General features: G+C 61.1%; 46 protein-coding genes. 10 read left to right on the forward strand and 36 right to left on the reverse strand.

The features are described from left to right. The 9 genes from KVT38_RS18635 to KVT38_RS18675 form a co-directional block, all read right to left on the reverse strand. On the reverse strand, window positions 1-835 hold an 835-nt coding region (locus KVT38_RS18635), incomplete at its 3' end, for a glycosyltransferase (RefSeq protein WP_254639342.1). 47 nt (window positions 836-882) lie between these two features. Further along, window positions 883-1599: a sugar transferase gene (locus tag KVT38_RS18640; RefSeq protein WP_217595255.1), complete on the reverse strand. Its 717-nt coding sequence runs from the start codon at window positions 1597-1599 to the stop codon at window positions 883-885. Window positions 1600-1602: 3 nt separating this feature from the next. Beyond that, window positions 1603-2295, reverse strand: a complete 693-nt coding sequence (locus KVT38_RS18645) for a CpsD/CapB family tyrosine-protein kinase (protein WP_217595256.1) — start codon at window positions 2293-2295, stop codon at window positions 1603-1605. 53 nt (window positions 2296-2348) lie between these two features. Further along, window positions 2349-3533 (reverse strand): glycosyltransferase, encoded by a 1185-nt coding sequence (locus KVT38_RS18650; RefSeq protein WP_217595257.1) that lies wholly within the window; start codon window positions 3531-3533, stop codon window positions 2349-2351. A 38-nt stretch (window positions 3534-3571) separates the two neighbouring features. Beyond that, the gene (locus KVT38_RS18655; RefSeq protein WP_217595258.1) at window positions 3572-4348 is read right to left on the reverse strand and encodes a YveK family protein; all 777 of its coding nucleotides are present in this window, start codon (window positions 4346-4348) and stop codon (window positions 3572-3574) included. A gap of 294 nt (window positions 4349-4642) precedes the next feature. Then, window positions 4643-5857, reverse strand: coding sequence for a right-handed parallel beta-helix repeat-containing protein (locus tag KVT38_RS18660; RefSeq protein ID WP_254639343.1), 1215 nt, complete (start codon window positions 5855-5857; stop codon window positions 4643-4645). A gap of 258 nt (window positions 5858-6115) precedes the next feature. Beyond that, entirely contained in the window at window positions 6116-7798 is a 1683-nt protein-coding gene (locus tag KVT38_RS18665) for a right-handed parallel beta-helix repeat-containing protein (RefSeq protein WP_254639344.1), read from the reverse strand. A 742-nt stretch (window positions 7799-8540) separates the two neighbouring features. Further along, window positions 8541-9629 carry a hypothetical protein gene (locus KVT38_RS18670; protein WP_217595259.1) on the reverse strand — a complete coding sequence of 363 codons (1089 nt, stop codon included), beginning with the start codon at window positions 9627-9629 and terminating at the stop codon, window positions 8541-8543. Window positions 9630-9802: 173 nt separating this feature from the next. Then, window positions 9803-12967, reverse strand: a complete 3165-nt coding sequence (locus KVT38_RS18675) for a glycoside hydrolase family 44 protein (RefSeq protein WP_217595260.1) — start codon at window positions 12965-12967, stop codon at window positions 9803-9805. A gap of 181 nt (window positions 12968-13148) precedes the next feature. Between KVT38_RS18675 and KVT38_RS18680 the strand changes: the two genes are divergently transcribed. Together KVT38_RS18680 and KVT38_RS18685 are read left to right on the forward strand one after the other, a co-directional pair. Beyond that, window positions 13149-14762, forward strand: coding sequence for an SWIM zinc finger family protein (locus KVT38_RS18680; protein ID WP_217595261.1), 1614 nt, complete (start codon window positions 13149-13151; stop codon window positions 14760-14762). Next, on the forward strand, window positions 14759-17854 hold the full coding sequence (locus KVT38_RS18685) for a DEAD/DEAH box helicase (RefSeq protein WP_217595262.1): 3096 nt from the start codon (window positions 14759-14761) through the stop codon (window positions 17852-17854). Before KVT38_RS18680 ends, KVT38_RS18685 begins: the two co-directional genes overlap by 4 nt. Before the next feature lie 67 nt (window positions 17855-17921). Here KVT38_RS18685 and KVT38_RS18690 read toward each other — a convergent pair whose 3' ends face one another. Beyond that, entirely contained in the window at window positions 17922-18104 is a 183-nt protein-coding gene (locus tag KVT38_RS18690; RefSeq protein ID WP_217595263.1) for a hypothetical protein, read from the reverse strand. A 130-nt stretch (window positions 18105-18234) separates the two neighbouring features. On the opposite strand from KVT38_RS18690, the gene KVT38_RS18695 reads away from it, so the two are divergent. Then, complete coding sequence (locus tag KVT38_RS18695) at window positions 18235-18654, forward strand: GNAT family N-acetyltransferase (RefSeq protein WP_217595264.1); 420 nt, start codon at window positions 18235-18237, stop codon at window positions 18652-18654. A 177-nt stretch (window positions 18655-18831) separates the two neighbouring features. After that, a complete protein-coding gene (locus KVT38_RS18700; protein WP_217595265.1) occupies window positions 18832-19815 on the forward strand; it encodes an SDR family oxidoreductase in 984 nt (327 codons plus the stop codon). A 24-nt stretch (window positions 19816-19839) separates the two neighbouring features. Here KVT38_RS18700 and KVT38_RS18705 read toward each other — a convergent pair whose 3' ends face one another. From KVT38_RS18705 to KVT38_RS18725, 5 genes are all read right to left on the reverse strand, one after another. Further along, window positions 19840-20586, reverse strand: coding sequence for a hypothetical protein (locus tag KVT38_RS18705; protein WP_217595266.1), 747 nt, complete (start codon window positions 20584-20586; stop codon window positions 19840-19842). 94 nt (window positions 20587-20680) lie between these two features. Further along, window positions 20681-21232, reverse strand: a complete 552-nt coding sequence (locus tag KVT38_RS18710; protein ID WP_368859124.1) for an RNA polymerase sigma factor — start codon at window positions 21230-21232, stop codon at window positions 20681-20683. Between the two features lie 738 nt (window positions 21233-21970). Further along, window positions 21971-24613 (reverse strand): ATP-dependent chaperone ClpB, encoded by a 2643-nt coding sequence (gene clpB / locus KVT38_RS18715; RefSeq protein WP_217595268.1) that lies wholly within the window; start codon window positions 24611-24613, stop codon window positions 21971-21973. A gap of 78 nt (window positions 24614-24691) precedes the next feature. Then, window positions 24692-25717 (reverse strand): DnaJ domain-containing protein, encoded by a 1026-nt coding sequence (locus KVT38_RS18720; RefSeq protein ID WP_217595269.1) that lies wholly within the window; start codon window positions 25715-25717, stop codon window positions 24692-24694. 321 nt (window positions 25718-26038) lie between these two features. Continuing rightward, complete coding sequence (locus tag KVT38_RS18725) at window positions 26039-26986, reverse strand: nucleoside hydrolase (protein WP_217595270.1); 948 nt, start codon at window positions 26984-26986, stop codon at window positions 26039-26041. 155 nt (window positions 26987-27141) lie between these two features. Between KVT38_RS18725 and KVT38_RS18730 the strand changes: the two genes are divergently transcribed. After that, window positions 27142-27912: an AraC family transcriptional regulator gene (locus KVT38_RS18730; protein ID WP_217595271.1), complete on the forward strand. Its 771-nt coding sequence runs from the start codon at window positions 27142-27144 to the stop codon at window positions 27910-27912. Between the two features lie 69 nt (window positions 27913-27981). Here the strand turns inward: KVT38_RS18730 and KVT38_RS18735 are convergent, their stop codons facing one another. Further along, window positions 27982-28416, reverse strand: a complete 435-nt coding sequence (locus KVT38_RS18735) for a GNAT family N-acetyltransferase (RefSeq protein WP_254639345.1) — start codon at window positions 28414-28416, stop codon at window positions 27982-27984. A gap of 258 nt (window positions 28417-28674) precedes the next feature. On the opposite strand from KVT38_RS18735, the gene KVT38_RS35395 reads away from it, so the two are divergent. Next, a complete protein-coding gene (locus tag KVT38_RS35395; RefSeq protein WP_306795334.1) occupies window positions 28675-28932 on the forward strand; it encodes a hypothetical protein in 258 nt (85 codons plus the stop codon). Next, window positions 28887-29777: a cation diffusion facilitator family transporter gene (locus tag KVT38_RS18740; protein WP_368859125.1), complete on the forward strand. Its 891-nt coding sequence runs from the start codon at window positions 28887-28889 to the stop codon at window positions 29775-29777. Before KVT38_RS35395 ends, KVT38_RS18740 begins: the two co-directional genes overlap by 46 nt. Window positions 29778-29835: 58 nt before the next feature. On the opposite strand, the gene KVT38_RS18745 is transcribed toward KVT38_RS18740, so the two are convergent. From KVT38_RS18745 to KVT38_RS18775, 7 genes are all read right to left on the reverse strand, one after another. Further along, window positions 29836-30243 (reverse strand): hypothetical protein, encoded by a 408-nt coding sequence (locus KVT38_RS18745; protein WP_217595273.1) that lies wholly within the window; start codon window positions 30241-30243, stop codon window positions 29836-29838. Between the two features lie 62 nt (window positions 30244-30305). Further along, window positions 30306-31169 carry a DUF72 domain-containing protein gene (locus tag KVT38_RS18750; protein WP_217595274.1) on the reverse strand — a complete coding sequence of 288 codons (864 nt, stop codon included), beginning with the start codon at window positions 31167-31169 and terminating at the stop codon, window positions 30306-30308. Window positions 31170-31564: 395 nt separating this feature from the next. After that, a complete protein-coding gene (locus KVT38_RS18755; protein ID WP_217595275.1) occupies window positions 31565-32074 on the reverse strand; it encodes an SRPBCC family protein in 510 nt (169 codons plus the stop codon). Between the two features lie 118 nt (window positions 32075-32192). Then, the gene (locus KVT38_RS18760) at window positions 32193-33302 is read right to left on the reverse strand and encodes a Ger(x)C family spore germination protein (RefSeq protein WP_217595276.1); all 1110 of its coding nucleotides are present in this window, start codon (window positions 33300-33302) and stop codon (window positions 32193-32195) included. Beyond that, entirely contained in the window at window positions 33299-34393 is a 1095-nt protein-coding gene (locus tag KVT38_RS18765; protein WP_217595277.1) for a GerAB/ArcD/ProY family transporter, read from the reverse strand. The genes KVT38_RS18760 and KVT38_RS18765 overlap by 4 nt, the downstream gene beginning before the upstream one ends. Then, a complete protein-coding gene (locus tag KVT38_RS18770; RefSeq protein ID WP_217595278.1) occupies window positions 34390-35811 on the reverse strand; it encodes a spore germination protein in 1422 nt (473 codons plus the stop codon). Before KVT38_RS18770 ends, KVT38_RS18765 begins: the two co-directional genes overlap by 4 nt. A gap of 116 nt (window positions 35812-35927) precedes the next feature. Further along, window positions 35928-37820, reverse strand: a complete 1893-nt coding sequence (locus KVT38_RS18775) for an MHYT domain-containing protein (RefSeq protein ID WP_217595279.1) — start codon at window positions 37818-37820, stop codon at window positions 35928-35930. Window positions 37821-38118: 298 nt separating this feature from the next. Between KVT38_RS18775 and udk the strand changes: the two genes are divergently transcribed. Beyond that, window positions 38119-38733, forward strand: a complete 615-nt coding sequence (gene udk / locus KVT38_RS18780; RefSeq protein WP_217595280.1) for a uridine kinase — start codon at window positions 38119-38121, stop codon at window positions 38731-38733. Window positions 38734-39296: 563 nt separating this feature from the next. Here the strand turns inward: udk and KVT38_RS18785 are convergent. Beyond that, window positions 39297-40067, reverse strand: a complete 771-nt coding sequence (locus KVT38_RS18785; RefSeq protein WP_217595281.1) for a MerR family transcriptional regulator — start codon at window positions 40065-40067, stop codon at window positions 39297-39299. Between the two features lie 88 nt (window positions 40068-40155). After that, a complete protein-coding gene (locus KVT38_RS18790; protein ID WP_217595282.1) occupies window positions 40156-41313 on the reverse strand; it encodes a glycosyltransferase family 4 protein in 1158 nt (385 codons plus the stop codon). A gap of 196 nt (window positions 41314-41509) precedes the next feature. Between KVT38_RS18790 and KVT38_RS18795 the strand changes: the two genes are divergently transcribed. Then, window positions 41510-42043 (forward strand): phosphatase PAP2 family protein, encoded by a 534-nt coding sequence (locus KVT38_RS18795; RefSeq protein ID WP_217595283.1) that lies wholly within the window; start codon window positions 41510-41512, stop codon window positions 42041-42043. A 711-nt stretch (window positions 42044-42754) separates the two neighbouring features. Here the strand turns inward: KVT38_RS18795 and KVT38_RS18800 are convergent. The 11 genes from KVT38_RS18800 to KVT38_RS18850 form a co-directional block, all read right to left on the reverse strand. Further along, a complete protein-coding gene (locus tag KVT38_RS18800) occupies window positions 42755-43672 on the reverse strand; it encodes an N-acetylglucosamine kinase (protein WP_217595284.1) in 918 nt (305 codons plus the stop codon). A gap of 78 nt (window positions 43673-43750) precedes the next feature. Then, window positions 43751-45340 (reverse strand): glycoside hydrolase family 3 protein, encoded by a 1590-nt coding sequence (locus KVT38_RS18805; protein WP_217595285.1) that lies wholly within the window; start codon window positions 45338-45340, stop codon window positions 43751-43753. Between the two features lie 81 nt (window positions 45341-45421). Then, window positions 45422-46567, reverse strand: coding sequence for an exo-beta-N-acetylmuramidase NamZ family protein (locus KVT38_RS18810; protein ID WP_217595286.1), 1146 nt, complete (start codon window positions 46565-46567; stop codon window positions 45422-45424). A 3-nt stretch (window positions 46568-46570) separates the two neighbouring features. Beyond that, on the reverse strand, window positions 46571-47275 hold the full coding sequence (locus tag KVT38_RS18815; RefSeq protein ID WP_217595287.1) for a PIG-L deacetylase family protein: 705 nt from the start codon (window positions 47273-47275) through the stop codon (window positions 46571-46573). After that, on the reverse strand, window positions 47272-48258 hold the full coding sequence (locus tag KVT38_RS18820) for a GNAT family N-acetyltransferase (protein ID WP_217595288.1): 987 nt from the start codon (window positions 48256-48258) through the stop codon (window positions 47272-47274). Before KVT38_RS18820 ends, KVT38_RS18815 begins: the two co-directional genes overlap by 4 nt. Window positions 48259-48639: 381 nt before the next feature. After that, entirely contained in the window at window positions 48640-49854 is a 1215-nt protein-coding gene (locus tag KVT38_RS18825; RefSeq protein WP_306795336.1) for an anhydro-N-acetylmuramic acid kinase, read from the reverse strand. A gap of 31 nt (window positions 49855-49885) precedes the next feature. Next, window positions 49886-50746: a carbohydrate ABC transporter permease gene (locus KVT38_RS18830; protein ID WP_217595289.1), complete on the reverse strand. Its 861-nt coding sequence runs from the start codon at window positions 50744-50746 to the stop codon at window positions 49886-49888. Window positions 50747-50765: 19 nt separating this feature from the next. After that, on the reverse strand, window positions 50766-51668 hold the full coding sequence (locus KVT38_RS18835; protein WP_217595290.1) for a carbohydrate ABC transporter permease: 903 nt from the start codon (window positions 51666-51668) through the stop codon (window positions 50766-50768). Window positions 51669-51770: 102 nt separating this feature from the next. Beyond that, window positions 51771-53234: an ABC transporter substrate-binding protein gene (locus KVT38_RS18840; RefSeq protein ID WP_217595291.1), complete on the reverse strand. Its 1464-nt coding sequence runs from the start codon at window positions 53232-53234 to the stop codon at window positions 51771-51773. 62 nt (window positions 53235-53296) lie between these two features. Next, window positions 53297-54211, reverse strand: a complete 915-nt coding sequence (murQ, locus tag KVT38_RS18845) for an N-acetylmuramic acid 6-phosphate etherase (protein ID WP_217595292.1) — start codon at window positions 54209-54211, stop codon at window positions 53297-53299. A gap of 210 nt (window positions 54212-54421) precedes the next feature. Continuing rightward, window positions 54422-55285 (reverse strand): MurR/RpiR family transcriptional regulator, encoded by an 864-nt coding sequence (locus tag KVT38_RS18850; protein ID WP_217595293.1) that lies wholly within the window; start codon window positions 55283-55285, stop codon window positions 54422-54424. A gap of 248 nt (window positions 55286-55533) precedes the next feature. On the opposite strand from KVT38_RS18850, the gene KVT38_RS18855 reads away from it, so the two are divergent. Then, on the forward strand, window positions 55534-56814 hold the full coding sequence (locus KVT38_RS18855) for a 6-phospho-beta-glucosidase (protein WP_217595294.1): 1281 nt from the start codon (window positions 55534-55536) through the stop codon (window positions 56812-56814). The last annotated feature ends 300 nt before the right edge of the window (window positions 56815-57114 follow it).

Consider the following 57114-nt stretch of genomic DNA (forward strand, 5'->3'; position numbering starts at 1 on the left):
CCTCGGCCGCGTACACGAACGCCTTGGCCCGCTGCATATGGTCGATCAGCACCTCATCCGGCTGATAGCCGAGCACCTGGATGTTCGGCGCCTTGGCCGCATGGGCCTTAACCTTTTCCATGTCGGGTCCGTCGCCGATGATGACCAGCTTCTTGTCCGGCATGCCGGCGAAGGCTTCGGCGATCATGTCCATCTTCTTGTAGGGGACCATTCGGGAGGCCGTCAGGTAGAAGTCTTCCTTGTCCTCGCGGTAGGCGAAGGCGTTCACGTTGACGGGCGGGTAGATGACGCTCGATTCTCTGCGGTACACCTTCCAGATGCGGTTCGCGATGAATTCGGAGTTGGCGATAAAATAATCGACGCCGTTGGCGGTCCGGTAATCCCACATGCGAATGCGGCTCAGCATCCACTTGGCGAACGCGCCCTTCAGTCCGCGCTGCAGGCCCGATTCCTTAAGATATTGGTGCTGCATGTCCCAGGCGTAGCGAATCGGCGAATGCACGTAGGAGATATGGAGCTGGTTCGGCCCCGTGATGACGCCCTTAGCGACTGCGTGCGAGCTCGATAAAATGAGATCGTAGGCGGACAGATCGAATTGTTCGATGGCGAGGGGCATGAGCGGCAAATATTGCCTGTACTTCTTTTTGGCGAACGGCATGTTCTGCAGAAACGAGGTTCGGACCTTCTTTCCTTTGAGGAAGCCCCTGTCCTTCTCCGGCAGAAAATCGACCATAACGAACACGTCCGCTTCGGGGTACACTTCGAGCATTTGCTCGACGACCTTTTCCGACCCCGCATATGTCGTCAGCCATTCGTGAACGATCGCGACCTTCATCTGGCTATCATCCTCCTGTCGCACCTGATGCATCTGGTTGACTGCTTTTAATAAGCGCCTTTCTTGAGCAGCACGCTGCGCACCGTCGCGAACAGAATCTTGATGTCTAGCGCTAGCGATTTGTTGTAAACGTAGTACAGTTCGAGGTCCACGCGCTCCGGATAGCCGACGTCGCTGCGGCCGCTCACCTGCCAGTAGCCGGTGATACCGGGCTTGACCGACAGGAACTCGCGTTTTTTGTCGCGGTATTCCTTGAGCTCCTGGGCGACGACGGGACGCGAGCCGCCAAGGCTCATCTCGCCCTTCAGCACGGTGAACAGCTGCGGCAGCTCGTCGAGGCTGGTCTTGCGGAGAAAACGGCCGATGCGCGTGATGCGCGGGTCTTCGTGCGCTTCGAGCTTGTAGTTGCTCGCGACGTACTTGGCGTACAGCTCCTTGTCCTCGCGGAGCAGCTGCTCGGAGTTGGTGTTCATGGAGCGGAACTTGTAGATGTTGAACATGCTTGCGCCCTTGCCGATGCGGTGCTGCTTGAAGAAGACAGGCCCCTTCGGATCCTCAAGCTTGACGAGAATGGCGATAACGGCAAATACCGGGGAAAGGAGGATCAATCCGATGCCCGATCCGAGCAGGTCGATCGCACGCTTAGCGCTTAAGAACAAGTAGTTGGTTCCGCTTTTCTGGACCGTAGGCGAGGCGATGGGTTGGGCGGACGTCGTGGATGGGGCGCGGCTGGCGATCTCAAGCTCGTTGCCGACAAGACTCATGATTTAATCTCCTCCGTATCCGTAATAGTTGGCGTAGCTGGATTCAATGCGGTCGCGGTTCGTATTGTTCAGGACGGCGCCGAGGATATGGGCCCCGACGTGCTCCAGCCCCAGACGGGTCCGGCGAACGGCTTCCTTGGTGACTTTGCCCGAGCGGGCGACGAGGACGACGCCGTCGGACATGGCGCCGACGATCTGCGCATCGGCGAACGACGAGGCCGGCGGCGAATCGACGACGATCACGTCGAACTGCGTCTTCAGCTCCTCGATCAGCTTCCGCATCTTGTCGGAGCCGAGCAGCTCCGAAGGGTTCGGCGGCACGGTGCCGGCCGGAAGTACGAACAGTCCGGCGATGTCCGTCTGCTGGATCGCGTCCTCCGGCTTGCCGCGTCCGATCAGAATCTCGCTCAGACCCGTGCGGCTGGTGCGGAAAAAGGCTTGTGCGACCGCCGGCCGCCGAAGATCGGCGTCGAGCAGCAGCACGTTTTTGTTCTCCTGCGCGTAGCTGATCGCCAGGTTGATCGCCGTCGTCGTGCGTCCTTCCCCGGGTACGGCCGATGCGACGAGAATCAGTTTGACTGCTTGTCCCATCGAGGAAAAACTGATGTTCGTCCGCAGCTTCTTGTAGGACTCGGACACCGGGGAGCCCGGGCCCGCTTTGGCGATTTGACGATGCTTGCCGTTTTCTCTTGTCATCTTGATCCCTGCCTGTCGTTTGATAGGTTTTGCGACGATTTGTGTCGCCACGCTCATGCGTCGATGCGGCTCGGCATCAGCCGGTAACCCGGTGCCTGGCTTGTATCGCCCGCCAATACGGAATGATAGATTCGTTCGAGCTTCTCGGTCTGCTCCTTCAGGTCGAACGACTCGATCGCCCGTTCCCTGCTCCTTGCGCTCATCCGCTGCCACAACGCTTCGTCGCTCAGCAGCCGCGAGATGCCGGCAGCGAGCGCTTGCCAATCGTGCGGGGCGGCCAGCAGCCCGGTCTCGCCGTCGCTCACCGCCTCCGGGATGCCGCCCGTCCGGAAGCTCGCCACAGGAAGCCGCATCGAAGCCGCTTCGAGGAAGGAGATGCCGAACGCCTCCTCCGCGCCTGTCGACGTCGGCACGCTCGGCACGGAAAATACTTGCGCGCGGTTCATCCAGCGCCTCACGACGTCGGGCGGCTGCGTGCCGAGGAACCGGTACTTGCGGAGCATGCCGGCCGCCATCGCTTCAAGCTCCGACCGCATCGGCCCGTCGCCGATCAGGACGAGCTCGGCGTCCGGGTCCTGCCGCTGCACCTCGCTCATCGCCCGAATGAGATGGGCGGCGCCTTTCACCTCGACCAGACGGCCGACGAACAGCACGATCTTCTCCCTCGGCTGCTCAAGATCGGGCTTGAACAGCTGCGTATCGACGCCGATATAGTGCCGCACAATCTTTTCCGCGGGATATCCCTTTTCGATCAGCTTGCCGCGAATGAAGTCCGATACGGCGATGAATATCGCGGCGGATCGCTGGAGCTGCTCTCTTTTGCGAACATATTGCCGGTGCGTGTAGTAGGACTTGCGCGCATGCTCGTCTTTGACCGTCGCATCGTAGCCGTGAAAAGTGACGATGAGCGGGATGCGCAGCCGTCTTGCGATCGGCGCGGCCAACACGCCGTCGGGACCGAAGTGCGCGTGCAGCAGACGAAAATCCAAGGGTTTGAATTTGCGCTCGATTGGGAATCCGAAGCCCGTCGCTTTGAACAGCAGCTCGCGCAATCTTCCTCCTGCGTCTCCTTCGTTCAGCACGGTGACGCGTTCGGCATCGAGCGCAAGGCTCGCATTGCGCTTTGAGCCCGCATAGTGGGCGCGGTAATAGCGCATGCCTTCCGCTTGGGATCGAATAAAAGTTTCGGACGGCGCCAACAGACAATCTCGGTAGATTAGAATATTACGTAACGTCATGACCGGCCCATCCCGCCTCCTTCGCTCGCCTTTGCAGGTCAGCGCTGCTCCTCGGCGGGTCTAAGTTCCTGCTTCCCGCGGACGGCGGCTTCCCGGGCGAACGGGATCGCGGTGCGGACTTTGCCTTGCGCCATATCCTTTTGCCTGATCTTGCCGATGCTCGCGAGCATCGTGATGCCCAGCTCGCTCTCGAGATCGTCGGCGGTGCGGACCTTGTCGTCCAGATAGTCGACCAGGAACGCGATGCCGAAGCCGAGCAGCGCCGCGAGCAGAAAGCTGAATATATACAGAACGGTGTGGCTGCTGTTGATCGGGCCCGGCGTGGCCTGCGGATCCGGCTCCGTCAGCACCGTGATATTGTTGAGCTTCATGAGCTCGGTGACGCTGCTGCGGAAGGCGTTCGATACGCCGCTCACGATCCGGACGGCCGTGCCGTAATCGTCGGCCTTGGCGACCAGCGTGATAATCTGTGCGTCCTTCATCGTGTTCACCGCGATCTTGTCGCTGATCTGGGAAGCTGTCATGCCGAGCTCGGGGTGCTCGTCGGCGACGCGCTTCATGACGGACGGGGATTTGATAATTTGCTTGTAGGTGTTGATGAGCATGAGATTGGTGTTGATAGAGTTCTGGTCGATGATCTGCTGTCCCGCAACCGTCGATTCGGTCTTGTTGACGATCAAGTCCGTCGACGCCTGATAGACCGGCTTGACGTACTTGTTGCTGTAAACATAGGCGGCCGTGCAAATGACGACGATCAGCAGAGCGGGAATCCACCAGTATCTCTTAACGACCTTCAGGTAGTGCTGCAGCTCCATTCTAGATAGCCTCCGCTTCGTTTGTGTGTTCTGCGCCTTGCCGGAAATGGGAGATTCGGACGACCTCAGACGAACCAGGCCCCCCCTGAAGAAAGGTCGGGTTATGTAGGTGCGGGGTCTCCCTTTCGCCGGCTCGTCCGCTTCTCTCATTCTTGACCCCAACTTAAACGCATGGCTCCGAATCTGAAACAAACATGCATATTATGGCAACGGTTTCAAGTAGGTTTTCTCATTTTTCAAAAACGCGAAAAAGCGCGCCGTTATCGCATCGGCGCGCTTTATCAATTAAAATTATTAAAATCCAGTGTTTCCTTCCAGATGGATATTGCCGCCCTTGAAGTTGGTAGGCGACTTGCTAGAATCGCTGAGCACGTTTTTGGAGAAGTAAATATTACCTAGATCTCCGTCTCCCCATACGCCAATGCCGTCGTTCACGGCGTTTTTGATCGTGTTCTCCTCGAACGTAATATCATCCAGCTTGCCGTGCGACGCATAGACCAGAATGTTCGGGTGGTCGCTGTTTTTGCGCATGCCGGTATGCTCGATCTTATTTTTTTGCACCGTGACGTTTTTGGTGTCGGCCGTCTCCCACTCCCGCTCGACGGAGATATAAATGCCGGCCATCTCCGTGCGCTGAATAGAATTGCCCTCTATCGTGACGTCTTCCCCGCCGACGACCGATATGCCCCTCGCCTTGGAGTCGTAACCGACGTCGTTGCCCGCGATCGTCACATCGTGCGTCACCTCGCCGTCCTTCAGGTAGCTGACGACCGCGATGGCGTCGTCTCCCGTGCCGGCTACTTTGTTGCTCTCGATGCGGATGCGGGTGCTTCCGTCGGTGATGTGGATGCCGTCCGCCCCCGTATTCTCGATCAGGTTGTTCGCGATGACGCCGTCCTCGGAAGCATCCTCGACGAGGATCCCGGCCGTGCTCGCTTTGTCGATGTGCACGTTTTCAATGCGAAAGCCGTTCGCTCCCCTGACGGTGATGCTGTTCTTCGCATTCTCGCCGTCGCCCCGCTTGACGGTCCGCGCGTACACGTGGCTCATGTCGCTCAGCGACGGCCCGCTGCCCTCCAGATCGATCGAGCCCCGCTTCGGGTCCGTCGATACGATGACCGTCTTGTCCGCGCCCGCTCCCCGCACCTTGACGCCGTCGACGACCCAAATGTCGTCGATGCGGTATTCGCCTTCGGACAGGCGCAGCTGCAGGCCGTCCGCCTTGGCCTTCTCGGTGCAGGCCTTGAGCGTATCCAGATCGTCGTCGCGATCGTCCCCGCCCGCCAGACAGTGCAGCGAGCCGTCTTCGATCGTCCAGACCGGCTCCTCGGGTTCCTCCGTCGGCTCGCCCGTCGGAGTTGCTTCCTGCGTTGAAGAGGGAGAGGGATGTCCCCTCGGCCCCGTTTCCTTCTCGTCCCCGCCGCGCGGCCAAAGCATGACGACGACCAGTGCCGCGATTAGGGCGATTCCCGTCCATAGCGCATAACGATTCTTCCGGTTTCTCTCCATTCCGACCTCCAGTGGGTTCTCTTTTTCGTCTTAACTTAGCTTTAACAGACCTAGATTTATCGGACTTACCAGAGTTTCACCCCCTATGCACCTGGGTAAAACAATCTCGCACATTAGAAAACGTTAAGAAGCCGCCGCAAAGCCGCAACCTTGCGGCATGATAGCCACAAGACAGCGTTTGAAAAAGCCGAGAAATTAAAAAAATGCCAACCCGGAAATCCGGATCGGCATTGTTCGATAGTCGCTGTTTAACCCAGCTTAAAATCCCTTATTGTCGCTCAAATGAATGGTGCCCGCCTTAAACGTCGTATTCGCGCCCGCCGTATTGATCAACGTATTGCCGGTAAAGTAGATGTCCTTGATCTGACCGTCACCCCAGACGCCGATTCCCCGATGGGCCGCGTTTTTAATCGTGTTGCCCGAGAAGGTCACATTGTCGATGACGCCCTGCGAGGCGTAGATAAGCACGTTCGGATGATTTTCCGGTTCGTGGATGCCCGCATGCTCGATCGTATTGTTCTTCACGGCGATCCGGTCGACGTTAACCGTATTGTAATTCGCTTCGACCGCAATATAGATGCCGGCCATCTGCGTATCCTTTACGGAGTTGCCTTCGATCAGCACGTCCGTGCCTCCGACGACCGCGATGCCGCGCGCCTTGGAGAGGTATCCGACGTCATTGCGGCGGATCTTGATATCATGCACGGCAGGACCGTCCTGCGCGTAGCTGACGACCGCGATCGTATCGTCACCCGTTGCCTTGACCTTGTTGTTCTCGATCAGGATGCCGCTGCTGCCGTCCGTAATATGAATGCCGTCCGCGCCGGTCGAATCGACGGTGTTGTTTGTGATGACGCCGCCCTTGGAGCCGCCTTGAACGAGAATGCCCGCCGTACTCGACTTGTACACATAGACGCTGTCGATCGTAAAGTTCGTCGCGCCCCGCACGGTGATGCTGTTCTTCTCGTTGGAGCCGTCGCCCCGCGCAACCGTCGTCTGATAGACATGCTTGACGTTGCTCAGCTTGGCATTGTTGCCCTTCAGATCGATCGAGCCGTTCAAAGGGTCCGTGGAGATGAGCGTCGTCTTCGCCATGCCCGCGCCGATCAGCTTGACGCCGTCTATCGTGAGAATTTTGCTCAGGTGATATTCGCCCGCGGGAACGGCTACGTACTTGCCTTGCGACTTCGCCTTGTCCAGGCAAGCCGCGAACGCGCCGTAGTCGTCCTTGCCGTCGTTCGCGACGGCGCCGCAGCTTGCGACGGACAGCGCGTAGCCGCCCGCGGTCGTCGAACCGGCTGCCGACGGCGCCGCAGCGGCAGACTTGACTGCAGCGGCGGTCTTAACCCCCTGCGCCGACGCCGCGGGCTGCACGGACGACGCTTTATATTGAACGACGGGATTCCAGAGCGTATGATCGTTGTTCATCGATTCCCTGCTGTTGACCTGAAAGTAAATCGCCGTGCCCTTCTCGACCGCGACTTCCTTCAGCGCAGGCGTGTAGCCGTCCGTCGTCTTGACGACGGCGCTCCAGAGCGTCGTCTTGTCCTTCTTGATGGTGGCGAGGATGCCGTCGCCTTTGGCGTCGCCCTTCTTGACCGTGCCGCCGATCGTGATCGTCCCCTTGCCGGGCGATACCCACTTCAACACCGCGTCGAAGTCCTTGCTCGGGTGCATCGAATCCTTGTTCACCCAGGGATAGCCGGTATTCGCGGCCGCCTGCCAGCGGTCGCCGGTTGCGTCATATGCGAGATTGCTGTATACCGTACCTGCGCTTTTTTGATAAAACCATTGCTTCTGCCCCTGCGCCGCGGCGAAATCTTGCGGAGCGGCATATATGCTGGCCACGCTGACGGCTTGCGCATCCTGTGCGGACACGAACGAATTCGTAATGCTGAACCCCAAGGCGAGCGCCATTGCCGTCAAACCGATTTTTTTCAAAAAAACAACCTCCGTATGTTTGAATATGAATGATGCAGGGTAAAGACGGAGTGATAGAACCGACTCTATACTGAATTGCAGCTCTAACAGATATATCGGACGAACTTGGGTTCGCATGAATACATTGGCAGTCGATTGACGTGCCATTTGTTTCCTGCGGCCTATTTTAGCATGTTTGCGGCGGATTTGAAGAAAAGAAATTATAATCTATTTTTAATAGAAGAAACACGACTTCTGAGAGGGCCGATCATCGGGGGAGTAGGAAAAACTTGCGGAAGAGAACTGCGCAACCAAAATTTAAACAATCATTTAAATCAACGCACATTAATATACCACGCACTCCAAATTAAAGCAAATATTGAATCAAATGCATGAGAAAAGGTTAATCTTGGGCTCATATTCCAAGAAGTCGCCTTCAAAAAGCCCCTGCTGCCTTCGGTTGCGCGTTAGCTCGCAACGGACGGACAGAGGAGCCCTTATTCTTGAAACGATGGCGATTCGCGGCCCGCTCACGGACCCAGGGGCCGTTATTGCGAGATTGCCGGCCTCCTTTAGCCTCGATCCGGGCAATAACGACCCTCCAGTCCGAAACTCTCGTAAATGGACCTATTTTTCGAAAATAGCGCCTGCTGAGTCCGATGCCCGATGCCCGGTGCGGCGTTCTCAGCTCGCGATGCCAACTCCACGCTTTTGCGCCATCGCTTGCCCTGCGGCAGCCGAGGCCTTCCCACGCCCTTTAAACTTATGTATGCATCGTTCGTTCATTCGCCGCGCTTCCATGCCAGGATCCGGTTCCGGCGATCGAACGGCATTGCGCCAGATAGGACTGCCGCGCCTCGGGCGTCCAGCCGTCGAGATATCTTTTCTCCCAGACGCGTTCGTCCTGTTCGAGAAAACGCTGGATCTCCAGGATGGGCGCGAGACGCGCGACTTCCTCGCGCATGCGGGCGGCATGGCGCAAATATTCGCCGATGACGGGCATCGCCTGCTCATAATCGTCGATGTCCTCGGCCGGACCGCCCGCGATTAGCGCAGCCAAGATCCCGCCGGCTCCCTCGAAAAGCGACGGGTCGATCGTATCCGCCTGCAGCGCCTCCTCCAGGTCGCCTTTGAGCGCGCACGTATAGGCGAGCAGGCCGTCGCCGATCCGGTTGCGGAACCCTTCGCGCAGCAGCCAATCCCGAATCTCCTGCGTCTCCGGATCGAGGCGCTCGACGAGATAGACGCGGCCCCAACCGTCGACGCATCGCGCCAGCTCGCACAGCGCCTTGCTCGGCTGCTCCATGCCCATGAGCGCCGAAGCCGCGTAAAGCGTGAATTCCTCGTGCTTGCCTAGCGTGAACGTCAGCTCCCTGTGCCGGTCGTTGCCGTACTGGCTCAGCAAGGCGATGCCGAACTTCACGACGTTGCGGTGCACGCCATGCCGCGCCATCCACAGCGCTTCCTCGTACAGATGGCCGGCGTTCAACCCCGGCAGCTTATGTAACGCTTGAAGCGCCGGACTGATCGCATCCAGCGACTCGTCGCGCATGAGCGCGAGATAAACGGTTCTTCGGCTGCGGACGCTGCGGTCGCGGCTGAGCCGGACGAGCAGGCGCGTCAATTCCTTGGCGACGCCGTCATCGGGGGCTGCGCCGAGCGCCCCGATTCCCTCCAGGCCCTCTCGGCGCAGCGCTTCCCGGCGTTCGGGCCTGTCCGCGCATTCGTCGTCGTCAGGCAGCGCCTGCGACATCAGCTTGCCGTCCTGGCCGATCCGCAGGACGATCATATCGTAAGCCGACGGCTTGCCGGCCCAAGGATACAGGGGAGCGACGGCTGTATAGCGAAGCATACGGTCTCTTCCTTCCGGCGGCAATCGGTCTGGCCGTATCAAGCCGGATTGCCGCTATGTATGTATTACCCGCCTGGCAGATATTGCATCGGAAAACGGGGCGGCATACGTCGAAGCATGCAAAAAAACGAGGCGCACGGATTCGCTCCGCGCGCCTCGCAGGAAGAAAAATCTTATTGCATCAAAACGATGTGGGCGGCCGTCAGCTTCGGCAGCTTGTACGTAAACGTATTGTTTTTGATGTCCGCCACGCCCTGCAGCTCGACGATCTCGGCGCTCGCGCCGTCGAATGCGTAGATGCGCGCATGCCGGTACTGCGTCGTTCCGGCGATATGGATCGTTGCGTTCATCGCGTAGTCGTTGTTTTTGTTCAGCGCGATCAGGTGCAGCTCGCCGGCGCTCTCGTCCGAGATCGATCCGTAAACCGAGCTGTTTTCCACGTTGTTCGTCTCGGCCTTGACCTTAATCGAGCCGAAATGCGAACCTTGGCCGTCATAGCTGGTGAACAGCTTCACCGCTGCCGAGATGTACGGCGCTTCCTTCAGCCCGTTCACCATCTTCCAGAAGGTTGCGAGGTGGACGCCGTATTTGCCGAAAATGCCGAGCACGTCCGCTTGCGCGATGCCGCCGTACACGTTATTTTCGCCGCCGTAGTTGTATTCGGTGATCGCGATCTTCGTACCGGGATTGTACGCGTCGATCGACTGCTGCGTCCGCGGCAGGATCGGCAGGAACGCGCTGTACCATTGTCCGATCCAGCTGTTCTCCGTATAGGTCGGATCCCAAAGCGAGCGCGGCGCCTGCATGCGAACCTTGTTCGCCTCGAGATTGTCGTAAGAAGATACGTTGGTAATGCGCGAGCCGCCCGCGGAAATCTCGGGGTACCAGTGGTAATCGACCGCGTCCAGCAGTCGTTTGCCCTGCTGCGCGGAGGCGGCGCGGAACTTGTCCAGATAATAATCCATGAACCACTTGTAGCCGCCGCTCTTCAGCGTCTCCCAATCGTCGGCCGCGTGCATGCTGTACAGCTCGTCGAAGCTGTAGGAAGCGGGGCCGTACATTTCGGCGAAGGGGTCCACGTTTTTGACCGCCTTGGCAAGTTCGATCCCCTTGTTCGTCACCTCGGCCGCGCTCGGCTTTTCCGGATGCATGTACGGATGCGTCTTCTGCCAAAGGCTCGGCTCGTTGTCGATCGAGTAGCCCTTGATGCCGGTCGCCGTGCTCGCGTTGCCGAAGCGGTGAACGAGCGAGTTGACGAATTCGTCCATGTAAACGGCGTTGTCGTTCAAATCGGGTGTCAGGCTGAACGGCGCGTTTTTCGCGGCGTACACCGGCACCCAGCGGTTGGAAGGCGCCGTCTCGGCGGATTGAACCGCTCCGTTCTTGTCCGCGGCGACGTAGCCGCCCGTCTGCAGCGTGGCCAGCGTGTACGACCCCATCGCCAGCGACTTCTGGTGATAGCCGGCGATGCCGATGCCCGGCTCGTCCATATTGCCGCCGTACGGAACGCCGCCATAATACCAAGGCACGTAGTTGTCGCTTCTGTGGCCGTAGTCGGAGCCGGCGTTGGAGGCGTTCGTCTCCCAGTTGTAGGTGGTCAGGCGGTTGCCGCCCGTGCGCCGCGAGCCCCAATGCTCGGTGCCGGTCAGATCGTCGTTCGTGCCGTAAATATAAGGGCTGATCGGCGCTCGCTCCGCGTCCGCGTCGATCTCGAATTGCACGTCGAAGTCGCCGGTCGGCGTCAGTACCGTATTGGTCACGATCTTGTCGCTCCACTTGCCGCGCGTCTCCCCGTCCTTCGCCCGCACCCGGTAGACATGCTTCGTGCCCGCGGCCAGCGCATCATGCGTGTAGGACGTTTGTAGTCCGACGTCCGCGATGACGCCGTCCGCCTCGATCTCGTAGCCCGTCACTTCTTCGCCGAGCGGGGACCAGGTCAGCGCGACGCTGCTGTCCGTCGTCTTGCCTCGAACGTTGACCGGCGCAGGCAGGTCCTGCTCGCCGAGCGTGCGGACGACGACGGCGCCGCTCCAGATGCCGACCTTGTCTCCTTTGCGCGTACGAACCTTGTAGGTATGCTTCGTCCCTGTCTTGAGCCACGAATCCAAATACGACGTCTCCGCGATGCCTTCGACGATCGTGCCGTCCGCGCTCACGTCGTAGCTCGTCGCGCCCGCGACGGCATCCCAGGACAGCCGGATCTCCGTCTCGTTCGGCTCGCCCGAGATAGTGGACGGCGCGGCCGGAATGTCCAGCAGCTTCGGTTCGACGCCCCAAACGAGCTGTCCGTCGACGTACGCCGTCGACTTATCGTTTGCAGTCGATGCGGTAGCGCCTTTAAAGGAGTAGTCGTTCGTTTGCGTAAAGTCGGACCAGTTGTCTTTGTTGATCCATGTGTAAACGCCGGCCTTCGCACCGGGCTTCAGCTTGCCTGCATCGGCCGCGAAGTCGAGCTCCAGGTAGTAATCGGCCGTCTCGGCGGGTATCGGCATCTTGACGAAGCGCGCGGTCACTTTTTCCTTGGCCACGGTGCTCCAGAAGCCGATCGACAGTGGCCTTTCGTCGTCGATCGTGAAGTAATAGCGCGCCGTCACGCCGCCGAGATCGATCGGCTCCGAGCCCTTGTTGAAGATCTCGAGCTCCGGCGTCGGCATCTGCGCGCTCGCCTTGTTTCCTGTCTTGACGCGCACCTCAAGCACCGGGCCGGCAGGAGGCGTCGCGGTCGGCGTGGCCGTAGGCGTGGCCGTCGGAGACACCGTAGGCGTGGCGGTCGGTACCGGCGTCGGCGAACCGGTCGGCGTCGGCGTTGCGCTAGGCGTGGCCGTAGGCGCCGCGGTCGGTGTCGGCGTTGCCGTAGGCGAAGGCGTCTGTCCGCCGCCCGAGCCCGCTTCCACGTTGACGAAGGCCGCGCCGGCATGCCATTTATGGTAGGCGCTCCAGCCGGCGCCGAACACGCCGAGGCTGATTGTATATTTGCCCGACTCAGCTCCCGCAGGCACGCGCCAGGTGAACGAGACGGTTTTTTCCACGCCCGCAATCAGCTGTATATCGTCCTTGAAGGTCTGACCGACCTTCGCAAGCGCAGGATCGAACACTTCGGCGTCGAGCAGCACGGCGGCGTCCGCCGCGGCCGTCACGTGAACGTCGATCGTGAGTTCTTCGCCCGCCTTGACCGTTCCCGGCGATACGGTCGCCGACGTGGCGAAAGTCTCGGCTGCTGCATAAACCTCCCGCTCCGCGCCTGCGGACGCAAGGCTGCCCAGCAGCAGCGCTGCCGCGGCCATTGCCGCGATCGCTTTTTTTCCGATTCCCTTTTTGAGTCCGACGAATCTCATCATTCTCTCCCTTTCTCTGTAGCGTGCTACGTCAGCTTAGCAGAGTGCACGACCGCGATTATGTGGCCTGCGTTACAAAAACTCAAAAATTCATGCCCGAAAATAGGCCCGACAAGCGAACATGTGTGCGAGAAATGGTATAATGGGAGTCCAAGCAAACCGGATACCGAAGCGAGGTCTAGCGATGTTTATAGAAGATGCGCCGCCGGAAAACGACCCGCGGTGGGAGGACCTGCTGCGCCGCGTCGCGGAAACGTTCGACGACCTGACGCTTAAGCGCGGCTATCAATATTACAAGCAAGGGCGCGTCAAGATATCCGATCCCGAGGACATGCGGCATCTGCAGGCCGAGGTGGCGGGCACGGTGACCTATCGGACGCGAGTCGACCTTGAAGCTTTGGAGGACGGCAAATGCAGCTGTCCTGTCGGCCGCCCGTGCAAGCACATGACAGCAGTGCTGATGGAATGGGCCGGCTACCGCGGCTATCCCGTCCCGACGCTGGCCAACGCCAAGACGCTTGCGTCGCGCCCGCGTCCCGCCTCCGCCGGTCGGCAGCAGAACGCCGAGATCGAGCGGCTCGCGAGAGATGCGGCCCGCATTCCCGAGATGCGCGTTCCGCAGTGGCTGGATCTGTTCGACAGATGCCTCGCGCCCGTCGCCGGACAAGTTCGCAATACGCAGTACGCGAAGCAGGCCCTGGGCCTTTTTTATAAAATAAAGCCCCCGCTCTCTCCCGTCGCCGAGCGGCTGTTCGAGCTGAACGCGCTGGTGTTTCTGATGCGCCATTCGGCCGAGACCCAAAGCAACCCGGCGCTCGGGACGAATACGTACCTCGGCTACTTCACGCATCTGGCCGTGACGGATCTTCACGAAGCTGCGATGGGCTGCCTGGATCGCCCGTTGCCCGTTGCGGACGAGCCGCTCGCGCGAGACCGCCTGCTCGAGACGGCCGACATCGTGCGGACGGCGATGCTGACGCCCGGGCCGACGCAGGATTACGAGCTGAAGCTTTACGGCCGCCTGTGGGAGACTTGGCTCGCGCCTCCGTACGGAAGCGATGCCTTGTACGCGGAGGAGCTTCGCAAGCTGGAGGACGCCGAGAGCGGCCTGCCCGCACAGAGCAAGAGCGCCTGGGACGCAGCCGTGCTGCGGATGCGGTTCGGCCTGGCCGACGACGACCGTGCGCTGGCGTTGCTCGCCGGCGAATCGGGCCGTCTGGGCTCGGCCCATGTCGCGCTGATCACGGACATGCTGGGCGAACTCGCCCGCAAGGAGCAATGGAGCCGCCTGCTTCGCTGGCTGACCGAGCTTGGCCCTTTGATGCACGGCAGGCGCTCGAAGGAGCTTGAGGCGTACGCCGGTCTGTGGGACGCGGTCGTCGCCAAGCTGCCTGAAGCGGAGCCCGGCATGTGGTCGGCGCTCGAGTCGCTGCTGCCGTCCTCCCAGCCGATTTACGAAGCCCGGCTGCTCGCCGCAGGACGTTACGAAGAGTGGATCGACATTCAACTGTCGTTCGGCCGCGAGCCGCTCGACTACCGCGCGACCGAGCTGGCGCCTCTGGAGAAGGAAGCGCCGCACGCGCTGCTCCCCTTCTACCATCAGGCCATCGAACGTTATGTATCGATGAAAAACAGGGCCAGCTACAAGTCGGCGGTCAAGCTGCTCAAGCGGCTGGCCAAGCTATATAAAAAGATGAAGCGCGAGGCGCGCTGGATCGAATATTACGAGCTGTTCGAGCTGCGCTACAGCAGGCTGCGCGCGCTGCAGGAAGAGCTGCGGAAAGGAAAGCTGTCATGAATGCGCAGCGGGATACGATCAGCGTCGACGTGCGGTTGACCGAGCACGGCGACGCGCTGATATACGGCGTATTGGAAGGTTACGGCTACGTGCCGGGCATGCTGCTCAAGCACAAGCTGTTCGCCTGGCATGAAGCCTCGTTTTACGGGACGAACCTGGATGTGAGCCAGGTCGAGCTGCCGGAGGGCGTCGATCTCATTCAGGGCAAGGCGGAGATCGTCATCCTGCCTGCCGAACAGGTACTGCCGTTTTTCGCCGAGCCGCGGCTGCTGAAGCACGTGGAGTGGCGGTTGGCCGGGGAGAGCCGTCTGCTCGCCGAATGGGCCCCGGTCCTGGCAGGCTGGATTGAGGAGCGTCGATTCGTCCCGAGCCTTGAAGCTTATCGCCAGGGCATGCTGCAGTGGACCTGGGAAAGCGAGCTGCCGCCGGCTGGCCGGGAGGAGGAATACGGAGAGACGGCGAACGGGGCGGACGGCGAATGGATGCAAGGCCTGCGCGCCGCTTACTCGGCGGCCGTGCGAGAGCGCTACTACGGCACGGACGAGGATTATGCCGAGCTGCGGCGGGCGTATCCGCTGCTGTTCGACAAAAGCGCCGCGTCAGCGGCCGGCATGGATCAGCGCGGCTGGCTCGAGGCGATCGGCTGGCGTCAGGACACGGCGCCGTTCCGGCCGATCCTGCGGCTGCTCGAGCCATACGCGGCGGGCAACGCGCCCGACGATTGGCGGCTGCAGCTCGCGCTGCAGAGCAAGCGGGACGAGACGATCGTGCATCCCGCGAAGCTCGCGGCGGACGGCTCCGTCTCCGGGCGGTGGCCCGCCGCCTGGAACGAAGAAGCGAGCGAGCGGGCCCCCGGCTGGCTGGAGCGGCTGCGGGCGGTGCTGCCGCCCGAACGGCTCGCCGGCGGTCCGCGGGATTTGCTGGGCAAGCCGCTGGACGACGAAGCGGCCTGGCGCTTCCTCTCGGCGGACAGCAACCGGCTGCTCGAGGCCGGCTGGCGGGTGCTGCTGCCGGCCTGGTGGGAAGCGGCGACCCGCAAGAAGCCGCGGCTGCGCGCCAAGATCGCGCCCGAAGCGGGCGGCAAGGGGAGCTCGCTGTTCGGACTGGACGCGATCATCGACTTCGACTGGCGGGTCGCCATCGGAGACGTGGAGCTCAGCGAGGAAGAATTCGCCGCGCTCGTCGCGCGCAACCAGCGGCTTGTCCGCCACCGCGGACAATGGATCGCGCTCGATCCGGCGCTGCTGACGCAGATCCGGCGCATGATGACGGGCATGGACAAGCACGCGGGCCTTTCTTTCCAGGACGTCCTGCAGCTTCATCTGCTCGGCGAAGGCGACGGCGACGGTGCGGACGACGCCGAGACCGAAGAAGCGGCGGAGGCGTCCGCCGCGCGCGTGCGGCTCGAGGTCGAGCTGAACGCGCACCTCGCCGCGTTTTTCGCGCAGCTCGGCCGCCCTTCGGAGTGGCCGCTGCCCGAGCCGCCGGCAGACCTGCAGGCGACGCTTCGGACCTACCAGCGCGAAGGCTTCGGCTGGCTCACCTCGCTGCGGCGCTTCGGTCTCGGGGCGGTGCTCGCGGACGACATGGGCCTTGGCAAGACGGTTCAGCTCATCGCCTATCTGCTCCAGCTGCGGCACGATACGCCGCCCGAGCGGCGCCGCGCCTCGTTGATCGTCTGCCCCACCTCGGTGCTGGGCAACTGGCAGAAGGAAATCTCGCGCTTTGCGCCAACGCTGTCGGTGAGCCTGCATTACGGCAGCGGCCGAATCACCGAAGCGGAGGCCTTCGCCGCTCAGGCCGCGGCTTCCGATGTCGTGCTCACTTCGTTCGCCACGGCCTCGCTCGATCAGGAGCTGCTGCAAACCTACGTATGGGCGGCGATCTGCCTTGACGAGGCGCAAAATATCAAAAACGCTCAGACCAAGCAATCCGTCGCCGTTCGCAGCTTGTCCGCGGGTCAGCGCATCGCGCTCACCGGCACCCCGATCGAGAACCGGCTGGCCGAGCTCTGGTCGATCTACGATTTCATCGCGCCTGGCTACCTGGGGACGCAGCGCGCCTTCCAGGAGCGGTTCGCCACGCCGATCGAACGCAACCGCGACGAGCGAAGGACGGCAGAGCTCAAGCGCCTCGTCGGACCGTTCATGCTGCGCCGCAAGAAGAAGGACCCGAACATTCAGCTCGACCTGCCGGACAAAAACGAGATGAAAACGTACGTCCCGCTCACGCCCGAACAGAGCGCGCTGTACGAGCAGACCGTCAACGAGCTGCTGGAGCGGATGAAGACGCTCGAAGGCATCGAGCGCAAAGGCGCGATCCTTGCGGCGCTCACCCGGCTTAAGCAAGTGTGCGACCATCCGTCGCTGCTGAACAAAGAGCAGGAGTCGGCGACTGACGCTGCTTCGGCGGAAAAAAAGGGACGCACCGACGGGGCGGCGCCCGCGTCTTCGGACAAGGCGCCGAGCAAGTCGCCCGGCAAGTCGCCCGACGATGCCCAGGCGCCGTCCGAAGCGGAGCTCGCCGAGCTCGTCTCCCGTTCGGCCAAGCTCGAGCGGCTGCTCGCCATGGTCAAGGAGCTCCGGGACGAGGGCGACCGCTGCCTCATTTTCACCCAATACGTCGGCATGGGAGAGATGCTGCGCCTCGTGCTGTCCCGGGAGCTCGGAGAGCCCGTACTCTACCTGAACGGCAGCACGTCCAAGACGGCGCGCGACCGGATGATCGAGCGGTTCCAATCGCGGGCGCTGCCGCAGGACGAGCAGCCTAACGTGTTCATCCTCTCGCTCAAGGCGGGAGGCGTCGGCCTGAATCTGACCGCGGCCAACCACGTCTTCCACTTCGACCGCTGGTGGAATCCGGCCGTCGAGAACCAGGCGACCGACCGCGCCTACCGGATGGGTCAGACCAAGGACGTGCAGGTGCACAAGTTTATCTCTCTTGGCACCCTTGAGGAGCGAATCGACGAGATGCTGGAGAGCAAGCAGCAGCTCAGCGACAACGTCATCTCCTCTTCCGAGGGCTGGATCACCGAGCTGTCGACCGACGATCTGCGCGATCTGATCACGCTGCGGCGGGGAATGAACGGCTAACGCCTGACGTCAAAAACGCCTCCGGCAAGGCGGCATTCGGCTCTCACCCGCCGCGGCGACGGGCATTTCAGATCAGCGGATAATGTCCCTCGTAGCGCGGATGCGCATAATACGGCGGGCGCGGGCCGATCAGCGGTAGATTCAGGGTGAAAAAATCGCCGTAGGCGACCTTCACCATCGCGTCGGATTCGCCGACCAGCAGCGCGTCCGCCTTTTTGCTGAACGAGTACGGCACCTTCACATCGATCATCCTCCATCGGTCAGTTCGCCGTCATAGCCTATGCCGGATGGGCCGGGCAGGAGCAAGTCCTGTTCGAAAAATGAGCGCTTCCGGCGCTCGTCGTCCGATGTTAGACTAAAAATCAAAGGGGGCACACCGTATGATTAAAGAGCTAGTCGAAGAAACGCAGTGGCTGGAAGCCTATCCGGTCATGAACGAGCTGCGGACGAATTTGGACCAGGAGGCTTACCTTACCCTTCTGCGCGAGATGAACGCGGAAGGCTACAAGATGCTGGCACTGTACGACGGCGACCGGATCGTCGCGTTGGCCGGCATCATCATGCTGACGAATTTCTATTTTGGCAAGCATGTATTCGTCTACGACCTAGTCACCAAAGCTTCCGAACGCTCCAAGGGGCACGGCGAGACCCTGCTCGAATATGTCCACCAATATGCCAAAGACAACGGCTGCCAGACGGTGGCGCTTGAATCGGGACTTGCGCGCGTGGATGCTCACCGGTTTTACGAGACAAAGATGGGTTATCGCAAACCCGGCTTCTCCTTTACCAAATCGCTTTGATCCCGCTATCCGCTCAACTTCGCCGCCCCTGCGGCAAAGCGCTCCCCTCTTCCCGCACCGAAGCGGCTAGGCACGCGTCTAGCCGTTTTGGCATACGGTGAGAAATAACGATCTCGAGCAGACGACGACTTCGGCCATCCCGAAAGGTGCCGATCTGCCGGTTCACGGGAGGACGACATGACCGACAAACGCGACGGCGAGCGTGAGCTTGAACAAGTACGAAGCATGCAGCTTCAATTCGAGGAAGCGAAAATCGACGCGCCTTACCCCCTCTATCCCAGCTACGGCACGGTCACGCGCTACGAGGACATCGCGATCAGCGTGCCCGAGCAGCGCCAATACCGCCAGCCGGGCATCGAGAGCTTGATGGTGCCGAAGCCGATCGTCGACAATCCGCATTATAAAGGCAGCGCCAAGCTCGAAGGCCGAGTCGCGCTGATCACCGGCGGCGACAGGGGCATCGGCGCTGCGGCCGCCATCGCCTTCGCCAAAGAAGGCCCCGACGTGGCGATCTCCTACCTGGACGAGCACGAGGACGCGGCGCGCACCAAAGCCTGCATCGAAACGTACGGCCGAAACTGCCTATTATTGCCTGGCGACGTCCGCGACAAGGCAGTCAGCGAGTCGATCGTCCACGACACCGTCAACGCCTTCGGACGGCTGGACGTCCTCGTCAACAACGTCGGCATCCAGTTCCAACAGAACGAGCTGGCGGACATCACCGACGAGCAGTTCGAGAACACGTTCAAGGTGAACTTTTTCTCGCATTTCCATACGACGCGCGCGGCCCTTTCATACCTGAAGCCCGGCGCTTCCATCATCGGCACGGCCTCGGTCGTCGCTTACGTCGGCGAAAAAACGCTGCTCGACTACACCGCCACCAAAGGCGCGATCGTCGGCTGGACGCGCGCGCTGGCGCGCAACCTGGCGCCAAAGGGCATTCGCGCCAACGCGGCCGCCCCCGGGCCGATCTGGACCCCGCTCATACCGAGCAGCTTCTCCCCGGACCAAGTCGCCGTCTTCGGCACGGAGACGATGCTGGGCCGTCCCGGGCAGCCGTTCGAGCTCGCCCCGACGTATGTCTATCTCGCGTCGGACGACTCGCGCTACGTCACCGCGCAAGTTCTCCATGTCGACGGCGGCCAATCGACGAGCAGCTGAATCGTATGCCGTTCGGCATGCTAACTAGCGGCGATCGCTCGATTTGAGAATGCCCGTGTCGTTGACGGGGTCGCCGAGCTTCTTTTCCGCAGCGATCTTCCCTTCCTGATCCAGCGCCTGTACAATATAAGGCAGTTCCGCGGACTCGGGCAGCAAGACGAACCAGAGCCTTCTGCCCGGTTCATATTCCACGATTTTCGATGCGTATTTACCCGGCTTCTCTCCGCCGATGATCACGATGACGCTGGAGACGGATGCGTCGGTCAACTCCCCGGCCACCAGCGGATAAGGACCGGGCACACCTGGATATTTGTTCGGCATGGTCATATAACTCAGCAGCGAACGAACGCCCGCCTTCCCCGATTCGCCATAGCCGATCCCGTAACCTGCGCCCATGGCCCATTTCCACCCCAGCCATGTGTGGCGCACGAATTCAACCTGCAGCTCCGTACCGTTCTGCTGCAAATTCCGCTTGATGAACAGCAGCACGCCGCCGTCCACCGCTTCGCGATGAACGACCTGCATCGTATCGAAACGCCGGAACTTCTCCACCGCTTCCTCCGGCGTCCGCCCGATCGGAATGTGCAACACGCTGCCGTTTAAACCCATCGCCTTCGACAGCCGCCGATCCGCATAGCCGCCCGGCCCTTCGTAGGCATAACCGAGTCCCGCAGCCAACAGCAGCAACACCCCAATCGCTGCGACTATCCCGATCGCCCACCTGCGCCTCCAATGCTTGACGGCGGATTCACGTTCACTTACGCGAGTCAAAATAGAGACCAGCCTCCGATCGTCGGGACGACGGCGCTCACGTAAAGGCGGTTCTCTTAGCCGTGCGAACAGCGCGTCTTGCCTCCGTTCGTTATCAGTCCTCCGACCATCCATCGATTCCCTCTCCCTTCAACCGCTCGGACAGCATCGCCCTGCCTCTGTAGAGCCTCGACTTCACCGTACCTTCCGCAACACCGAGCAGCTCCGCAATCTCGCCGTAGGACCACTCATAGTGAGCAAACAGAATGATCGGTTCACGGTATTTTCTCGGCAGGCGCCACACCTCCGCCCATACTTCGTTCGCCAACTCGTTCCGCCAATATTCACTCTCCGCCGACGCGCCGCCCCGACCGTCCGGGATCAAACCGACGAGCTTCACCTTTCGCCAAAAGGCCGACTTCCGATAATTAAACGCCGTATTGCGCGCGATCCGAAACAGCCAGTTTTTAACCGGCCCCTCTCCCCGATAAGCATCGATGGCCCGCATCGCCTGCACGAACGTATCCTGCGCAACATCCTCCGCCAGATGCTCCCGCCTTGTCAGAAACAACGCATACTGCCAGACGTCGTGCCAATGCTTGGCGATCAGATCGGCCATCTCGCCCGCATCCAGTCCGACGCGATATACGAGATCGCTATCCTCCACATCCGCCAACCGCCTCGCCCCCTTCCCCCTAAAGACAACGCAGCTCCCGCCTTAGTTCCACTTCTTTTGCATTTTATCGATATCCCCTTCAGTCAGGAAACCATTCGCGATTCACACTTTTGAACGTTATCCCCTTCAGTCAGGAAATAACCAGCCGTTTCACTCATTTGAACAATATCCCTTTCACTCAGGAAACAATCTGCGATTCACGCTTTTGAACGATATCCCCTCCAGTCAGGAAACAATCTGCAATTCACACTTTTGAACGATATCCCTTTCAGTCAGGATTTCTCACCGTTCACCAAACTTTATTTTATCGCCCCAACCTGTCACCGCCCCTTACCACCTCATGGAAGATACATTAAAACTGTGATGAACTACGGCCTTCCTGCGCGAAAGGGATACCGTTCAAACGGGGACGAATATGCCCTTCCTGTGCGAAGGGGATACCGTTCAAACGGAGACGAATATGTCCTTCCTGTTCGAAGGGGATACCGTTCAAATGGGACAAACTATGACTTTCCTGTGCGGAGGGGATACCGTTCAAATGGGACAAACTATGACCTTCCTGTGCAAAGGGGATACCGTTCAAATGGGACGCACCATGTACATTCCTGCGCGAAGGGGATACTGTTCAAACGGACGAACGTAACGGTACGCGCGAAAAGCCATCCGTTCTTCCGGCACAAACCGGGATAGCGGATGGCTGTATATAAAGTGTGAGCTCAAAACGCGATCTCACACGGTTTGTAGTTGCTCCGCGGCGGGCTCTTCGGCCTGCCGAATATCCACCGCCAGACCGCCGTCCGACGCTTCGACGGTCATGATGGAGCCTTCGGGCGCCGAACCTGCGATCAGCGCCCTCGCTACACGCGTCTCGAGATGACGCTGGATAAACCGCTTCAGTGGACGCGCGCCGTAGACGGGATCGAAGCCTTCTTTTGCGATGAATCGGACGGCGTCGTCCGTCAATCGCAGGGCGATGCCGCGCTCGGACAGGCGGTCTGCCAGGCCGCGTGCCAGCTTGCGTACGATCGATTCGATCTCGACGCGCGACAGCGGCTTGAACAGGACGATATCGTCCACGCGGTTCAGGAATTCCGGCCGGAAGTGTCCGGACAGTTCTTTCATGACGCGGTCGCGTACGGCCGGCGCGATGTCGCCGTTGTCGTCCACGCCCTGCAGCAGGTGCGGGGAGCCGATGTTCGACGTCATGATGACGATCGTGTTTTTAAAATCGACGACACGTCCTTGCGAGTCCGTCAGGCGGCCGTCATCGAGCAACTGCAGCAGGACGTTGAATACGTCCGGATGCGCTTTTTCGACTTCGTCTAGCAGCACAACGGTGTATGGCTGCCTGCGAACGGCCTCGGTGAGCTGCCCGCCCTCCTCGTAGCCCACGTACCCGGGAGGCGCGCCGACGAGACGCGACACGCTGTGCTTTTCCATATACTCTGACATGTCGATCCGGATCATACCGTCCTCGCGGTCGAACAGCGTTGCCGCCAGCGCCTTGGCCAGCTCCGTCTTGCCGACGCCCGTCGGCCCCAGGAACAGGAACGAGCCGATCGGGCGGTTCGGATCCTGGATGCCCGCGCGAGCCCGCAGTACGGCGTCGGCCACAAGACCGACGGCCTCCTCTTGGCCGACGACGCGCTCGTGCAGCGTCTCCTCCAGGCGCAGTAGCTTGTCGCGCTCGCCTTCGACCAAACGCTTGACCGGGATCCCCGTCCAACGCGAGACGATGTCGGCGATCTCTTCCTCGGTCACGGACTCCCGCAGCAGGCGGGATTCCCCTTCTTGCTCGGCTGCTTCCTCCGCCGCCTTGAGCTGACGCTCCAGATCGGGGATGATGCCGTAGCTCAGCTCCGCCGAACGGTTCAGGTCGTATTCCTCCTGCGCGTCCGCCAAGTCCTTGCGCGCCTGCTCAAGCCGCTTTTGCAGCTCGCGCACGCCTTGAATCGCAGCTTTTTCTTTTTCCCAGCGCGCCATCATGCCCAGATGCTTCTCCTTCAGATCCGCCAGCTCCCGCTGAAGCGACTCCAGCCGGCGCTTGCTCGCGTCGTCGGACTCCTTCTTGAGCGCGGCTTCTTCGATCTCCATCTGCATCATGCGGCGCATGACTTCGTCCATCTCACCGGGCATCGAATCGATCTCCGTGCGGATCATCGCGCAGGCTTCGTCGACCAGGTCGATCGCCTTGTCCGGCAGAAAGCGGTCCGCGATATACCGGTTGGACAAGGTTCCGGCCGCTACAAGGGCGCTGTCGTGGATTTTAACGCCGTGATGGAGCTCGAAGCGTTCTTTCAATCCGCGCAAAATGGAAATCGTATCTTCGACGTTCGGCTCGCTGACGAGCACCTGCTGGAATCTGCGCTCGAGGGCCGGGTCCTTTTCGATATACGACCGGTATTCGTCGAGCGTCGTCGCGCCGATACAGTGAAGCTCGCCCCGCGCAAGCATCGGCTTGAGCATGTTGCCCGCATCCATCGCGCCTTCGGTCTTGCCTGCGCCGACGATCGTATGCAGCTCGTCGATGAACAGGATGATCCGGCCGTCGCTCTCCTTTACTTCCTTCAGCACGGCTTGAAGCCGTTCCTCGAATTCCCCGCGATACTTCGCGCCGGCGACGAGCGCGCTCATGTCCAGCGAGAATACCGTCTTGTCCTTAAGCCCCTCCGGCACATCCTTGCGGACAATCCGCTGGGCCAAGCCTTCGACGATCGCCGTCTTGCCGACGCCCGGTTCGCCGATGAGCACCGGGTTGTTCTTCGTCTTGCGAGAAAGAATGCGGATAACCCGCCGTATCTCGCTGTCCCGGCCGATGACCGGGTCGACCTTGCCCGCCCGCACTTCGGCGACGAGATCGCGCCCGTATTTTTCCAACACCTCGTACGTCGCTTCCGGCTCCCGGCTCGTCACGCGCTGATGGCCGCGTATCTCCTTGAGGACGGCCAGCAGCCGATCCCGCGTGAGGCCGAAGGCATCGAACAGCTCGCGCACGTCGCGGTTGCCGTCCCTCGGCGCGGAGGCCATCGCGAGCGCCGCATGCTCGACCGCGACGTATTCATCCGTCATCGACGCAGCTTCGCGCTCAGCTTGCTCCAGCAAGGCTACGAGCGCAGGCGATGCGTACCGCTTGACCGAATCCGAACCGCCGACGCGCGGGCGCTTCATCAAACGTCCCATCGCTTGCCGATCCATCTCGGCCGGCTGAATGTCGGCACGCTGCAGCAGTCTTGGCAGCAGTCCGTCCTGCTGCTTCAGCAGCGCCGCGAGCAAGTGGAGCGAATCGATCTCCGGATGCCCGCTCGCGCCGGCCAGCGACTGCGCGCCTGCGACCGCTTCCTGCAGCTTTTGCGTATATTTGTTGAAGTCCATAAACATCTCCCCTTATCGGTTAAAATGGTGTCCCGCTTGCGGCGGATTCATGCCGGTCAAGCGAATGCCTCGGAATCATCAGCTTCTTGAACGCGGCTTGATGCCTGCCTTGAAGCTGCTGCTTTCCGCGAGTCGTCTGTAAAGCTCCCGCTCCGCCTCACCCTGATTCGGCGGTATGACAAGCGCGACGTCGAACAGGATGTCGCCATAGCCGCCGTCCTTGCGGCGCAGGCCCTTGCCCGGTATGCGCAGCTGCTTGCCCGCGGGAAAGTCCGGCGGAATCCGAAGCTTGACCTGTCCGCCGTCCGGCAGTCGGACGACCGCTTCTCCGCCCAGCACGACCTGCCACGGCGCGGCCTCCATCGTCGCGCGCAAATCTCCGTCTTCGCCGAGCGCATACGATGCATTCGGCTCGACGGACAGCTCAATCAGCAGCTCGTCGCCTTCCTGCAAGCCGTTCGCACCGTCTCCCTTGAGCCGGATGACGGTGCCGTCAGCCATCCGTTCGGGCAGGCGCAGCGCGATGTCTTTGGTCCCGACGCTAACGTTGACCTTGGCGCCCTGCCAAGCCTGCTCCAGGCTGACGTTCAGCTTGGCATGCTGCGTTCGTCCGCTCGCGCCGAACGGATCGAAGCCCGACGGGCCCCAAGCGTTTTCGGCTCCGAACCCGTTTGGACCGCCGCCGTAAGCGCCGTAACCGCGCGTCCCGCCGGCCGCGTCGCCGTAACCGCCTATTCCACCTTTTCCGAAGAGCATCTCGTACAGCTCCTCCTCGGATAACCCCGCCGCGCCTTGACCGCCGCTGCTCCAGCTCCATGTGCCGCCGTTCGACGCGCCGTTCGATCCGCCGCTGCCGCCTGCCCGTCCCGCATACTCGCGCCGCATCGACGCGTATCGCTGCTCTTCTTCGTAGGCCTGCCTCTTATCGTCATGGCTCAATATGTCATAAGCCTCCGCGATCTCCTTGAACTTCGACTCGGCCTCGGGGGCTTTGTTCACGTCGGGATGCCACTTCTTGGCCAGCTTCTGGTAAGCCTTCTTGATGTCCTGCTTCGTCGCGTCCTTGCCGACGCCAAGCACTTCATACGGATTGCCGATCGTCATGGCGCATCTCCTCCCCCGGGCGGTCTTGTCTGACCTTTTTTGACCTTAATGACATTATAGACCTGTGAAACGAATATGCCAAAGCCGGTCTGAGGCGATTTAGAGCGAATATTTGCTTCTAATCGGTATGTTGCTTGCTCATACGGCTTCTCTTGACTAATGCTGACCTTTAATAAGTTATAAAATGAATAGCTCGCTGTAGCTAACCTCCTTGCGGTCCGGCGGGTTCGCTCTTCCGTCGGGCATCATCGCCAAAATCCCCTCCGCCTGCGCGAAGGGGATAACGTTAAAACGTTTGATATGCCTATGCTGCCTCCAGCGTCACTCCCCGTCGTCCCGTCCTTCGGCCGCTCTTCTGTCTAATTTCGCAAACAAATCCCGGAAAATCGCATCCCGATCGACATGCGTCACATACCGAATCGGATGGCGTCCGTCCGCCTCAAGCCAGCGGCAATCGTCGGTCACCTGCGGACTTGGCGTCAGCTCGCTCGGACACCAGTCTGGCTGGACCAGCCATGCGATCGCCGACAGGTCCCAGATCACTCGCGAACGCCCGGTGTGATCGTCCATGCATCCGAGATACGTCTCATAGAGGTACTGCCCGAGCGGCCCTTTATCCTTGACGTAGTCCCGCAGCTCGGACAGCGTCGTCGTCAGATGCGACACGACGCCCATGCAGGGCAGCAGAACAAGCGGTACGCCCGAGTCCAGCACGACGCGCGTCGCGTGCAGATCCTGCGCGAGATTGAACTCGCGCGTATCCGGCCAATGAAAGGCGTGGCCTCCGAGCCAGACGAGCACGATCCGGTCCGCCACGGCAGGCTCGAGCAGCAGCGCCGACGCGACGTTCGTGATCGCGCCGATGGCGACGACGTATAGCGGATCGTCTTCCCCGCGCGCCAGCGCCCGGCGAATCAAATCGCGTGCGGCGTCGCTCTCGACAGGCTCGTCGGGACCGGGCATATAAGCCGTCGATCCCCGGTATACGGGCAGCGTCTCCATGCCGGCGAGCGACCGGATCTTCAATATTTCCCGGTAGCTCTTCTCCATGCCGTCCGCAGGCCCGTCGGACAGCTCGTTGTGAAACGGAGCCGCGTGCACGGCCTCGACCTCCAGCGCCTCCGGCGAACATAACGCATAGATCAGGGCGAATTGGTCGTCGATCTCATTGTAAGTGTCTGTATCCAGCACGATGGACACTTTTTTCCCCGGGTGCGCCAGCCGCCTGACGCGACGATCCTCCTCCGTTGCCACGTACGGCGTTATCATCGTTCCGTCATCCTCTCTTATTGTTTTTGGCTGAATGTCGACCGCAAGCATGTTAAGATAATAGCTAAATTATAGATAAATCGCCGGTTTAATCGTATCTGGATTCGGTCGACATCTATCACGATCCGGCTGATCTTCGAGAGGAGTATCGTCCTATGCAGGCACGGCTGGACTTCCTATTCCCCGTCGCCCACGAGCCCGGAAACGACGTGACGCTGCACCGTCACGCCTGCCACGAACTGGTCTACTATTTAAAAGGAAACGGAAAAACGCGCATCGGCGACCGCGATTACGAATACCGCGAGGACGACTATGCACTGATCCGGCCGGGAACGTATCACGACGAGCGTCATGCCGCGCCGACCGAAGTGCTGTGTCTGGGCTTTGCGCCGCTGCGGGAATCCGTGCTTCCCGAGGGCGTTTTTTCCGACCGCAAGCCCAAAGACGGCGAAGACGCGTACGAGCCCATTCTGCCGCTGCTGCTCGGAATGGCCAAGGAGATGAGAAATAAAGACGAGGACTACGCCGGCATGCTCGATCTGCTGGCTTCCCAGCTGGTTCTGACGCTTCGGCGCAGGAGATTAAACGGCGGTTCGCCCGCGTATGCGGAGGATCGGTTCAAGTATGCGATCAATTATATAAACGAAAACTTTCATCAGCGGATCGACTTCGCCTCGCTTGCGGCCACGGCGGGCTACAGCCTCGACCGCTACCGCCATTTGTTCAAGGCGCAGACCGGCGCATCGCCCGGCCGCTATGTGCTGGGCAGGCGAATCGCGCATGCGCGCATGCTCCTTCGGGAGACGAGCCGCAGCATCGTCGAGATCGCCGCGGACTGCGGCTTCGCCAGCGATTCGCAGTTTTGCAGCCTGTTTAAGCGCGAGACGGGCGTGAGCCCCGGCGCTTATCGCAAGGCCAACGCATAACGCGCGGATGACTTGCGCATTAAAAGAGCGCGGAGGGCCAGGCCCTCCGCGCTCCCGCGCAAGACGCGATTAACTTTTGCGCCACACATCCTCGTATTCTGCGTTGCGCTTGAACTGCACGAGCGCGTACGAACAAACGGGCACGATCTTCTTGCCTTCCTCGCGGGCAGCTTCGACCACTCTGTTCAGCAGCCGCCTGGCGATGTCTCCGCCTCGATAGGCCGGGGATACATACGTATGATTCAGCACCCAGGTATTCTCCCCGTCCGGCATGAACGTGATCTCCCCGATCTGCTCGCTGTTTTCGCGCATGACGAAGGCATGGCCTTCTTTATGAATGACGCCGACCTCGTCTTTTTTCTTCCAGCCTTTGAACGTATCCTTTGCCTCGGTCACGGTATCCTTCACGCTGCCGATCGTATCTTGAACGTCGGACTTGATGCTGTCGATATGCCCTTTCATGCTGTCCATTTCTTTCTTGATGCCTTCGATCGGACTGCTCATGGCATTCGCCTCCTCTAATCAGCCGCTATGGCATATACTACTATATACCCGCTTCGCCCCCGGTTATTCAGCTCCTGGATCTGCGCTACAGCGGCGAGGCATGAGCGGGCGGCATTCCCGCCTCTTTTGCCATTGTGCGATCGGATTAAATACATTATAATATGAGCAAGTATTCATATATTATCGAAATTGCAATGACGGAAGGACGGACTGCAATGGATAAACGAACCGAACGACTGACGGCCGGTCAAGCCGGCGATGCTGCGCAAACGGGACATTCGGACAGCAAGCACGCGCATTCGCCCGACTGTACGCACGATCACGACGGCGGCGAAGGCCATTCCCACGAGCATTCTCATGATCATTCTCATGATCATTCTCATGATCATTCTCACGAGCATGCCCACGGGCACTCGCACGGTCGTGGCGGACATGCCCACGGTCACGGCCATCACGGTCATCATCACGGAATCGGCGGGCATCACCACGGACGCGAAGGCGACCGCCGCGGACTGACGATCGCGCTCGCGATCACCGCGGGGATCATGCTGCTGGAGTTCGTCGGCGGACTGCTCACCGACAGTCTCGCGCTGCTGTCCGACTCGGGCCATATGCTGAGCGACACGAGCGCGCTGGCCTTGAGCCTCGCCGCGCTCTGGTTCGCCGCGCGGCCGGCCTCGGCGAAGCGGACCTACGGCTTCCACCGCTTCGAAATTCTCGCCGCGCTGTTCAATGGCGTCGCCCTGTTCGTCATCGCGGGCTTCATCGTCTACGAAGCCATCGGCCGGATGGCTTCGCCGCCCGAGGTGTCCGGCGGGCCGATGATGGCGATCGCGGCCGTCGGCCTCCTGGCCAATCTGGCCAGCGCCTGGGCGCTCACGCGCCAAGGCGACGTAGAGAACAACGTCAACATGCGGAGCGCCTACCTGCACGTGCTGGGCGACGCGCTCGGCTCCGTCGGCGCCATCGCCGCGGGCATCGTTATGATGGCCTTCGGCTGGTACATCGCGGACCCGATCATCTCGATCGTCGTCTCCGTCCTCATCCTGCGGAGCGCCTGGCTCGTCATCGCCCAGACGGTCCATGTACTGATGGAAGGCACGCCGGCCGGCATCGACCATGAAGAAGTGAAGTCCGCGCTGCTCACGCTCGACGGCGTCCGCGACGTGCACGACCTGCATATCTGGACGATCACCTCCGGCCTCGACTCCTTCAGCTGCCACATCCTCGTCGAGGAAGGGATATCCTGCCAAGACGTGCTGCAGCGCGCCATCTCCCTGGTTGAAGATCGCTTCGGCATCACCCACACGACCATCCAGGTCGAGAGCGGCGTCATCCGGCATAAAGAGATTCCTGTCTAGACATCCGGCAAACCTATAAAAAGGGAAGCGCGCGTCGATGCGACACGGCTTCCCTTTTTTATTTGCGCTTGTTCAAAAAGATGTTCTCCCTGCGCTTGCGCTCCTGCATCAGACGCTCCTGCTCGTACACATGCGCCACTTCGCTCTGGATCCGCATCGAGCAGCTCTGGCACAGCTTGCCCTTGCGGATCGGTGCCTCGCACAGGTCGCAGGCGTCGGTCAGGTTCGGATAATCGTACAGCTTGAGCTTCCCTCTGCGAATCCAAGAACGGATCAGCTCGGGCCGCTCTTCTACCCGCTCGGCGAGCTCCTCCGTGGTCAGCTTGCGGTTCGCGCGAAGCTCCTTTTCCATACGGTTCATAAGCGCGTCCTCGGCGGCGGTGCAGGCTGCGCACAGCTGCCTGAGATTGATCTGATAGATTCTGCCGCACCCGGGACAATGGTCCACGCGCAATTCGGAAGTCATTAGCGATCCCGCCTGTCTGGCTGTCATTTGCGTCTATCATACCACAGGCGCCGCGGACTCTACTAGATTACCGATACGGGATACTGCTCGTCCGCAAGGGCCGCGGCCGCCTCCGGCGCCATGCCCGACAGCATGTCCATCAGCGCTTTGGCATTGGGCGTCGCGTCTCCGGCCGAATTGTTGTTGAACACGACGTATACCGTGTCCGTCTCCTGGTCCAGCGCCAGCAGCCGGTCCCGCCACTCGGCCAGCTCTTCGGCGTTGTAATGGTACAAATAGCGAAGCTTGCGCCAATCCGGGCTGCCGCTCGCATGCCAGCCGCCTTGGTTGCGCCCATGCAGGCGCACATAGGTCATGTCTCTCGTCGTGGCGACCGGCACGATCGGGATCGAGCCCTCGCCTGCCTGCGGCTCGTCGACGATCGTATGGATCCAGCCTTCTTTTTTCATAAAGGCGATCGTCTTGTCCTTGAATTCCGGAGAGTACCAGCTCCGGTTGCGCAGCTCCAGCGCACAGGGCACGTCGGCCATATACGCCCGCGTGCGCCGCAGCAGATCGACGTTCTCCCGAGTGCAGTCGAACCAAGGCGGGTACTGGAACAGCGCGGCCGCCAGCTTGCCGGCCTCCCGCATGGGCGCGATCGCCTCGTGAAACGCCTTGTACATCGTCTCCTCGTCGTCGAAATAATTTTTTTTGCCGCGCAGATGCCCCGTCATCCCTTGATACGCCTTCACAACGAACTTGAAGCCGTCCGGCGTGTCCGCCGTCCACTTGGACGTATTTTTCACCGACGGCACCGCATAGAACGAGCTGTCGATCTCCACGACGTCGAAGTGCTTGCCGTACTCGCGGAGCCGCTCGCCGGCCTTCAGCTTGCCGTAAAGCTCCTCGTGATCGCCGAAGCCCGTCAGACCGATTCGGATCATCGCCTCCGCCTCCCTTGCGCCAAATTTATCCTTATGTGTATTTTACACGCCGGAGCATCGAATGAACGAACGATTTTGCCGGTCGCTTGGCGTCAATTAAAAAAACCGCCCGCCATGCATTCAATCGATGCCGACGAGCCGGTTCAAAATATATTATCTGATAATTCAAAATAGACTATCTTTTTAACCCAGGGCTGTGATAGAATGCAGGTACAGGAAAGGAGGTGCGTCAACATTAGTTCCCATATGTTGAACGTATCCCTTACCCGATCCAGTCTCTAATCCGGCTGGAGGCGCGGGATACGGTTCAATCAAGCAGCGCCGCTCGGGTACGAGAGACCGTCTTCGGACGGTCTCTTTGTTTTGCGTTCGATGCTTGCGGTGCCGCGGATGCCCTACCCGCGCGCAAGCCGGCGATAGGGCGCATGAACGCTGCCGGGCACGATGTCCGCGTCCAGATAGGCGGCCAGCCCCGCGACGCCCGCCTCCATCATCCGTCGATGGTTGCGAACGAAGACGGGACGCAGAAGCGGCGCAAGCGTGCGCATCCATCCGCGTTTCGTTTCCAGCTCCATCAGGCAGTGAACCTCCGTCGCACGTCCGGCACCGTGCAGCCTGACGACGACATGCCCTTCCAGATCGCCCGCGATACGCAGCGCAACGGCTGTCGGCGGTCGGCTCTCGACGACCGATACGCGCAGATGAAGCGCATAGAGCGGACAGGGGCGAAATTCGGACGCATATTTGTCGCCCAAGCCGTCGCCCGACGCGCCTGTCGCGATCCGCTCAATCTTGACGTTCGGCCACCAGTCGTCGTACCGGAAGTCGGCGATCAACGCCCACAGTCGCTCCTTGTCCCGATCCACGCGCCAAGCATGCGCGAACCGATAGATGGAATCGCTCATACGCACCTCCTGCCAGCGGTTCATATGATGAATATTTAACCACTTTAGCCGAAGATGCCCCCTTGGCGTAAAAATCGCTCCGCGATAACGCAACCCGCTTACTGCTTACGCATGACGCTTATTCCCGCAGCAGCTTGAGGCCGACGTTGCGCATGTTGGACTCCACCTTCAAAGTAATCGACGCCTGCTTGTACAAAGCTCCCCACGCCTCGTATCGTCCCGCGGGCAGCGACGAACGGTAACGGTTGCCGAAGCCGAAGACGTCCGAGCCTTTGGCTTGCGTCTTGGCGAATACGCTAACCGCGCGCTTCTCGAGCAGCTTGTTCACTTCCTCCTCGATCTCCCGGCTCGACATCGGCGACGCTTTGGACGTATCCATCAGCTTCATCATGACGCGAATGCGGATACGGATGTCGGGCTTGCCAGACTTCCATCCCGCGCTAATATGCGCCGTCGACGCTTCGACCTTGACGTTGGCGCCGGCTGCCGTCTCGATCTCGAACGGAGACAAACGGCCCGTGACGAGCTCGTAGATGAGCGTTTCTTCGGGCGTGAGCCAGCCGGCCATCCTGTCGTCGGTAAAATAAGCGTTGCCTTTCAGCTTGAACTGAAAGGACTCGTCCATCGTGAGCAGGGGCACCAGGCTTTGCTGCAGCGGGTTGTAGTGCCGGCTGAACACCTCCCATAGCGAGACTTTGTTTTTTTGCGGCGTACCGCCGGCGTATTGCTCGAAAAATAGGCGCGTATAGATGCCAGACAGCTCGCCGGACGGGTTCGGACGCTGGAAAAGCGGCTCCATGTCGCCTTCGATCAATGCGAATATCGCATTGATCGGCATCATTCGATCGCGTACAACGAAGTCCAGGCAACCGTAAATCCCCTTGGCCTCGGCCATCGCCCGGTTGACGAAGACAGCTCTCGTCTGTGACAGATCCAGAAATTTGGGCATTCGCGCGCGCAGCTGGTCCAGCGCATCCGTCGCCGTCTTGCCCCGCTGGCTGGCGGTCAGGAAGTCCTTGCCCCCGCTCCCGACACCCAATTGGGAATGCGGCAGCGGAAATCTCACCCAGACCTTTACGCTTTTATCTTCTTCCATGGAGATGCCTAGTGCCGCGACCAGCATACGGTTGTCGATATCGCGGATATCCCAGCAGCCCTGCAGCAGCACCAGGGGGAGGATCATGCCGAGGATGGTCAGCCAACGCATAAGCTTCGACCTTCCGTTCATGCGCGCTGCCGCCTCCTCCCCGCCAAACGGCTCCACAGCCATACGGCAGATGGAAAAAGAACAAGATAGATCCGGACGGGCGTATCCGTCCATATGCCTTTCTCGATCCACCCCCACGAAGGAATGAGCAGCGCAGAGACGTACGTGCCCGCACCGACGGCGGCGTAAGCGAAGCGCAAAGGCAGAAAAGGCAGGAGCGCCCGGAGCGCGGCCGCCAGACTGTGCAGCATCAGACTGAGGGTCAGGATAACGAGCAGGATGACGACCGAGAGGAAGACTGCCGTCAGATTCTCGATCACCAGCCAGTAATGGCTGATCGAGTCCAGCTTGGACAGGAAAGGGAAGGTCAGCGCCTTGGCGAATCCGACGCCGAACGTCAGCACGGGCAAGTAGATCGCGCCCGCGAGCACCGGCAAAAAGCAGAGCGCAGCCGCGGCGTAAGGCTTCCACAGCGTGCCCGGGCTTCGCGAATGATCGCCGCAAGAGCTCAGATACAGGAAGCCCACCCATACGAAGGAGGAAGTATAAAACGTCTTGCTGCCCAGATACGAAATGTCCGTCGCGCGCCAGGGCTCGTGCAGCGTAAAATCGAGATTGCTGAGCCCGAGCAATGTTATTCCTACCGTTAATGGGATGCCGACCATGACGAAAACGGCAGCGGCTCGCCCGATCGAGGCGACCCCGCCCGCCGCCAGCAGCGTCGCGATCGGTATGGTGCAATGCAGGAGCCAGAGCGGCGTCGTGTGCAAAATGGTCATCGATACGATCTCGGCATGCGCGCGGGCGATCATCGTCATGGCGCGCCATGCGTACCAGCTGTACGGCAGCGCGAAGAGCAGCAGGCCTGGCCAGCCCAGCACCCGCTTCACGACGGCGAACGCATCCAGCCCCGGATGCTGCGCCATCATGCCCGAGAAAAGCCTGGCGCCGACTATCCCCGCGATCAGACCGGTGACCATCGGCATCCAATAGCTGCCGCCGTCCGTATGCAGAATCAGATACGGATACAAGAAATAGGAGGTCGCCCCGAACACCGCGAGCTGCAGGATGAAGTACTGGCCGTCGGACAGCGGGAGCTTTGCCTCGTTCATCCGTTCCGTTCCTTCGGCTGCTTCAATCCCTTGAACCAGGAGAGCCGCTCGTTGGTATACACACGGGCCCGAGGCCCCGCGGGAGACAGATAGGAAACGCCGAACGACTCCAGCCGGGACAGAAAGACGACCAGGATCGCAAAGCAGAGCACGATCCCGAGGATGCCAAGCACGCCCGCGCCGAGCAGCACGAAGTATTTAAGCACGCGAAGCACGAGGCCCATCTGATAGTCTACGACGATAAAATTCGTCAGCGCCGTCGTCGCCGCGACGATCACGAGCAGATTGCTCACGATGTTCGCTTGAATGATGGCCTGCCCCAGCACGACGCCGCCGACCATCGTGACCGTGGCGCCGATTGTCCGCGGCAGACGGACGCCCGCTTCGACGATGCAGTCCAGCAGGAACAGGATGAGCAGCGCCTCCACAAGCACCGGGTACGGCACGCCCTCCCGGCTTCCCGCAGCCGCCAGACTGATCTCCAGCCGATTCACGTCGATGTTGACGGACGTGATCGCAACGTAGAAGCCCGGCAAAAACAAATTGGTGATTAACGCCATAAAACGGAGCGCCCGCAAAAACAGCGCGATAAACGGCATTAAATTCCGGTCTTCCGCCGCCTCCCAAAAGTCGGCGAAGGCGCCCGGCGCCACGATGGCCAGCGGCGTGCCGTCGAGCATGATCGCGATCTTTCCGCCGAGCAGCGCGGCGGCGACGCGGTCCGGCCGCTCCGTCGTCACGGCGAGCGGGAACAGCAGCGACTTGCCGCCCAGCAGGCGCAGCAGCTGCCCCGTATCCTGAATGCCGTCGGCGTCGATTCGGGCGAAGCGCTCCTTCACGCGGTTCACCAGTCCCGGGTCCGCAAGATCCTGCATATAAAAAACGCCCGCCCGCACAGCGGTCTCGCGGCCGATCGTCGTCTCCCACAGCTTCAGCTTCGGCGTCCGCATGCGCTGGCGCAGCAGGGCGACGTTGGTACGGTAAGATTCGTTGAACGCATACATCGGACCTTGGATCACGTTTTCCGTGAGCGGCTGCCCGACGTTGCGCTGCTTCCAATCCGCCGTCTCCAGCACGATCCCGGACGCCGAAGCCGACGTGCACAACACCGTGCTGCCGCGGCAGAGAGCTTCCACGCAGGCAGGAAGGTCGCCTTCCGCGAATTTGGTGCCCACGTACCGCTCGATGAGAGAAGCGTCCGCCTCTTCGCCGGACCGATCGAGCGAGAACAGCAAATGCTCCGAGCCGACCAGTGTGGACAGATAGCACAAATAGAGCTCGCCGCATGCCGACTCCCCTAGGCATACCGCCTCGAAATCCGCCAAGCCGTCGAACGAGCTTCGCAAGCCTGCGAGCAGCTCCGCTCCGGGAACCGGCTGCAGCGCGTGCCATAGGGTTCGCTTTCGGTGACCGCTCATGTTCAGCCCTCCCTTGCGGTTCGCGCGCCGCAAGTTTTCCTTCATTATTCCGGAAGGAGGGCCGTATTATTCCTTCTGCTCGAACTTAGCGACGAATGCCGCGCGCCGCTGTTCCGTCAGACGTCCGGGCCTTTGAAGGATGCCGTCGCAAGCGGCAGCTCGAAGACGAAGCACGTTCCCGCTCCGACAGTCGAGGTCACGGAGATCGTCCCGTCCATCATATCGATGAGATCCTTGCAGATCGCAAGACCCAGGCCCGTCCCCTCGTGCCGCTTGGCGCGGCCGTTTTTCGCCTGGTAGAACGGCTGGAACAAATGCGCGAGCTCTTCGTCCGGGATGCCGATGCCCGTATCCCGGACCTCGAAGCGGAACCGCCGACAGCCTCCGGCCTCTTCGCCGTCAGCAGGGTGCACCGCGATCTCGATCCCTCCTTTGGCGGTGAACTTCACCGCACTGCCGACCAGGTTGATCAACACCTGGCAGATCCGCTGCTCGTCCCCGAGCACCGCATCGGGCAGACCGTCGTCGATGACGCATGCGAGCGCGAGCCCTTTTTGCCTGCACTGGGTCTGGAAAAGCATCGCCGTGTCCTTCACGAGCCCGTTCAGACTGAACGGCGCGATCGACAGCTCCATCTTGCCGGCCTCCAGCTTGGAGTAATCCAGCACGTCGTTAATCGTCGACAGCAGCAGCGCGCCGCTGCCGTGGATGACCTGCACGAATTCGCGCTGCTCCTCGCTAAGCTCGGTCTCGAGCAGAATCGCGCTCATGCCGATGACGCCGTTCAGCGGCGTGCGGATCACGTGGCTCATCACGGCCAGGAAGTCGCTCTTGACCCGCAGCGCCTCCTCCGCGTCGCGTTTGGCCGCTAGCAGCTCCCGCTCCGTCTCGACGCTGGCGGTGATATCTTTGGATATCGTATAAATGTCCTGAACGCGGCCGTTCTCCACCCAGGGCACCATCGTACAGCTGAGATGAAGCAGATGTCCTTCTTTGTGGCGGACCGTCACTTCGACCGTACCCGATTCGCCGCGAAGCGCAGCCATGAAGCAAGCCTCGAGCTGTGCGAGCTCCTCGGGATGGACCATATCGTTGTGGAGTCTGCTCGGCAGCTCCGAGGCTGCGTATCCCATGATGCGCTCCGCCGCGGGATTCGCTCTGAGGATGCGCCCGCTCGGATCGTACAAGCAGACCATATCGGGATGATGCTCGAAAATCGAATCGTATCTTCGCTGATTGGATGCCGCTATCCGTAGTGCGAGCCGCTTGTCCAATATCTGGCTGGCCATCACCAGCGCGAAAATGAACAGCATCGTTCCGCCGATAACGGCGCCCAGCAGCGCATTCCCTGCCTGCATCCGCTCCGCCGTCTCGCGCGCGTGCGCCGCTTCGGCTTCGGTGCCCACGAACGACACGGCCGCCATCGCGGTATAATGCATGCCGGCGATTCCTGCGCCAAGCAGGAGCGAGAGCAGCATTTTGGCGCCTTGGCCGGCGAAGCTCCCCTTGCGCTGATTGGCGTGGGACAGCTTAAGCGCGACGAAGGACACGGCGAACGCGATGACGATCGATGCCGCGACCAGCAGCCAGTCGTAACGCTGATCATAGGGAATGCGGATCGCGGCCATGCCGCTGTAATGCATGCCGGCGATGGCGACGCATAGCCAGAAGCTGCCGATTGTCATGGAGAGATTGGACCCCAGATTGCGAGCCATCATCCGGAAGGCCGCATAGGCGGCCAATACGGGCAGCAGGATGGAGATTCCGAGCCACGCCGGGTGATAATGAATGTCAACGGGCAGATGATAAGCCAGCATGCCGATAAAATGCATGGACCAGATGCCGAATCCCATGGCAGCCGAACCAAGCACCATCCACAAGCCGCGGTAACTTCCGCGAAGCGTCAGCACGCGCTCGTATACGAGCAGGGAGCAGTAGGAGGACAATACGGATATCAGCACCGATAAAACGACCAACGGCAGATAATAGGTGCCATGGAGCTCTGTCATGGGATGTCCTTCCCGGGCTGTGCGGCGTAAAGGGCCCAATTATGGTAGATTAACTTGTATAAACCTACTATTTCTATTTTTAGTCTAGCATACGACAGCGTTTTCAAAAGGAATGGCGAATCCTATTTTTCCGACGTGCGTCGACAATCTATTTTTAAGTATATAGGATGATACTCACCTGCGGAAAGACCTACTTCACTGGCGCCGCATTCGCTGTAACAAGCCGTCTGCCTATGCTACAATTACGGGAATCGAAAAAGAGCCATTCAATCCGGGCAAGCGGGAAGGTTGATCGACTATGCTGATTATCGGCATCGCCGGAGGCACGGGCTCCGGCAAAACGACGGTCGCGCGCTCCGTCATCGAGCGTCTGGGCGCCGGCAAAGTCACTTTTATTTCGCAGGACAGCTACTATATGGACTACCCGCATCTCGGCATGGAAGAACGCGCCAGGATGAATTACGATCATCCGCTCATGTTCGACAACGACCTGCTCGTCGAGCATCTGGGCATGCTGAAGGCGGGACGGACGGCCTATGCGCCGGTGTACGACTTCAGCTTCTACGGCCGGTCCGCCGACGAGCGGGAAACGCTGCTTCCCAATCCGATCGTCATCCTTGAAGGGCTTCATGTGCTGTACGAGGAAAAGCTGCGGCAACTGCTCGACATCAAAGTATTCGTCGACACGGATCCGGACGTACGCATCCTGCGGCGGGTGGTGCGCGACATCGAGGAGCGCGGGCGGACGATCCAGTCGGTGTACCGCCAGTACATGGAGACGGTCAAGCCGATGCATGAGGCGTTCATCGAGCCGTCCAAGAAGTACGCGGACCTGATCCTGCCCGAAGGCGGACACAACCAGGTCGGCATCGAATTGCTCACGGTGCTGACGGAGAAGTATTTGGACGGCTAGACGGCGGCGGGGCAGATCGTTGTGCGGGCCGCGCTGCGAAAGTAGTCTCGGTCAGTGTTACTTTGGCTCGCCGAACGGGCCGTGCTGCGAAAGTAGTCTCGGTCAGCGTTTCTTTGGCTCGTCGAACGGCTGGCGCTGCGAAAGAAGTCTCGGTCAGTGTTACTTTGGCTCGCCGAACGGGCCGTGTAGCGAAAGTAGTCTCGGTCAGCGTTACTTTGACTCGTCGAACGGCCGACGCTGCGAAAGTAGTCTCGGTCAGCGTTACTTTGGCTCGTCGTACGGGCCGCGCCGCGAAAGTAGTCTCGGTCAGCGTTTCTTTGGCTCGTCGAACGGCTGGCGCTGCGAAAGTAGTCTCCGTCAGCGTTACTTGACACATCGAACGGGCCGCGCTGCGAAAGTAGTCTCGGTCAGCGTTACTTTGGCTCGTCGTACGGGCCGTACTGCGAAAGTCGTCTCTGTCAGCGTTACTTATGCGAACAACCGCAGCTTCAAGCACAACGCAAAACGGGATGAAGCAGAGCTTGCCTCTGCCTCATCCCGTTTTTTTTGGTTAGTGCCCCGTGTTAAGCTTCGTTGTCGCTTCGCCCCACGTACGCCACGATCGCGTCCCGCAGAAACGCCGTCATGCCCGGTTCCTTTTCATAATAAGCCGTGAACCGCTCGTCGTCGACGTACATCTGCGCGAGCCCTGCGTGCGCCTCCTTGGAGTAGCTGCTCCAGGAGTAGGAGAGCCACCGCTTATGCAGCTCCGCCGTCCGCCGCGCCGCTTCCCCTTCGGGATCGCCGGTCTTGAACGCTTCGGCCAGCGAGGCGTGAATCTCGTCCGCCAGCTTGTTCATCTCGGCGTAATCCGCCTCGCTCATGCCCCGCAGCTTCGCGTTGGACCGATCGATCGTCTCGTCGCCGTATTTAGCGCGCACCTCCGCGCCGTACCTGGCCTCGTTGTCCGCGATCAGCTTATCCTTGAAGCCTTCGAACTTCTCTTCGTCGCTCATGTCTTTTCCTCCTTCACGGGCGTCGAGGGTGCGCTCGACGTTCGCGATCAGCGCATCCAGTCGTTCCCTTCGTTCGAGAAGCTCCTCGCGATGAAGCCGCAGCGCCCGCACGCCGTCGTAGTCCGGATCGCCCATGATCTCCTTGATCCGGTCCAGCCCGACGCCGAGCTCCCGGTAGAACAAAATCTGCTGCAGCCTGTCGACCTCCGCGGCCCCGTAAATGCGATAGCCCGACGAGTTGATTCTGGCCGGCTTCAGAATCCCGACTTCGTCGTAGAACCGCAGCGTCCGGGCGCTCACGCCCGCCAGCCTGCCCAGCTTCTGTACCGTGTATTCCATGCGATCGCCTCCCGACGACTTAACTGTAAACGTTGACGCAACGTGAAGGTCAATCGTTTTTCGAATAAAAAAAATTTGATGCCCGCCGCTACACCGCGGACGCTTCTCCGCAGACGCCCGCCAGCTCCGCGAGCAGCTCGCCGAATACGCCGTCCCAGTCGCGCGTACGGGCATAGGCGTGCGCCCGATCCGAGATCGCCTCCCGCATCGCTGGCTCCTTGTATAGCCGGGAAAGCGCCGCGGCGAAGGCATCCGCGTCGTCCGGCGGGCAGAGCAGCCCGGTCTGGCCGTCCTTCACGAGATCCGGCAGCGCGCCCGCATCGGCTGCGATCACCGGCAGGCCGAAGGCCATCGCCTCCAGCGCGACATTGCCGAAGGTCCCCGTCGGCGACGGGAACAGCAGCGCGCCTGACGCCTGCATCCAGCGCTGCAGCTCGCGCTGTGATACCGCGCCGAGAAAAAGCGCGTCGATGCCGAGCTGCGCGGAAAGGCGGCGAAGCTCGCCCTCTTGGGGCCCGTCTCCGGCGATCACCAGCCGGGCGTCGGCGTTTGTTTTTTCTTTGAAGCTGCGGAAAGCGCGCATCGCCGTGCCGATGCTTTTCTCCGGCGCGAGCCTGCCCGCGCACAGCACCGGAAAACCGGATGCAGGCACCCCATGCGCGCTCAGCCAGCCCGCGCGGTCACCCTCTCTGCCGAAGAGCGAAGCGTCGATGCCCCGGCTCCATACGCGAAGGCCGAGCCAGCCGTCGCGCCGGCACTCCTCGAGCACGGAGGGCGAAGGCACGAAGATGCGCCGGCAGGGGCGGTGGAACCAATGCAGATACCTGCGCAGCAGCGCACCCGCCCAGGTCAGATTGTAGTATGGCAAATAACGCGCGAAGTGCGTATGATGCGACGCGATCAGCGGGATGCCGTGCTTCAGGGCGAGCCGCCGCCCGGTCAGGCCGGTGCCGAACGGCGTTGCCACGTGCACGACCGTAGGCTTGAAGGCGAGCAGGCTGCGCTCGGCCGCCGGGGACACCGGCATGGCCAGCCTGCATGCCGGATACAGAAAAAACGGCAGGCTGGCGAGGCGCTCCGCCGTCTCCTGATAGCCCGGCGCACGGCGCGGACCTGCCGGTGCGAACACTTTGACGGCGATCCCCCTTTTCTCCAGATAAGCCGTCCATCGCTGCAGCGTCTTGGCTACGCCGTTGATCTCCGGGGCGTACGTGTCCGTAAACAAGGCCAGGCGGATCTCGTTCATGCGACGATTCCTCCTCCGACGATGCGTATTACGCCCATCGTACTGCGCCCGCGTTAGCGCGGGATCAGCGGAGTGTCAAATCGCGGCAGGCTTGTTCCTTTACAGTAAGGCCGACGGAACTTCATACGGCATTGACAATTAGCGGGTAGACTGGTGTCACATGAACCCGCGCCCACGCGCCGAAGGAGAGATGGCCATGGCACAGTTCTATCGCATGTTGAGCCGCTTCGAGAGCAACTGGTTCCTTTATATTAACATCCGGTGGAACCGGGCAGCGCTGACTACGCTGTTCCGGCTGTTGTCGCTGATCGGCGGAGCGACGTTCTCGCTCTGCGTCTCTCTCGCCGTCGGCCTCCTGGCCGACGGCATCTGGCGCACGGCCGGCTGGCAGGCGCTGGCTGCGGTCGTCATCAGCCATATTCCCGTTGCGCTGGCCAAACGTCTGTCCCCCAGGTCCCGCCCCTATCAAGTATTGCCCCAAGCCCGGACCGGTCCCCGCCCGCTGCAGGATCCCTCCTTCCCCTCGGGCCATACGACTGCGGCCTTCGCCCTGTTGACGCCCTGGATGGTCGCAAGTCCGGCCCTCATCCCGCTGCTGCTCCCGATCGGCGCCGGCGTCGCGCTGTCCCGCGTTTACTTCGGCCTCCACTATCCGAGCGACACCGTGGCCGGCATGCTGCTCGGCACCGCCACCGCGCTGCTCGCCGGCGTATGGATTCACGCGGCGTGATAAGGTAAGGCGGACCAAATAGTTCTGGTGAAGACCAATTCGCTGCCCAGAACCGGACACGCGCCTAAAGTGGTTCTGATGGAGACTACTTCGGCTCGCATGGCCGGGCACGCGCGTAAAGTAGTTCTGGCGGAGACTACTTCGGCTCGCATGGCCGGGCACGTACGTAAAGTAGTTCTGGCGGAGACTACTTCGGCTCGCATGGCCGGGCACGCGATCAAATTGGTTCTGACGGAGACTACTTCAGCTCGCATGACCGGACACGCGCCTAAAGTGGTTCTGACGGAGACTACTTTGGCTCGCATGACCGGGCATGCGCCTAAAGTGGTTCTGACGGAGACTACTTTGGCTCGCATGACCGGGCATGCGCATAAATGGTTCTGGTGGAGATTACTTTGGCTCGCATGGCCGGTCGAGCGATCAATGTGGTTCTGATGGAGACTACTTCGGCTCGCATGGCCGGGCACGCACCCAAGGTGGTTCTGACGGAGACTACTTCAGTTCGCATGACCGGACACGCACCCAAGGTGGTTCTGACGGAGACTACTTCAGTTCGCATGACCGGACACGCGCCTAAAGTGGCTCTGAAGGAGACTACTTCAGTACGCATGACCGACACGCGCCCAAGGTAGTTCTGACGGAGACTTCCCCCCTATGCAGCGAAAAACGACCGCCCCGTCATCTCCGATGACTAGGCGGCCGCCCGTATCCCTATTCCCCTGCCAGCATGCGCAGCGCCATCAGCGCGGCACCGGCCGAGGCGTCCCTGCGGGGCGCCATCGCCCGAATGCCGGGGCAGCGCTCACGCAGCCCCGCTTGAAACGCTTCGCGCACCTGCGCGCTCCGCAGCAGCACGCTGCCCGCCATCGCGAGCTCGCCGCCTTCCAGCGACAGCCGTTCCGCGACTGGCAGCACCAGCTGTACGAGCTCCGTCGCCGTGCGCCGCGCGATCCCGAGCGCAGCCTCGTCTCCGAGCGCGCAGCCGTCCGAGAGCAGCGGCGCGAGCGCTGCGATGTCCTGCTTGCCGGTGCCCTTGTCGTAGACGAAGCGGACGATCTCCTCCACCGATCCGATGCGGAGCCGATCGTAGACCATCTCCGTCAAGACGGTCGTCGGCCCGCGCCCGTCATGGGCACGCACGACGGCCGCGAGCAGATCGCGGCCGATGCTGTAGCCGCTGCCTTCGTCGTCGATCAGGTAGCCGAAGCCGCCCGTGCGATGGACGAGACCGGACTCGCTGCGGCCGAAGCAGATCGATCCCGTGCCCGCGATCAGAATCATGCCGTGCTCTCGCTCCAGCGCGCCGAACAGTGCCGTCTCGTGGTCGCCGACGACATGCACACCGCCCCGATAACCGGCATCCCGCAAGGCGGCGACCAGGCGACCGGGCACGGTCGGATTGCTGACGCCGGCCGCGCCGACGACCATCTGCCTGCAGGCGTCCGGGCCACCGCAGGCCGCGGAGATCGCGTCGGCGATCTCTGCCAGGCTGCGGCGGATATCCGCTTCGTCCCGCCCATTGTAGTTGATCCCGCCCGACTCGAGAGTGAACACCGTCCGCCCCGTCTCGTCGACCACGGTCACGGCCGTTTTCGTACCTCCTCCGTCCAGTCCCGCCGCGTAATTCATCCGCGTCCCTCCGCTTCTTCAAAAACTTCTTTGTTTCCAAGCGTTCGCCTCGATCAGCGGCGTGCGTCACGGCGGCTTTTACCGATGCCACACGTTCCCGATACTTCCCGCCGGGCGAACCTCGCCGGACAACACGCGCGCCACGGAATCCAGCAACAACGCCGTATACTCAAACGCGGCGAGCCCGCATTCGACGCCTTCCAGCGCCTCCAGGTCGTAAGGCTTCCCCAGCGCAACCGCCGTCACCCGCTTGCCGGCGGCGACGAGCCTGCGCACCGCTTCGAACTGGCCGGGGTTGTCGATCCCGTTGTACAATCCGTACACGACGCGGTCGTAGCCCTCGGCTTCCCTCAGCATGCGTCCGATCTCCGCCTCGTCCGGACCGATGCCGGCGAGCATCCGCCCGCCGCCCATTCGGTCCGCCATGACGTCGGGGAAGCTTGGACCGCCCGAGACCCGGCTCGAAGCCTGATCGGTCCGATACGGGAGACTGCCCACGAACAGCGTACGCGCCTCTCCCGGCTGCACAGGCGCAAGGCTGCCCGTCACCACGCAAATGCTCGCGTCGCTGATCGCTTCCGCTTCCTTGCGATGCGCCTCGCAGCCGACCACGGAGAGCGGCGGCGCCTCCGACCCCGCAGCAGCATATTTCTCCTTATAGTACAGCACCTTGTCCACCGCCGCGTCCAGCGTCTCCATCGGCAGCTCGCCGGACTGCACGGCCTGCTCGATCACCTGGACGGTTTCGCGGACGAGCGCCGGCGTGTGGCTCACGAACAGCAGATGGATGCCCGCCTTCAGCGCGCCGAGCGCGCCCTGCGCCGTGCCGTAATACTTTTTCACCGCGTCCATCTCCAGACAGTCCGAGACGACCAGCCCCTCGTAGCCCAGCTTGCCCTTCAGCAGGTCGCCGACGATCACCGACGACATCGTGGCCGGCACGCGCCGCGGTTCGATGGCAGGAAACATCATGTGCGCGATCATAATCGCCTCTGCCCCGTCCGCGATCGCGGCGCGGAACGGCAGGAGCTCGAGCGCCTCCAGCTCCGCCAGCGTTTTGCCCGAAGACGGCAGGCCCAGATGGGAGTCCACCTCGGTATCCCCGTGGCCCGGGAAATGCTTGAGCGCCGCCAGCACGCCGCCTTCCCGTAGCCCGCGCAGCATCTGCACGCCATACGCCGCTACCGTCTCCGGCGTGTCGCCGTACGAACGGACATTGATGACGGGATTGCGCTTGTTGTTGTTGACATCGAGCACCGGTGCGAGATTGAAGTTGACGCCCAGCGCCCGGAGCTCCGCCGACGTGATCCGCCCTGCGGCCCGCGCGTATGCCGGATCTCCGGCGGCTGCGATCGCCATCGCGCCCGGCACGTTCACTGCGTCGCGGGGCAAGCGCGTCACTCTTCCGCCCTCCTGGTCGATCGAGATGAGCGCCGGATAACCGGTTTCCGACCGGATGATCCCTTGCAGGTCCCCGCACAGACTTGCGAGCTGCGATTTGTTTTCCGCATTGTGAGAGAAAAGAATGATATTGCCGATCTTCCAATCCCGAACGAGCGTATCGAGCTCCTCCGTGACCGACGTGCCGGGAAATCCCGTTACGATCAACTGGCCGATCTTCTCGCGCAGCGACTGCGGCCTGCGATATGTCGCGTCTAAACTCGCCATTCTTCGCTTCCTCCTCCAAAAAGAAAAGCGGCTACCGGGCGGCTGCGCATGCGCAGCGTTCCGGTCGTCCGCGGCTTCGTTTCAATACAGATGGAACTGCGCCTTGCTCTCCCCGAACGCCCGGCTCTCCTCGCGGAAACCCGCCAGCAATCCCGGCGCATCCGCCTCCGCGCGCTCCGTCCGGTACAGGTCGTCTCCGCCGAGCAGGTCGATGAACGGACGCGAGCCTTCCCGCACAGGGGGGAGAAACGAGAATTCCTCATAATTGCGCTTGATCGCATACAACAGCGTCACGCCGGTCTCGAGCGGCCGCACCGCGCGGATGTCGGTGACATGGAGCTGCACGCCCCGGCAAAATGCGCCTTGATGCTTGGAAAAGGAAGGCTTGAAGTAGGCGGGCCGGAAAAACACGCCCGGCAGCGCCAGTCCGTTCATCTCGTCCGCGAGCCGTTCCGCATCGATGAAGGGCGCCCCGATCATCTCGAACGGGAACGTCGTCCCCCGTCCTTCCGACAGGTTTGTGCCTTCGAAAAGACAGGTGCCGCTATACAACAGCGCCGTCTCGAACCGGGGGATGCCGATCGACGGATGGATCCAGAGACGGCCAGTGTCCGGGTACAGCATGTCGCGCTTCCAGCCCTCGCAGCGGACGACATGCAGATCGGCGCCCCAGCCCTGCTGCGCATTTGCCATCGTCGCGACTTCGCCTGCCGTCAATCCGTACCGCACGCATAGAGGATAGCCGCCGACGAACGACCGGTAGCCTTCTTTCAGCACATTGCCTTCGACTTCGACGCCGCCTAGCGGATTGACCCGGTCCAGCACGACGAACGGCTTGCCCGCCTTCGCGCAGTCCTCCAATGCGTAGAGCATCGTATAGATAAAAGTATAATAACGGACGCCTACGTCCTGAATGTCGTAGACGACCATGTCGACCGCGTCCAGCATCTCCTGCGTGAGCCGTTTGGAGTCGCACCTGTACAAGCTGTATACCGGCACGCCCGTCCGCTCGTCGGTATACGTCTCCACCAGCCCGCCGGCATCCTGATCGCCGCGCACGCCGTGCTCGGGCGAGAACAGCGCCGCCAGCGCGTACCGCTCGTGCAGCAGCTCGATCGTAGACTTGAAGCCGCGCGAGAGACCGGTCGGCGACGTAATCAGGCCAAGACGCTTGCCGCGAAAAAGGCTGTCGTAGCGTTCGAGATTGTCAACGCCGTTCAGGATCATCGCCTACAGCTCCGACTGGCGCAGGCGCAACGTCTCCTCGGGGACCATAAACGTCTCCGCGTACGTCTTGCGCGCTTCGATCCCGCGTACGCGGGCCAGATGCTTGTAGTACTCCATGTAGGGGAACGACTTGCTGCCGGTCACGAACCAATGCGTCGACAGCGCCTTGATCCACAGGTCGTAAGCCTCTTGATCGAAGTCCACGTAGACGTATGGACGATAGTCGACGGCATCTTCCCAATTTTCGGCGTAATACAGCTTGCCCGCGAAGGCCGCCGGCAGCTCCCGCTCGATGGAAGGCAGGCCTGCAAAAAAGCGCGCGTCGTTGACGATCCGGTGCGTCGTCATATGGTCTTTGTGCATGCTATTTTTAAAATGCGTGATGATGATGCTCGGCCGCACCTTGCGGATCACGTCGCACACGCGCCAGCGGATTGCCGCGTCGTCCGGCAGCTCGCCGTCGGGGATGTCGTCGAAAACGATCGCCTCGCCGCCCAGCAAGTCCGCGAAAGCATGCGCCTCCCGGATTTTCTGCGCCCGGTAGTCAGCCATGTCTTGTCCCGCAGGCACGCCGCGCTCTCCTGGCGTAAGCGCCAGCGTCACGATGCGGTCGCCTTTGAGCGAATGACTCGCGAGCACGCCGCCCGCCGTCAGTTCCATATCCCCTACATGGCCGCCGATGGCCAAAATCGTCTGCTGCTCGCTCATTGTGTTAGCTCCTTCCGCATGATCGCGAATTGACGTACCGTGTTGAAGCCCGCTTTCTCGTAGATCCGAAGCGCAGGATTGTTGCTCCCTGTGAAAAGCGACATGTAGTCGGCGCCAACATCGCGCAGCGCCTCGCACAGCTTAAAAAACAAAATGCTCCCGAGCCCGCGGCCCTCGTGGTCCGGGTGAACGCCGATGCCGGCGAAGTAGCCGCGGCCGTTGTCCTGCCGGACGACCGGTCCCGCGAAGCCGGCCGCTTGGCCGCCCGGCGCCGCCGCGATCACGACGGGCACGCCGTCCGCGGCGCAGGCCGCAATCTCGCGCTCCCAGGCGGGATTGGCGAGACCGGCGAGCATCTCGGCCAAGCCGGTATGTCTGCGCGGATCGAACAGCTCGACGGTGTAGCCGGCTTCAGCCGCGTTGTCCTCCTTGGCCCGGATGTCGGCCGGAATGACGAAGTCGTTCAGCGGCCTGTACATCGCACACTGGCGCGCCCGATCCGTATACCCTTCGCTCAGGAGGAAGCGATACAGCTCGGAGTCGGCCGGTACGCCCGGCGCGTTGTTGTGCTCGTGTCCGGGCGTGCCCGGTATATACCAAGGCAGGCGCATGGGGTTAAAAAAGAGCACGTCGGACTGGCGCTTGCCGAGCGCTCTAAACCGCGTTTCCAGCGCCTCGAGCAGCGTCGCCCGGTTCGCGTCCGCAGCGAATCCTTCGGCCAGCACGATGCATGTGACGTATCCGGCCGTCTCGCCGAGCGGCAGGTCGTCGCCCGTGCAGCCGCAGGCGAAGCCGCGAACCCCGCCCTCGTCTAACAGCACGTACGTGCAGGCCGGATCGAAGTACCGGTTTGCCGTAAAAATCTCGGCGAACGTCTCCGGCGTCAGCTCCTTGTAGCCGTCGCGGACGGCCGAGCCGTTCCAGAGCGCGACGACCGCGTCCGCATATCGTTCTTCCCAGGTCGCTACCTTCAGTTGAGTCATCCGCCCGCACCCTCTCCGTTAAGCAGCCGCTGCCGTTAGCTAGGCTAGGTTCAATTTCCGCGCTGTAACCATGCTTTTCTCGCTTGCTGGGTCCGCACACGCGAACACCTACGCTCCAACAGCGTTTTTCTCGCTTACTGCAGAAGCTCCGCCCTGTAACCGCGCTTTTCTCGCTTGCTGCGCCCGCACACGCGACCCCCTACGCTCCAACAGCGTTTTTCTCGCTTGCAGCTCAAGCTCCGCCCTGTAACCGCGCTTTTATCGCTTACAGCGCACGTACACACGTACACCCTCGCTCCAACAGCGCTTTTCTCGCTTGCAACTCATGCTCCGCTCTGTAACCGCGCTTTACTCGCTTACAGCGCAAGCCCCATACTGCGCTCAGTACGAGATCTTCCCCAGCACCACCGGTCGCGCAGCGCCCGTTGCCGCCGGCAGGTTGGCCGGCTGCCGGGCCATCGCGTAGTCCGCGAGCAGCGCGAACGCGATCGCCTCCTTGGCGTCGCTGCTGCCGCCGACCGCCTCCTGCGTCGCCACGGCCACGCCGCGCGCTGCCATCTCGGCGGCAAGATCCCGCATCAGCACGGGATTGTAGCTGCCGCCCCCGCCGACGATCATGAGGTCCGCGGCGTGCCTCGCCGCGATAAACCGGTCATACGCATCGCCGATCGACCAGGCGGTCAGCCTCGTCACCGTGGCCGCGAGATCCGCGTCCGATAACCCCTGCTCGCGGCCGCGGCGCACGATGCGCTCGACGTAGTCCGCGCCGAACCGCTCGCGGCCCGTCGACTTCGGTACGGGCAGCGCATAGTACGCGTCCTGCCGAAGCTCTCCGAGCAGCGCTTCGCTCACGCTGCCTCGTGCCGCCAGCGCGCCGCCCGCGTCCATCGCGAGCGCGCCGCCGGTGACGAGGCTAACGACGCCGTCGATGAGCATGTTGCCCGGACCGGTATCGAAGGCGTACACGTCCTCGGGCCCGCAGCCCGCCGGGATGACGGTCACATTGCCGATGCCGCCGATGTTCTGCAGCAGCAGCGTCCGGTCCGGCTCGCGATAGAGCAAATATTCTGTAAACGGGACGAGCGGCGCGCCCTGTCCGCCTACCGCAAGGTCTGCGGGACGGAAGTCCGACACGCACGGAATGCCCGTGCGCGCGGCGATGACGGCGCCTTCGCCGATCTGCACGGTGTAGCCGGCCTCCGGCGCGTGATAGATCGTCTGCCCGTGCGAGCCGACGACCGACACGTCTGCGGGCGACAAGCCCGCTTCGCCGATGACGGACAGCGCCGCGTCCGCGTACAGCGCCCCGAGGCGAACGTTCATCGCGCCGACCCGGTCCACTGTCGTCCGCGCCGGATCGAACAGCTCGAAAATCTCGCGCCGCACATCCGCCGGGTACGGCTTGTTCTCGAAGGCGAGCAGGCGCACGGAGATCCCTTCATCCCCGCCCGGCACGCCTAAGATCTCGACCGCCGCGGCGTCGATGCCGTCGACGGACGTGCCGGACATCAGGCCGACCGCGTAGCGCCGCGATGGTTCGCCCGTCGCTGTCCCGCGCCGCTCGTCCACAGCTTCGCAGCTCTCCGGCATCGCCATTCGCCGAGTCCCTTCCTTTCCCCCGCCCATATCAGCCCTTGACCGCGCCGACGGTGACGCCCTCGAGGAAGTACTTCTGCAGGCTGAAGAACAGGATGAACATCGGCACCGCCGAGATCGTCGCGCCCGCCATCATCGGCGAGAAGTACGTCGTGTTGGCGAAGCGGAAGTTTTTGAGACCGACCTGGATCGTCTGCATGTCCATCGTGTTGGTGACGAGGAACGGCCAGAAAAACGTGTTCCAGCTGTCCATGAACGTCAGGATCGCGATGACGGCCATGACCGTCTTGGACAAAGGCATAATGATCCGGAAGAAAATCTGGAACTGGCTGCAGCCCTCCACCTTCGCGGATTCCATGATCTCGGTCGGGATGCTGCTCATGAACTGCTTGGCGAGAAACACGTTGTACACCGTCACAAGGCCCGGGAGGATGAGCGCGCTGTACGTATTTTCGATCTGAAACGTATTGACGATCAGAATGTACAACGGCACCTGCGTCACCTGGTACGGGATCATCATCGCCGCGAGCAAAATGGAGAAAAGCACGCCCCTGCCCTTGAAGCGCAGCTTGGAAAACGCATAGCCCGCCATCGTCGCGAAGAAAACGTTGGTGATCGTCACGGCGCCCGCCACGATCGTCGAGTTCAAGATCCAGCGGTACGAGTACTCGCTATAGTTGAAGAAAAAGGAATACGACTCCAGCGTGAACTTCCCCGGCCAGATGGAATAGCTGACGGCTCCCGCTTCGACCGGATCTCCGAACGAGGAGATGACCATGAAGTAGATGGGGAACAGCGTCGCCAGCGCGAAGAGCAGGAGAAGGACGACAATCACGGTATTGCGGGCTCTCTTGCCCGCCCGGCTGCCGGTATGGTTATTGTAGAGTGACATGTGCGGTTGCCTCCTTCCCCTAGTAGTCCACGTCTTTGCCCAGGAACTTGAACTGGAACAGCGAGACCAGGGCTATGATAAGCGCCAATATCAGAGATTGGGCCGCGGCTTTGCCGAATTCAAAGTACTTGAAGGCATTGTCGAAAATAAGCAGGCCGACCATCGTCGTCGCGTGGTCCGGTCCGCCGCCGGTCATCAGATACGCGTTCTGGAACACCTGGAACGATCCGATCACGGCCGTCACGAGCAGGAACAGCGTCGTCGGCTTGAGGCTCGGGATGACGATATGCCACAGCTTCTGCAGGAAGGATGCGCCGTCGAGGTCCGCCGCTTCGTAGTAGCTGTCGTCGATGCCGAGCAGCGCGGCCAGGTAGATGATGATGCTGGCGCCGTGGCTGGACAGCCAGGCCATGATGACGAGCGAGAACATCGCCGTAGCGCTCGAACCAAGCCAGTTCTGGTTGTGCGCGCCGAACCAGCCGATGAATTGATTGAAGATGCCGCCCGGCATCGGATCGAAGATCCACAGCCAGACGAGCGAGAGCGCGACGCCCGAAGCCACGACGGGCAAATAGTAGACCGCCTTGAATACCGTCTGCAGCTTCTTGCGCAGCGGCAGGATCATGATCGCCACGAGGAAGGACAGCAGCAGCGCGACCGGAACGGTCAGCACGGTGTAGTAGAGCGTGTTTTTAATCGACTTCCAGAACAGGTCGTCCTTGAAGGTCGCCGTATAATTGTCGAAGCCGATGTAGGTCGAACCCAGCGGCTTGTATTCCTGGAAGCTGATGAGGAACGCGCTTAAGACTGGATAGGCCGTAAACAGGGCGTACACGATGAGCGCGGCCGCGATAAACGCGTAGCCCCATGCGCCGTCTCCTTTGATCTTGCGCTTTTTGACCGGTTGTGCCGACTGGGCCATGTGCAGGACTCCTCTCTTCGCGTCCGCGTATGAAGAAGGATAGCCGCATGCGGGGTGTTCACGCGGCTATCCGTACGCGAATGCGTTATTGCGAATGCGTCGTTAATCTTGGACGATGCCGTCTTGGCCGAAGGCGTCGATCGCGGCCTTTTTCACCGCGTCGTACATGTCCTGCGGCTTGATCTCGCCGGCGAGCAAGGCTTGCATTTTCGGAACGATGACTTCGTTCTCGATCTTGATCGCCTTGGCGCCCAGATCGGCCGGGATGTCAGGGCGTGCAGGCGCGGCGTGGGAGAGCATCGTCTCGACGGCTGCGACGTTGTCCGGATTGCGGTCGATCGTCATCGAAGCCGCCGCTTCGCGTCCGCTCTTGGTGATGTGGGCGGCGAACAGGTCGTTATTCGTCGTCGCCGCGACTTTGCCGCTCGACAGGAAGTAAGCGGCCTTGGCGATGTTGGCCTTGTGCTCGGCGGTCGGCTCCTTCTTGCCGCGGAAGGCGACGTAGCCGTCGACGACCGTCGAGGACACCGGCTCCGCACCTGCGAAGGTCGGCACCGGCAGGACGATATAGTCGACCTTGATGCTGTCCTTGACCGCACTGCCGTCTTTGGCGTCGATTTTCTCGTTGTTCTTCTTCGCGGAATTCTCGAACGTCGCCAGGCCCTTGCCGGTGATCATCGTCTGGCCGGTCAGGAACATGTTCCAGCGCTTGCCCGCGTCGACCGAGCTCAGCTCCTTCGGCATCGAGCCGTCGTCGATCATCTGGCGCAGATCCGTCAGCAGCTCGAGATAGTTTTTGCTCGTATAGGCATACTTCAGATCTTTGTTAAACGCCGCCGGCATGCCCGCGCTCTTGGCCATAATGCCAAGGTAGTCCTTGGAAGCGACGCCGGCCGTTGCGAAGACGAAGCCGTAGCGGGAGGTCGCGTCGCCGTTTTTCACGACGCCCTTCTTGATCGCGTCGCGGAATTCGTCGTAGGTCCAGCCGTTTTTCTGAACGTTTTTCCAGTCGATGCCCGCTTCCTCGAGGAATTGCTTGTTGCCGCCGATGGCGTGAACTTCCATATAGGCGGGGAAGCCGTACAGACCGGAGCCGTTCTTCATGTACTCGAGCGGCGCGGCGTCGTAGTCGCCCGTCATCTCGGGCGTCGCAACGTCGGTCAGGTCGAGCGCCATGCCTTGCTGCACGTACTTGGAGATGCCGTCCGAGCCGATGAACGCGATGTCCGGCGGGCTGCCCGCGTTGACCTGCGTGTCGAGCTTCTGCGTCATGTCTTCCCAGCTGGCCGGTTCGATCTTCAGCGTGAGGTTCGGGTACTTGGCGTTAAAGTCCTTTTCCATCTGGTCAAAGTTGTCCTGGTACGTGGGCGATACGGGTGGCAGCAGCGCCGTGATCGTATCCTTGGCGCCGGAATCGGCGGAGCCGGATGCTGCGGCGGAACCGGATGCGGATGCGGCCGGGCTGGACGCGCCGTTGTCGTTCTTGTTGCCGCCGCACGCGGTCAGCGCGGATACGGACAGTGTCGCTGCGAGCATGAGCGAGAGTGCTTTGCCTTTGTTCATCATTCGGATGACTCCTCCTTGGGATGGCCCCTTCACGGGTGAATGATAGGACTAACGCTTGCAATTTAAACGACTTGCTTGTGCGCGCGGATCGTCGCCTTGAGATTGCCTTCGAAGCGGGCCAGCGATGCGGCCGCCTCCGAAGCGGCGAGCCCCGTCTCGATCATCAGAATCGCGAGCTTGCAGCTCTGCGATGCCCGCGCCAGGTAATCGGACGCCGTCTCGGCGTCGACGCCGGTCGCGGCCTTGATGATGCGGATCGAGCGATCCTGCAGCTTTTTGTTGCTCGCCTTGAGGTCGACCATCAGATTGTTGTAGGTTTTCCCAAGCTTGACCATCGTCGCCGTCGTCAGCATGTTCTGCACCAGCTTCTGCGCCGAACCGGCCTTCAGCCGTGTGGAGCCCATGATGACCTCCGGTCCGACGACCGGCGCGATGCAGATGTCGCAAACTTCGCCGAGCTTCGAGTCCTTGTTGTTGACGACGCCGATGGTGGCCGCGCCGATCTCTCCGGCCCGCCGGATCGCGGCGATGACGAAGGCCGCGCTGCCGCTGGCGGAGATGCCCACGACTGCGTCCTTGTCGGTGACGCCGATGCGCTCGACGAGCGCCGCTCCCTCCTCCGCATTGTCCTCGAATCCTTCCACCGCTGTCCGAAGCGCCGTATCCCCGCCTGCTATATGCCCCTGCACGAGCTCAGGGTCGACCCCGAAGGTGGGCGGACACTCGGATGCGTCCAGTACGCCGATTCTGCCGGATGACCCGGCGCCAATGTAGAACATTCTGCCCCCGCTCCTGAGCCTGGCATGCAGAACGTCCACAGCCTCCATGATGTTCGGAATTTCTTCCGCCACCGCGGCCGGAACGGCGGCATCCTCCCGGTTGAGAAGATGCAGCATCTGCTCCGTTGTGCACTCGTCGATCGTCCGGGTTGCCGGATTGATCTTCTCGGTGGTTAGACCCGCGAGATATTCGTTCATGGCCATTCTCCTACCCTTTGTTTGTGAGGATCGTCCTTTCATGGATCTATTTAATGCCCCCTCTTGGGCTCTATCTTATCGCCTTCGCTTTGTAAGCGTCAATACTTTTTGAAATAAAATTTCATAGTAAAAATTTTAATTGCATTTTTATTTTCAGAAAAGCAACAAAAAAAGACACTGCCAAGTCGCTTCGGCAATGTCTGAAAACGGTTATCTGCGGTGCTTGCCCGCCAAAATATTGTGGGTTTTCAACAAATACTTTTTAATATTCGGATATTCCGCGCTGGCGACCCCGGCGAACAGGATGTCGATGACGGTCAGCATCGCGATGCGCGACCCCATCGCCCCGCTGCGGATCGTGACCTCGGGCGTGGAGATGCTGAGCACGATGTCGGCTTTGTCAGCGAGCTCGCTCTTATTGAACTTGGTGAGCGCGATTGACGTTGCGCCCGCGCGCTGCGTAATCTCGAGCGCCTCGAGAATCTCGATCGTATCGCCCGAGTTCGAGACGAAGAAGGCGACGTCGCCCTTGCCCAGCAGCGTGGCCGCCGTCAGTTGGCTGTGCCCGTCCGTATAGGCGTGGCACATCTTGTTGATGCGGGAAAACTTCTGCTCGCCGTCCATGCAGACGAGTCCCGAGGCCCCGATGCCGAAGAACACGATCCGGTTCGTATCGCGCAGTGCCTGGACCGCCTTGGCTATCGCGCCCCGGTCGATGATGCTGAGCGTATCCTCGATCGACTTCATGTTGTTGTACGAAATGTTCGAGATGACGACATTCAAGTCGTCTCCCGGTTGGATGTCGGTATATTCGTCCTTCTGCTCCTCGTCCATCGAGCCGAGCGACGCCGAGATGCTCACGATGAAGCTGCGGTAACCGCTGTAGCCGAGCGTCTTGCAGAAGCGCAGCACCGACGCGTCGCTCGTCCGGCTGAACTGCGCGAGACTCTTGATGGAGAGGTGGGGAATCTCCTCCGTGTTGGCGAGGATGTACTCGGCCACCAGCCGTTCGACGGGCGTCATGCTGTCCTTCATGTCGCGGATCTTGAGCAATATATTGTTCTGGATCGCCATGGTAGGTACCTGCGCATTCTGTCGTATTTTAGTAAATAGTAAGGCCATTTTTTCCAAAAGACAAGGGACGGCGGGATGGTTGCGCCAATTGTGACTGAGAAATAATATTTTGAAATAAATATATCACATTGAAATAAAATTTCTATATTTTATTGTTGGCAAGGAGACCCCGTGCTATAATAGCCGCAAATGAAGGGCCGGCGCTTACAAGATACGTTGAACCGAACAGGGCCCGCAGGAGGAATGTCATGAGCAAGCTGAAAATCGCGATTATCGGGTCCGGCAGCACGTACACGCCGGAGCTGATCGAAGGCATCATCAAGCGCAAGGGCGTGCTGCCCGTCAGCGAGCTCGTGCTGATGGACATCGACGCGCATAAGCTGAACGTCGTCGGCAGCCTGTGCCGCCGCATGATCGAAGCGGAAAATCTGTCCTGCCGCGTCACGCTGACCCAGGACCTGGACGAGGCGCTGCGGGACGCGGACTTCGTGCTCGCGCAAATTCGCGTCGGCAAGCTGTCCGCCCGCGTGCTCGACGAGAAGATCCCGCTCAAATACGGCCTGATCGGCCAGGAGACATGCGGGATCGGCGGCTTTTTCAAGGCGATGCGCACGATCCCGGTCATGCTGCAGATCGCGGAGCGCATGCAGGAACTGTGCCCGAACGCTTGGCTGATCAACTTCTCGAACCCGGCGGGCATTATCACGGAGGCGCTGCTCAAGCACACCGGCGTCAAGATGCTCGGCCTTTGCAACGTTCCTTACAATATGTACAAGAGCATCCGCGAGTCGCTCGCGCTGCCGGACGCCAAGATGACGTATGTCGGCCTCAACCACCTCAGCTGGATCACCGCGATCGAGCAAGGCGGCAAGGATTATCTAAAAACGGCGCTGGAGCTTGGGCTCAACAGCGAGGCGATGAAAAACATTCCGTCGAGCGGCTTCAGCCGCGAGCTGGTGAACATGGTCGGCGCGATTCCTTCCTCCTATCTCGAGTACTACTACTTCAAGGACAAGAAGCTGAAGCTGCTGAAGGAGAGCGAGCAGACGCGGGGCGAGAAGTGCATCGACATCGAGGCGGACCTGCTGCGGATTTACGAAGACGCCGAGCTGCACGTGAAGCCGGAGCTGCTCTCCTCGCGCGGCGGCGCCAACTATTCGGAGGTCGCGATCAGCCTCGTGGACGCGATCTGGAACGACAAGCGCGAGGTGCATGTCGTTAATCTGCTGAACCGCGGCGCTTTGTCGTTCATGGAAGACGACGACGCGGTCGAGGTGTCCGCGGTCATCGGCAAGGGCGGCGCGGTGCCTATCGCGGTGCCGGGCTTTGCGAATCGCCATATCATCGATTATATGCGGATGGTGAAGGCGTACGAGCGCGAGACGGTGGCGGCCGCGGTGACCGGCAGCGAGGACGCCGCGATGCGGGCGCTGCTCATGAACCCATTGGTGGGCGACTACAACACGGCGCTGGCTTGCTTTAACGAGCTGAAGGAAGCGCACAAGGCGTATTTGCCGCAGTTCGGGTGAGTATCTGCAGCGAGTTCGAAACGGCGCGAGCCGGTTTAGGGCGGGCGAGCTAGTTTGGGCGGGGCGAGCCGGTTTGAGACTAGATAGAGGATGTTTTTTCCTCTATAGGCCGGTGGCGAGCCGGTTTGAGACTAGATAGAGGATGTTTTTTCCTCTATGGGCCGGGGGCGAGCCGGTTTGAGACGCCATAGAGGATGTTTTTTCCTCTATGGGCCGGGGGCGAGGGTACTGTCAAGAAGTTTGTGTAAGTAGGTCTCTTCGTCGAAATTGCACAGCCTAGGTATAGTTGTACGACTGGAG

This window comes from Cohnella sp. GbtcB17, from assembly GCF_019091135.1.
GTDB lineage: Bacteria > Bacillota > Bacilli > Paenibacillales > Paenibacillaceae > Cohnella.

Coding starts and splice junctions, on each gene's coding strand:
- KVT38_RS18700 (WP_217595265.1), top strand. CDS start 18,832: ATGACCGACAAACGCGACGGCGAGCGTGAGCTTGAACAAGTACGAAGC.
- KVT38_RS18830 (WP_217595289.1), bottom strand. CDS start 50,746: ATGTCACTCTACAATAACCATACCGGCAGCCGGGCGGGCAAGAGAGCC.
- KVT38_RS18685 (WP_217595262.1), top strand. CDS start 14,759: ATGAATGCGCAGCGGGATACGATCAGCGTCGACGTGCGGTTGACCGAG.
- KVT38_RS18805 (WP_217595285.1), bottom strand. CDS start 45,340: ATGGCGAGTTTAGACGCGACATATCGCAGGCCGCAGTCGCTGCGCGAG.
- KVT38_RS18855 (WP_217595294.1), top strand. CDS start 55,534: ATGAGCAAGCTGAAAATCGCGATTATCGGGTCCGGCAGCACGTACACG.
- KVT38_RS18675 (WP_217595260.1), bottom strand. CDS start 12,967: ATGATGAGATTCGTCGGACTCAAAAAGGGAATCGGAAAAAAAGCGATC.
- KVT38_RS18795 (WP_217595283.1), top strand. CDS start 41,510: ATGGCACAGTTCTATCGCATGTTGAGCCGCTTCGAGAGCAACTGGTTC.
- KVT38_RS18745 (WP_217595273.1), bottom strand. CDS start 30,243: ATGACTTCCGAATTGCGCGTGGACCATTGTCCCGGGTGCGGCAGAATC.
- KVT38_RS35395 (WP_306795334.1), top strand. CDS start 28,675: ATGCTGCGCAAACGGGACATTCGGACAGCAAGCACGCGCATTCGCCCG.
- KVT38_RS18810 (WP_217595286.1), bottom strand. CDS start 46,567: ATGATCCTGAACGGCGTTGACAATCTCGAACGCTACGACAGCCTTTTT.
- KVT38_RS18775 (WP_217595279.1), bottom strand. CDS start 37,820: ATGACAGAGCTCCATGGCACCTATTATCTGCCGTTGGTCGTTTTATCG.
- KVT38_RS18790 (WP_217595282.1), bottom strand. CDS start 41,313: ATGAACGAGATCCGCCTGGCCTTGTTTACGGACACGTACGCCCCGGAG.
- KVT38_RS18720 (WP_217595269.1), bottom strand. CDS start 25,717: ATGACGATCGGCAATCCGTATGAAGTGCTTGGCGTCGGCAAGGACGCG.
- KVT38_RS18680 (WP_217595261.1), top strand. CDS start 13,149: ATGTTTATAGAAGATGCGCCGCCGGAAAACGACCCGCGGTGGGAGGAC.
- KVT38_RS18655 (WP_217595258.1), bottom strand. CDS start 4,348: ATGGAGCTGCAGCACTACCTGAAGGTCGTTAAGAGATACTGGTGGATT.
- KVT38_RS18750 (WP_217595274.1), bottom strand. CDS start 31,169: ATGATCCGAATCGGTCTGACGGGCTTCGGCGATCACGAGGAGCTTTAC.
- KVT38_RS18835 (WP_217595290.1), bottom strand. CDS start 51,668: ATGGCCCAGTCGGCACAACCGGTCAAAAAGCGCAAGATCAAAGGAGAC.
- KVT38_RS18820 (WP_217595288.1), bottom strand. CDS start 48,258: ATGACTCAACTGAAGGTAGCGACCTGGGAAGAACGATATGCGGACGCG.
- KVT38_RS18645 (WP_217595256.1), bottom strand. CDS start 2,295: ATGACAAGAGAAAACGGCAAGCATCGTCAAATCGCCAAAGCGGGCCCG.
- KVT38_RS18770 (WP_217595278.1), bottom strand. CDS start 35,811: ATGAGCGGTCACCGAAAGCGAACCCTATGGCACGCGCTGCAGCCGGTT.
- KVT38_RS18650 (WP_217595257.1), bottom strand. CDS start 3,533: ATGACGTTACGTAATATTCTAATCTACCGAGATTGTCTGTTGGCGCCG.
- KVT38_RS18815 (WP_217595287.1), bottom strand. CDS start 47,275: ATGAGCGAGCAGCAGACGATTTTGGCCATCGGCGGCCATGTAGGGGAT.
- KVT38_RS18690 (WP_217595263.1), bottom strand. CDS start 18,104: ATGATCGATGTGAAGGTGCCGTACTCGTTCAGCAAAAAGGCGGACGCG.
- clpB (WP_217595268.1), bottom strand. CDS start 24,613: ATGGACTTCAACAAATATACGCAAAAGCTGCAGGAAGCGGTCGCAGGC.
- KVT38_RS18765 (WP_217595277.1), bottom strand. CDS start 34,393: ATGAACGAGGCAAAGCTCCCGCTGTCCGACGGCCAGTACTTCATCCTG.
- murQ (WP_217595292.1), bottom strand. CDS start 54,211: ATGAACGAATATCTCGCGGGTCTAACCACCGAGAAGATCAATCCGGCA.
- KVT38_RS18785 (WP_217595281.1), bottom strand. CDS start 40,067: ATGGAATACACGGTACAGAAGCTGGGCAGGCTGGCGGGCGTGAGCGCC.
- KVT38_RS18735 (WP_254639345.1), bottom strand. CDS start 28,416: ATGAGCAGTCCGATCGAAGGCATCAAGAAAGAAATGGACAGCATGAAA.
- KVT38_RS18725 (WP_217595270.1), bottom strand. CDS start 26,986: ATGATAACGCCGTACGTGGCAACGGAGGAGGATCGTCGCGTCAGGCGG.
- KVT38_RS18840 (WP_217595291.1), bottom strand. CDS start 53,234: ATGATGAACAAAGGCAAAGCACTCTCGCTCATGCTCGCAGCGACACTG.
- udk (WP_217595280.1), top strand. CDS start 38,119: ATGCTGATTATCGGCATCGCCGGAGGCACGGGCTCCGGCAAAACGACG.
- KVT38_RS18670 (WP_217595259.1), bottom strand. CDS start 9,629: ATGCTTCGCTATACAGCCGTCGCTCCCCTGTATCCTTGGGCCGGCAAG.
- KVT38_RS18760 (WP_217595276.1), bottom strand. CDS start 33,302: ATGAACGGAAGGTCGAAGCTTATGCGTTGGCTGACCATCCTCGGCATG.
- KVT38_RS18755 (WP_217595275.1), bottom strand. CDS start 32,074: ATGAGCGATTCCATCTATCGGTTCGCGCATGCTTGGCGCGTGGATCGG.
- KVT38_RS18695 (WP_217595264.1), top strand. CDS start 18,235: ATGATTAAAGAGCTAGTCGAAGAAACGCAGTGGCTGGAAGCCTATCCG.
- KVT38_RS18660 (WP_254639343.1), bottom strand. CDS start 5,857: ATGGAGAGAAACCGGAAGAATCGTTATGCGCTATGGACGGGAATCGCC.
- KVT38_RS18640 (WP_217595255.1), bottom strand. CDS start 1,599: ATGAGTCTTGTCGGCAACGAGCTTGAGATCGCCAGCCGCGCCCCATCC.
- KVT38_RS18730 (WP_217595271.1), top strand. CDS start 27,142: ATGCAGGCACGGCTGGACTTCCTATTCCCCGTCGCCCACGAGCCCGGA.
- KVT38_RS18800 (WP_217595284.1), bottom strand. CDS start 43,672: ATGAATTACGCGGCGGGACTGGACGGAGGAGGTACGAAAACGGCCGTG.
- KVT38_RS18825 (WP_306795336.1), bottom strand. CDS start 49,854: ATGGCGATGCCGGAGAGCTGCGAAGCTGTGGACGAGCGGCGCGGGACA.
- KVT38_RS18850 (WP_217595293.1), bottom strand. CDS start 55,285: ATGGCGATCCAGAACAATATATTGCTCAAGATCCGCGACATGAAGGAC.